General features: G+C 55.0%; 56 protein-coding genes (1 of these 56 cut by a window edge). 35 read left to right on the top strand and 21 right to left on the bottom strand.

Translation table 11 applies throughout. The features are described 5' to 3' along the window. The 4 genes from feoB to greB all read right to left on the bottom strand — a co-directional run. Positions 1 to 2,193: the 5' portion of a Fe(2+) transporter permease subunit FeoB gene (gene feoB / locus C7387_RS18355; protein ID WP_038253885.1), read on the bottom strand. It extends 126 nt beyond the left edge of the window; the window shows 2,193 of its 2,319 coding nt (coding positions 1-2,193); its start codon is at positions 2,191 to 2,193; its stop codon lies beyond the left edge, outside the window. 29 nt (positions 2,194 to 2,222) lie between these two features. Next, positions 2,223 to 2,450 (bottom strand): ferrous iron transporter A, encoded by a 228-nt coding sequence (gene feoA / locus C7387_RS18350; RefSeq protein WP_071777495.1) that lies wholly within the window; start codon positions 2,448 to 2,450, stop codon positions 2,223 to 2,225. Between the two features lie 340 nt (positions 2,451 to 2,790). Next, positions 2,791 to 5,127, bottom strand: a complete 2,337-nt coding sequence (locus C7387_RS18345) for a Tex family protein (protein WP_038253886.1) — start codon at positions 5,125 to 5,127, stop codon at positions 2,791 to 2,793. 89 nt (positions 5,128 to 5,216) lie between these two features. Further along, the gene (greB, locus tag C7387_RS18340; protein ID WP_006817565.1) at positions 5,217 to 5,690 is read right to left on the bottom strand and encodes a transcription elongation factor GreB; all 474 of its coding nucleotides are present in this window, start codon (positions 5,688 to 5,690) and stop codon (positions 5,217 to 5,219) included. 227 nt (positions 5,691 to 5,917) lie between these two features. Between greB and ompR the strand changes: the two genes are divergently transcribed. Together ompR and envZ are read left to right on the top strand one after the other, a co-directional pair. Further along, positions 5,918 to 6,640: an osmolarity response regulator transcription factor OmpR gene (gene ompR / locus C7387_RS18335; RefSeq protein ID WP_006817564.1), complete on the top strand. Its 723-nt coding sequence runs from the start codon at positions 5,918 to 5,920 to the stop codon at positions 6,638 to 6,640. Further along, complete coding sequence (gene envZ, locus C7387_RS18330) at positions 6,637 to 7,986, top strand: two-component system sensor histidine kinase EnvZ (RefSeq protein ID WP_006817563.1); 1,350 nt, start codon at positions 6,637 to 6,639, stop codon at positions 7,984 to 7,986. Before ompR ends, envZ begins: the two co-directional genes overlap by 4 nt. A gap of 73 nt (positions 7,987 to 8,059) precedes the next feature. Here the strand turns inward: envZ and pckA are convergent, their stop codons facing one another. From pckA to C7387_RS18305, 5 genes are all read right to left on the bottom strand, one after another. Continuing rightward, positions 8,060 to 9,676 (bottom strand): phosphoenolpyruvate carboxykinase (ATP), encoded by a 1,617-nt coding sequence (pckA, locus tag C7387_RS18325; RefSeq protein ID WP_006817562.1) that lies wholly within the window; start codon positions 9,674 to 9,676, stop codon positions 8,060 to 8,062. Positions 9,677 to 10,023: 347 nt separating this feature from the next. Continuing rightward, positions 10,024 to 10,902, bottom strand: a complete 879-nt coding sequence (gene hslO, locus C7387_RS18320) for an Hsp33 family molecular chaperone HslO (RefSeq protein ID WP_006817560.1) — start codon at positions 10,900 to 10,902, stop codon at positions 10,024 to 10,026. 24 nt (positions 10,903 to 10,926) lie between these two features. Further along, positions 10,927 to 11,328 carry a ribosome-associated heat shock protein Hsp15 gene (gene hslR, locus C7387_RS18315; RefSeq protein ID WP_006817559.1) on the bottom strand — a complete coding sequence of 134 codons (402 nt, stop codon included), beginning with the start codon at positions 11,326 to 11,328 and terminating at the stop codon, positions 10,927 to 10,929. Positions 11,329 to 11,330: 2 nt separating this feature from the next. Beyond that, positions 11,331 to 12,008, bottom strand: coding sequence for a GMP/IMP nucleotidase (yrfG, locus tag C7387_RS18310; protein ID WP_006817558.1), 678 nt, complete (start codon positions 12,006 to 12,008; stop codon positions 11,331 to 11,333). A gap of 60 nt (positions 12,009 to 12,068) precedes the next feature. After that, the gene (locus C7387_RS18305) at positions 12,069 to 14,198 is read right to left on the bottom strand and encodes an intracellular growth attenuator family protein (RefSeq protein ID WP_120817237.1); all 2,130 of its coding nucleotides are present in this window, start codon (positions 14,196 to 14,198) and stop codon (positions 12,069 to 12,071) included. A gap of 319 nt (positions 14,199 to 14,517) precedes the next feature. On the opposite strand from C7387_RS18305, the gene nudE reads away from it, so the two are divergent. Next, positions 14,518 to 15,078: an ADP compounds hydrolase NudE gene (nudE, locus tag C7387_RS18300; protein ID WP_006817556.1), complete on the top strand. Its 561-nt coding sequence runs from the start codon at positions 14,518 to 14,520 to the stop codon at positions 15,076 to 15,078. A 45-nt stretch (positions 15,079 to 15,123) separates the two neighbouring features. Here nudE and mrcA read toward each other — a convergent pair whose 3' ends face one another. Then, positions 15,124 to 17,676, bottom strand: coding sequence for a peptidoglycan glycosyltransferase/peptidoglycan DD-transpeptidase MrcA (gene mrcA, locus C7387_RS18295; RefSeq protein WP_038253892.1), 2,553 nt, complete (start codon positions 17,674 to 17,676; stop codon positions 15,124 to 15,126). Between the two features lie 119 nt (positions 17,677 to 17,795). Between mrcA and C7387_RS18290 the strand changes: the two genes are divergently transcribed. From C7387_RS18290 to trpS, 12 genes are all read left to right on the top strand, one after another. Further along, a complete protein-coding gene (locus C7387_RS18290; protein ID WP_134436869.1) occupies positions 17,796 to 18,545 on the top strand; it encodes a type IV pilus biogenesis protein PilM in 750 nt (249 codons plus the stop codon). Between the two features lie 2 nt (positions 18,546 to 18,547). Beyond that, complete coding sequence (locus C7387_RS18285; protein ID WP_158592526.1) at positions 18,548 to 19,075, top strand: PilN domain-containing protein; 528 nt, start codon at positions 18,548 to 18,550, stop codon at positions 19,073 to 19,075. Further along, positions 19,059 to 19,499, top strand: a complete 441-nt coding sequence (locus tag C7387_RS18280; protein WP_120817234.1) for a HofO family protein — start codon at positions 19,059 to 19,061, stop codon at positions 19,497 to 19,499. Before C7387_RS18285 ends, C7387_RS18280 begins: the two co-directional genes overlap by 17 nt. Next, the gene (locus tag C7387_RS18275; RefSeq protein WP_120817233.1) at positions 19,486 to 19,884 is read left to right on the top strand and encodes a HofP DNA utilization family protein; all 399 of its coding nucleotides are present in this window, start codon (positions 19,486 to 19,488) and stop codon (positions 19,882 to 19,884) included. Before C7387_RS18280 ends, C7387_RS18275 begins: the two co-directional genes overlap by 14 nt. Further along, the gene (hofQ, locus tag C7387_RS18270) at positions 19,805 to 21,034 is read left to right on the top strand and encodes a DNA uptake porin HofQ (RefSeq protein ID WP_120817232.1); all 1,230 of its coding nucleotides are present in this window, start codon (positions 19,805 to 19,807) and stop codon (positions 21,032 to 21,034) included. The genes C7387_RS18275 and hofQ overlap by 80 nt, the downstream gene beginning before the upstream one ends. A gap of 291 nt (positions 21,035 to 21,325) precedes the next feature. Then, positions 21,326 to 21,847: a shikimate kinase AroK gene (gene aroK / locus C7387_RS18260; protein ID WP_006817548.1), complete on the top strand. Its 522-nt coding sequence runs from the start codon at positions 21,326 to 21,328 to the stop codon at positions 21,845 to 21,847. 61 nt (positions 21,848 to 21,908) lie between these two features. Beyond that, complete coding sequence (gene aroB / locus C7387_RS18255; RefSeq protein WP_120817231.1) at positions 21,909 to 23,003, top strand: 3-dehydroquinate synthase; 1,095 nt, start codon at positions 21,909 to 21,911, stop codon at positions 23,001 to 23,003. Between the two features lie 85 nt (positions 23,004 to 23,088). Continuing rightward, a complete protein-coding gene (gene damX, locus C7387_RS18250; protein WP_038253901.1) occupies positions 23,089 to 24,384 on the top strand; it encodes a cell division protein DamX in 1,296 nt (431 codons plus the stop codon). Between the two features lie 81 nt (positions 24,385 to 24,465). After that, the gene (dam, locus tag C7387_RS18245) at positions 24,466 to 25,302 is read left to right on the top strand and encodes an adenine-specific DNA-methyltransferase (protein ID WP_006817545.1); all 837 of its coding nucleotides are present in this window, start codon (positions 24,466 to 24,468) and stop codon (positions 25,300 to 25,302) included. Between the two features lie 38 nt (positions 25,303 to 25,340). Then, entirely contained in the window at positions 25,341 to 26,018 is a 678-nt protein-coding gene (gene rpe, locus C7387_RS18240; protein ID WP_006817544.1) for a ribulose-phosphate 3-epimerase, read from the top strand. Continuing rightward, on the top strand, positions 26,011 to 26,772 hold the full coding sequence (gene gph, locus C7387_RS18235) for a phosphoglycolate phosphatase (protein ID WP_120817230.1): 762 nt from the start codon (positions 26,011 to 26,013) through the stop codon (positions 26,770 to 26,772). The genes rpe and gph overlap by 8 nt, the downstream gene beginning before the upstream one ends. After that, entirely contained in the window at positions 26,765 to 27,769 is a 1,005-nt protein-coding gene (gene trpS, locus C7387_RS18230) for a tryptophan--tRNA ligase (protein WP_038253907.1), read from the top strand. Before gph ends, trpS begins: the two co-directional genes overlap by 8 nt. A gap of 50 nt (positions 27,770 to 27,819) precedes the next feature. Here trpS and cysG read toward each other — a convergent pair whose 3' ends face one another. The 3 genes from cysG to nirB form a co-directional block, all read right to left on the bottom strand. After that, positions 27,820 to 29,193, bottom strand: coding sequence for a siroheme synthase CysG (gene cysG, locus C7387_RS18225; protein WP_120817229.1), 1,374 nt, complete (start codon positions 29,191 to 29,193; stop codon positions 27,820 to 27,822). A gap of 147 nt (positions 29,194 to 29,340) precedes the next feature. Next, entirely contained in the window at positions 29,341 to 29,667 is a 327-nt protein-coding gene (gene nirD, locus C7387_RS18220) for a nitrite reductase small subunit NirD (RefSeq protein ID WP_120817228.1), read from the bottom strand. Further along, positions 29,664 to 32,207, bottom strand: coding sequence for a nitrite reductase large subunit NirB (gene nirB, locus C7387_RS18215; RefSeq protein WP_006817539.1), 2,544 nt, complete (start codon positions 32,205 to 32,207; stop codon positions 29,664 to 29,666). The genes nirD and nirB overlap by 4 nt, the downstream gene beginning before the upstream one ends. Before the next feature lie 240 nt (positions 32,208 to 32,447). Here nirB and C7387_RS18210 point away from each other — a divergent pair, with 240 nt between their 5' ends. Beyond that, positions 32,448 to 33,764, top strand: a complete 1,317-nt coding sequence (locus tag C7387_RS18210) for a cytosine deaminase (RefSeq protein WP_120817227.1) — start codon at positions 32,448 to 32,450, stop codon at positions 33,762 to 33,764. Positions 33,765 to 33,767: 3 nt separating this feature from the next. Here the strand turns inward: C7387_RS18210 and tsgA are convergent, their stop codons facing one another. Then, on the bottom strand, positions 33,768 to 34,952 hold the full coding sequence (gene tsgA / locus C7387_RS18205) for an MFS transporter TsgA (protein ID WP_120817226.1): 1,185 nt from the start codon (positions 34,950 to 34,952) through the stop codon (positions 33,768 to 33,770). Positions 34,953 to 35,255: 303 nt separating this feature from the next. On the opposite strand from tsgA, the gene ppiA reads away from it, so the two are divergent. The 5 genes from ppiA (at position 35,256) to argD (ending at position 38,591) form a co-directional block, all read left to right on the top strand. Beyond that, positions 35,256 to 35,828, top strand: coding sequence for a peptidylprolyl isomerase A (gene ppiA / locus C7387_RS18200; protein ID WP_006817534.1), 573 nt, complete (start codon positions 35,256 to 35,258; stop codon positions 35,826 to 35,828). Positions 35,829 to 35,932: 104 nt separating this feature from the next. Beyond that, a complete protein-coding gene (locus C7387_RS18195; protein ID WP_006817533.1) occupies positions 35,933 to 36,100 on the top strand; it encodes a YhfG family protein in 168 nt (55 codons plus the stop codon). Further along, the gene (locus C7387_RS18190; RefSeq protein WP_006817532.1) at positions 36,090 to 36,692 is read left to right on the top strand and encodes a putative adenosine monophosphate-protein transferase Fic; all 603 of its coding nucleotides are present in this window, start codon (positions 36,090 to 36,092) and stop codon (positions 36,690 to 36,692) included. The genes C7387_RS18195 and C7387_RS18190 overlap by 11 nt, the downstream gene beginning before the upstream one ends. Before the next feature lie 30 nt (positions 36,693 to 36,722). Next, positions 36,723 to 37,286 (top strand): aminodeoxychorismate synthase component 2, encoded by a 564-nt coding sequence (pabA, locus tag C7387_RS18185; protein ID WP_006817531.1) that lies wholly within the window; start codon positions 36,723 to 36,725, stop codon positions 37,284 to 37,286. A gap of 84 nt (positions 37,287 to 37,370) precedes the next feature. Further along, a complete protein-coding gene (argD, locus tag C7387_RS18180) occupies positions 37,371 to 38,591 on the top strand; it encodes a bifunctional acetylornithine/succinyldiaminopimelate transaminase (protein ID WP_120817225.1) in 1,221 nt (406 codons plus the stop codon). On the opposite strand, the gene C7387_RS18175 is transcribed toward argD, so the two are convergent. Together C7387_RS18175 and crp are read right to left on the bottom strand one after the other, a co-directional pair. Continuing rightward, positions 38,581 to 40,668 (bottom strand): YccS/YhfK family putative transporter, encoded by a 2,088-nt coding sequence (locus tag C7387_RS18175; protein ID WP_038253923.1) that lies wholly within the window; start codon positions 40,666 to 40,668, stop codon positions 38,581 to 38,583. The genes argD and C7387_RS18175 overlap by 11 nt on opposite strands. 54 nt (positions 40,669 to 40,722) lie before the next feature. Further along, the gene (crp, locus tag C7387_RS18170; RefSeq protein ID WP_000242758.1) at positions 40,723 to 41,355 is read right to left on the bottom strand and encodes a cAMP-activated global transcriptional regulator CRP; all 633 of its coding nucleotides are present in this window, start codon (positions 41,353 to 41,355) and stop codon (positions 40,723 to 40,725) included. Positions 41,356 to 41,658: 303 nt separating this feature from the next. Here crp and C7387_RS18165 point away from each other — a divergent pair, with 303 nt between their 5' ends. Beyond that, on the top strand, positions 41,659 to 42,063 hold the full coding sequence (locus tag C7387_RS18165; protein ID WP_038253927.1) for an OsmC family protein: 405 nt from the start codon (positions 41,659 to 41,661) through the stop codon (positions 42,061 to 42,063). A 51-nt stretch (positions 42,064 to 42,114) separates the two neighbouring features. Here the strand turns inward: C7387_RS18165 and C7387_RS18160 are convergent, their stop codons facing one another. Genes C7387_RS18160 through C7387_RS18145 form a run of 4 tightly spaced genes read right to left on the bottom strand, consistent with a single transcriptional unit; the run spans position 42,115 to position 46,214 of the window. Beyond that, the gene (locus C7387_RS18160) at positions 42,115 to 42,984 is read right to left on the bottom strand and encodes a phosphoribulokinase (RefSeq protein ID WP_006817527.1); all 870 of its coding nucleotides are present in this window, start codon (positions 42,982 to 42,984) and stop codon (positions 42,115 to 42,117) included. 35 nt (positions 42,985 to 43,019) lie between these two features. Continuing rightward, the gene (locus C7387_RS18155) at positions 43,020 to 43,238 is read right to left on the bottom strand and encodes a YheU family protein (protein ID WP_006817526.1); all 219 of its coding nucleotides are present in this window, start codon (positions 43,236 to 43,238) and stop codon (positions 43,020 to 43,022) included. Continuing rightward, positions 43,235 to 44,257 (bottom strand): hydrolase, encoded by a 1,023-nt coding sequence (locus C7387_RS18150; protein ID WP_006817525.1) that lies wholly within the window; start codon positions 44,255 to 44,257, stop codon positions 43,235 to 43,237. Before C7387_RS18150 ends, C7387_RS18155 begins: the two co-directional genes overlap by 4 nt. A gap of 52 nt (positions 44,258 to 44,309) precedes the next feature. Beyond that, positions 44,310 to 46,214 (bottom strand): ABC transporter ATP-binding protein, encoded by a 1,905-nt coding sequence (locus C7387_RS18145; protein WP_006817524.1) that lies wholly within the window; start codon positions 46,212 to 46,214, stop codon positions 44,310 to 44,312. A 122-nt stretch (positions 46,215 to 46,336) separates the two neighbouring features. Here C7387_RS18145 and kefG point away from each other — a divergent pair, with 122 nt between their 5' ends. From kefG to slyD, 4 genes are all read left to right on the top strand, one after another. Next, a complete protein-coding gene (gene kefG, locus C7387_RS18140) occupies positions 46,337 to 46,891 on the top strand; it encodes a glutathione-regulated potassium-efflux system ancillary protein KefG (protein ID WP_120817224.1) in 555 nt (184 codons plus the stop codon). Further along, the gene (gene kefB, locus C7387_RS18135; RefSeq protein ID WP_006817522.1) at positions 46,891 to 48,696 is read left to right on the top strand and encodes a glutathione-regulated potassium-efflux system protein KefB; all 1,806 of its coding nucleotides are present in this window, start codon (positions 46,891 to 46,893) and stop codon (positions 48,694 to 48,696) included. The genes kefG and kefB overlap by 1 nt, the downstream gene beginning before the upstream one ends. 10 nt (positions 48,697 to 48,706) lie before the next feature. Further along, positions 48,707 to 48,907: a YheV family putative zinc ribbon protein gene (locus C7387_RS18130; RefSeq protein WP_006817521.1), complete on the top strand. Its 201-nt coding sequence runs from the start codon at positions 48,707 to 48,709 to the stop codon at positions 48,905 to 48,907. Between the two features lie 94 nt (positions 48,908 to 49,001). Beyond that, positions 49,002 to 49,589 carry a peptidylprolyl isomerase gene (gene slyD / locus C7387_RS18125; protein WP_006817520.1) on the top strand — a complete coding sequence of 196 codons (588 nt, stop codon included), beginning with the start codon at positions 49,002 to 49,004 and terminating at the stop codon, positions 49,587 to 49,589. 52 nt (positions 49,590 to 49,641) lie between these two features. Here the strand turns inward: slyD and C7387_RS18120 are convergent, their stop codons facing one another. Beyond that, positions 49,642 to 49,860, bottom strand: a complete 219-nt coding sequence (locus C7387_RS18120) for a protein SlyX (protein WP_006817519.1) — start codon at positions 49,858 to 49,860, stop codon at positions 49,642 to 49,644. 218 nt (positions 49,861 to 50,078) lie between these two features. Here C7387_RS18120 and fkpA point away from each other — a divergent pair, with 218 nt between their 5' ends. The 9 genes from fkpA to C7387_RS18075 form a co-directional block, all read left to right on the top strand. Then, positions 50,079 to 50,897, top strand: a complete 819-nt coding sequence (fkpA, locus tag C7387_RS18115) for an FKBP-type peptidyl-prolyl cis-trans isomerase (protein ID WP_006817518.1) — start codon at positions 50,079 to 50,081, stop codon at positions 50,895 to 50,897. Between the two features lie 178 nt (positions 50,898 to 51,075). Continuing rightward, positions 51,076 to 51,798: a helix-turn-helix transcriptional regulator gene (locus C7387_RS18110; protein ID WP_006817517.1), complete on the top strand. Its 723-nt coding sequence runs from the start codon at positions 51,076 to 51,078 to the stop codon at positions 51,796 to 51,798. After that, positions 51,798 to 52,184, top strand: coding sequence for a sulfurtransferase complex subunit TusD (gene tusD / locus C7387_RS18105; RefSeq protein WP_038253934.1), 387 nt, complete (start codon positions 51,798 to 51,800; stop codon positions 52,182 to 52,184). Before C7387_RS18110 ends, tusD begins: the two co-directional genes overlap by 1 nt. Next, entirely contained in the window at positions 52,184 to 52,543 is a 360-nt protein-coding gene (tusC, locus tag C7387_RS18100) for a sulfurtransferase complex subunit TusC (RefSeq protein ID WP_120817223.1), read from the top strand. The genes tusD and tusC overlap by 1 nt, the downstream gene beginning before the upstream one ends. A 7-nt stretch (positions 52,544 to 52,550) precedes the next feature. Beyond that, positions 52,551 to 52,838 (top strand): sulfurtransferase complex subunit TusB, encoded by a 288-nt coding sequence (tusB, locus tag C7387_RS18095; protein ID WP_038253937.1) that lies wholly within the window; start codon positions 52,551 to 52,553, stop codon positions 52,836 to 52,838. A 125-nt stretch (positions 52,839 to 52,963) separates the two neighbouring features. Continuing rightward, positions 52,964 to 53,338, top strand: coding sequence for a 30S ribosomal protein S12 (gene rpsL, locus C7387_RS18090; protein WP_000246815.1), 375 nt, complete (start codon positions 52,964 to 52,966; stop codon positions 53,336 to 53,338). Between the two features lie 95 nt (positions 53,339 to 53,433). Further along, positions 53,434 to 53,904 (top strand): 30S ribosomal protein S7, encoded by a 471-nt coding sequence (gene rpsG, locus C7387_RS18085; RefSeq protein WP_006817513.1) that lies wholly within the window; start codon positions 53,434 to 53,436, stop codon positions 53,902 to 53,904. Positions 53,905 to 54,001: 97 nt separating this feature from the next. Further along, positions 54,002 to 56,116 carry an elongation factor G gene (gene fusA, locus C7387_RS18080; RefSeq protein WP_006817512.1) on the top strand — a complete coding sequence of 705 codons (2,115 nt, stop codon included), beginning with the start codon at positions 54,002 to 54,004 and terminating at the stop codon, positions 56,114 to 56,116. A 70-nt stretch (positions 56,117 to 56,186) separates the two neighbouring features. After that, positions 56,187 to 56,479: GTP-binding protein (locus tag C7387_RS18075; protein WP_038878821.1), on the top strand; the 293-nt coding region annotated here is incomplete at its 3' end.

Raw genomic sequence — 56,479 nt, 5'->3', positions numbered from 1 at the left:
CACTGCCAGGATACACACCAGGCTGTAACGCGGGTGCTGGCTGAAGCTGCTGACCTGATAGAACAACGTCGACAGAGAGTAGGCAATGTTCAGCCCCCACAGCACTGAGAAGCCCATCCAGCCGCGGCTGGACTCGCGAGCAATCGCACCCATCACCGAAATGCACGGAATGTAGAGCAGCACGAAGATGAGGTAGCTGTACGCTGCCGCAGCACTGCCGAATTTGGTGCTCATGACCCCCATCGCGCCGGTGGCCATTTCACCGTCACCTTTGCTTGCTTCGATTGGGTTCGCCAGTACGCTCAGGCTGAAGGTGTTTTTCAGGCTCTGCCAGGTCTCTTCAACCGCGCCACCCAGCTCGTCGAGCAGGTTGAATTCGGCAGGGTTGAACTCTTCTTCCTGAATGTTCTCAGCGGTGTAGAGCGTGTTCAGCGTACCGACGACCACTTCTTTCGCCATGGCACCGGTAAACAGGCCTACGGTTGCCTGCCAGTTGTCTTCATGCACGCCAATCGGTTTAAAGACAGGGGTGATGACGCGGCTGACGGAGGCGAGAGCAGAGTCATTAATATTGTCCGCTGCTTTGCCGCTGAGGGTGAAGCTGTTCAGCGCACTCAGGAAAATACTGACGATGACAATAACTTTACCGGCACGGAGCACGAAGCCTTTCAGGCGCTGCCAGGTCTGGATAATCAGGCTTTTAAGATGCGGAACGTGGTACACCGGCAGTTCCATCACGAACGGAGAAGCCTCGCCGCGCATGATAGTGTATTTGAGCATCAGGCCAGTCAGGATGGCCATGACGATCCCCAGCACGTACAGCGAGAACACCGCCAGTGCGCCTTGCTGGCCGAAGAAGGCCGCAGCAAACACTGCAAAGATAGCCAGACGTGCACCGCAGGACATGAACGGCGCCATCATGATGGTCATCAGACGTTCACGCGGCGCATCCAGGGTACGCGCACCCATGACCGAGGGCACGTTACAGCCGAAGCCGACAATCAGCGGTACAAAGGATTTACCCGGCAGACCCAGCGACTGCATCAGACGGTCCATGACGAATGCCGCGCGCGCCATGTAGCCGGAATCCTCAAGGAAGGAGAGGAACAGGTACATCATGCCGATTTGCGGTACCAGCGGCAGCACGGTGTTGATACCACCGCCGAGGCCCTGAGCAAGGAAAATGGTCAACCAGTCCGGGAAGTGAAGCGTGGCGCCCAGCCACTGAATGCCGTGCACGAAAATGGCGACGGATCCGGCATCGAAAATCGGCTGCAGTGCGCCCCCGATGTTGATAGCCAGCAGGAACATCAGATACATCACAAACAGGAAAATCGGCAACCCGAGGAAACGGTTGAGGATGATTTTATCAACCGCAGTTGTGAAGCGGCTTGGCTCGGCGGTCAGGGTGTTGCTGACGCTGTCGCAGACGGCGGCAATGGTCTGATAGCGGGCGTCGGCAATGTGCAGTGCCGGATCGTCCATGGTGTCCTGCAGACGGGCGATTGCCGCAGGCAGTTTATCCGCAGCGGGGCCCGCGTAGGCCTGGCTGTAGATATCGCCTTCCAGCATCTGCAGACCCAACCAGCGGCGCTGTTGTTCCGGCATGCCGTGGTCCATGGCATCAGCTAATACCTGCGCTTCCTGTTTCAGCGGTTCGGCGTAATGCACCAGATCAATAGCCTGATTACCCTGATGGCGATCGATAGCCAGTTTCAGGGCTTCAATACCGCGACCACGGGTAGACACCAGCGGAACTACCGGGCAGCCGAGGCGGGCGGAGAGGGCATCAACGTCAATGCGGATCTGCTGCTTTTCAGCGATATCCAGCATATTCAGTGCCACGACGCAGGGGATGCCCAGCTCGAGCAATTGCAGCGTCAGGTAAAGGTTACGCTCCAGGTTTGAAGCATCCACCACGTTAATCAACAGATCGGCATCCCCGCTCAGGATGTAGTGACAGGCAATTTGTTCATCGAGCGAGGTTTGCGAGGAGATGGTGGTCAGCGAGTAAGTGCCTGGCAGGTCAACCAGCGTCACCTGATGGTCGGTGGTGCTGAAGGCGCCTTCTTTACGCTCGACGGTGACCCCTGCCCAGTTACCCACACGCTGACGTGCACCGGTTAACTGGTTAAATAACGTGGTCTTACCCGAATTTGGGTTACCAATTAAGCCAATGGTTAATTTTTTCATTCGTGAACTCGTTGTTCTGACAAACCGAATTAACGGGAAGCTGCTTCCACTTCAAGGAAAGCTAAATCTTTCTTACGTAATACCAGGTTAACGCGACGTGTTTCGATATGAACGGGGTCGCCTAAAGGTGCAACACGCACCACATTAAAGGAGGAACCTGGCAGCATTCCTAATGAAAGTAATTTCTGTCGATAAGCCGGACTAATATCTCGGGAAAACCCGGTAATTTTCCACGCGCTGTCTGGAGTGAATTGCATAGAGCCTACTTATCCTTCGCTAACTGAAAGTTGCGCTTCTGGCCGCAGAAGGACCCGAAGTATCAAAGGGAGGTTAAATAATCAACATTACGATGATAATGAGAATGGTTTTTATCTTCAATCATTAAAATGTGACTGGATGTTCAAAAGCGGGATAATTTGAGCCAGGTTTGATATGGCGCAAACTTTTCACCCTTCACATTTCTGTTCAGCGATTAATGGCAATGTTAATAGAGTGAAAAAATATCGTTTTGATAAGTTAATGCGTGGGAAATTAATGTTTTCTTAATATTAGAAGAGAAGCCCTCTTATTCTGAAGAGGGCTTTTTATTTCACAGACTTATTTCTTTTTACCCATTGCGGCGGCCAGCGCATCCATCATCGCGCTGTTACCGGCAGGCTGAGTTTCACGTCCGCGCGGTTTGGCGGCACGCGCCGCCGGGCGGTTACCCTGCTCACGCTGTGGACTGCCGCCGTTGCCACGACGTGAATTACCTTCGCCCGGCTGCTCGTCAAGACGCATGGTCAGCGCAATGCGCTTACGCTGCAGGTCGACTTCCAGCACTTTAACCTTCACGATATCGCCAGCTTTCACCACCGTGTGTGGATCTTCAACGAATTTGTCGGCAAGCGAAGAGATGTGAACCAGGCCGTCCTGATGTACACCAATATCGACAAAGGCCCCGAAGTTAGTCACGTTGGTGACCGCACCTTCCAGCACCATACCTGGCAGCAGATCGTTCATGGTCTCGATGCCGTCGGCGAACTGCGCCGTTTTGAATTCCGGACGCGGATCGCGGCCCGGCTTCTCCAGCTCTTTGATGATGTCGGTAACGGTCGGCAGACCGAAGCGTTCGTCGGTAAATTCGGAAGCTTTCACGTTACGCAGTTCAGCGCCGTTACCCATCAGGTCTTTCAGCGCCTGATGGGTCGCTGCAAGAATGCGTTCCACCACCGGATAGGCTTCCGGGTGAACGGTTGAGGCATCAAGCGGGTTATCGCCATGGTTAATACGCAGGAACCCGGCGCACTGCTCAAAGGCTTTTGGCCCCAGGCGGCTCACCTTCAGCAGTTGCTGACGGTTCTGGAACTGACCGTTCTCATCGCGCCAGTTGACGATGTTCTGCGCCATCATGCGGGTGAGGCCTGCGACGCGGGTCAGCAGCGGCACTGAAGCCGTGTTGAGATCCACACCGACGGCGTTCACGCAGTCTTCCACTACCGCGTCGAGCTTGCGTGCCAGCTGTGTCTGGCTGACGTCGTGCTGGTACTGGCCGACACCGATAGATTTCGGGTCGATTTTCACAAGCTCCGCCAGCGGATCCTGCAGACGGCGGGCGATAGACACCGCGCCACGCAGTGAAACATCGAGGTTCGGGAATTCCAGTGCCGCCAGTTCTGACGCGGAATACACCGAAGCTCCGGCTTCGCTGACGATCACCTTCTGAGCCGTTACTTTCGGGAACTGTTTCTGGACATCGAGGTAGAAACGCTCGGTCTCGCGGGATGCGGTACCGTTGCCAATTGCCACCAGCTCAACGTTGTGCTTCTCGCAGAGCGCGGCAACCACTACGGCGGCTTTTGCTGCCTGCCCGGTGTGCGGATAGATAGTATCGGTGGCTACCAGTTTGCCGGTACCGTCAACGACCGCCACTTTCACGCCGGTACGCAGGCCAGGGTCAAGACCCATGGTAGCGCGCAGCCCGGCAGGGGCCGCCATCAGCAGGTCGTGCAGGTTACGGGCAAAGACGTTGATCGCTTCATCTTCTGCGCGTTCACGTACGGTACCCATCAGTTCGGTTTCCAGATGCATCAGCACCTTGATACGCCACGTCCAGCTCACCACGCCGCGACGCCAGCTGTCTGCCGGCGCATTGTTCAGGCGCAGACCGAGATGGTCGATAATAATTTGCTCGCAGTGGCTCTCTTTCGGCGGCTCATCGAACTGTGGATCGGCATTCAGCGCCAGCTGCAGCACGCCTTCGTTACGGCCGCGGAACATGGCCAGCGCGCGGTGAGAAGGGGTGGTGGCAATCGGTTCATGGTGGTCAAAGTAGTCGCGGAATTTGGCGCCTTCTTCCTCTTTGCCGCTAACCACGGTGGCGACCAGATGAGCGTTTTTCCACAGGTAGTCACGGACCTTCGCCAGCAGCGTCGCGTCTTCGGCGAAGCGCTCCATCAGAATGTAGCGTGCGCCATCCAGAGCGGCTTTGGTGTCGGCCACGCCTTTGTCGGCATCGATATATTTCGCGGCTTCGCTTTCCGGGTCGTGGGACGGCTCGTTCCACAGCAGATCCGCCAGCGGCTCCAGCCCTGCTTCGATCGCAATCTGTCCGCGGGTGCGGCGCTTGGGTTTGTACGGTAAATAGAGATCTTCGAGCTCGGTTTTGCTCAGGGTACCGTTAATGGCACCCGCCAGCTCAGGGGTGAGTTTGCCCTGCTCGTCGATAGACTTCAGAATGGACTGGCGACGGTCTTCCAGCTCGCGCAGGTAACCGAGACGAGTCTCCAGATTACGCAGCTGCGTGTCATCAAGACCGCCGGTGACTTCCTTACGATAACGTGCAATAAACGGCACGGTGTTCCCTTCATCAAGCAGACGAACGGCAGCTTCTACCTGTTCAGATCTGGCCTGAAGTTCACCCGCAATAATGCGGCACAGCGAATCATTCATCATGGCTATTTTTCATCTTTGTGGATCGAAAATCAGGGGATAGTTATACGGACAGACTGGCAAAAATGCCAGCCGCCGGGGATGCTCTCGGATTATTTAACGTACTCGATAGCGTTAACGTACCAGCTGGCCTCACCGGCCGGCGTGTTAACCACCGCCAGGTCTCCCACCTCTTTCTTTAGCAGGGCGCGAGCCATCGGGGAGTCGATAGAGATGTACTCTTTCTGGCCGAAGATTTCGTCGTAGCCGACGATGCGAAACCGCAGAGTGTCGCCGTCGTCATTTTCAATTTCGACCCACGCGCCGAAGAACACTTTGCCCTCCTGCTGCGGGGAGTAATCGACAATGCGCAGATTCTCCAGGCATTTTGTCAGGTAGCGTACCCGGCGGTCGATTTCACGCAGGCGCTTTTTATTGTACTGGTAGTCGGCATTTTCGCTGCGATCGCCAAGGCTTGCCGCCCAGGTGACCTTTTTCGTCACTTCTGGTCGCTCTTCGCGCCAGAGGTAGTCCAGCTCGGTTTTGAGTTTTTCGTACCCTTCACGGGTAATCAATGGCGTTTTCATCGTGGTATTGCCTTACGGACTTGCTTGCCTTAGTAACGCACATAACGTATCACAAAGCGTAACGGCCAGGATTAATAATGATTTATGTGATGAAATGAACAGATAAGCTGCTGTTAAATATGCTTTGTAACAATTTCGACTAGAATTTATACCAGAATTAGCTGGTCGTAGATGCGCACTTTTTTAGAATACATTGTGCAAAACTATCCGAACCTTTGGGAGTACGAATGATGCAAGAGAACTATAAGATCCTTGTTGTGGATGACGACATGCGTCTGCGTGCGCTACTTGAACGTTATCTGACAGAGCAGGGCTTCCAGGTTCGTAGCGTGGCAAACGCCGAACAGATGGACAGGCTGCTGACCCGTGAATCTTTCCACCTGATGGTGCTGGATCTAATGCTGCCTGGCGAAGATGGCCTTTCTATCTGCCGTCGTCTGCGTAGCCAAAGTAACCCAATGCCGATCATCATGGTCACGGCGAAAGGGGAAGAAGTGGACCGTATCGTAGGCCTGGAAATTGGTGCCGACGACTACATTCCAAAACCGTTTAACCCGCGTGAACTGCTGGCACGTATCCGTGCGGTGCTGCGTCGTCAGGCGAACGAACTGCCGGGCGCGCCTTCTCAGGAAGAAGCGGTTATTGCTTTCGGTAAGTTCAAGCTGAACCTCGGTACACGCGAGATGTTCCGTGAAGACGAGCCGATGCCGCTCACCAGCGGTGAGTTCGCCGTTCTGAAGGCGCTCGTCAGCCACCCGCGTGAGCCGCTGTCCCGTGACAAGCTGATGAACCTTGCCCGTGGTCGTGAATACTCCGCGATGGAGCGTTCCATCGACGTACAGATCTCCCGCCTGCGTCGTATGGTGGAAGAGGACCCGGCGCATCCGCGCTATATCCAGACCGTATGGGGCCTGGGCTACGTATTTGTCCCGGACGGTTCTAAAGCATGAGGCGAATGCGCTTCTCACCGCGAAGTTCGTTTGCCCGCACGTTGTTACTTATCGTCACCTTGCTGTTCGTCAGCCTGGTGACGACTTACCTTGTGGTGCTGAACTTCGCTATTCTGCCGAGCCTCCAGCAGTTTAATAAGGTCCTGGCATACGAAGTCCGTATGCTAATGACCGATAAGCTGCAGCTGGAGGACGGTACTCAGCTCGTGGTGCCCCCGGCCTTCCGCCGGGAGATCTACCGCGAGCTGGGGATTTCACTCTATTCCGATGAAGCGGCTGAAGACGCGGGCCTGCGCTGGGCGCAGCATTATGAGTTTTTAAGCCAGCAGATGGCACAGCAGCTGGGTGGCCCGACCGAAGTGCGCGTCGAGGTTAACAAAAGCTCGCCGGTCGTCTGGCTCAAGACCTGGCTTTCCCCCAATATCTGGGTACGCGTACCGCTAACCGAAATTCATCAGGGTGATTTCTCGCCGCTGTTCCGTTATACGCTGGCCATTATGCTGCTAGCGATAGGTGGCGCCTGGCTGTTTATCCGCATACAGAACCGACCCCTGGTCGATCTTGAGCATGCTGCGTTGCAGGTCGGTAAGGGGATTATTCCGCCGCCGCTGCGCGAATATGGCGCCTCGGAGGTGCGCTCGGTGACCCGTGCGTTTAACCATATGGCAGCGGGTGTGAAGCAGCTTGCGGATGACCGTACCCTGCTAATGGCGGGCGTCAGCCACGATCTGCGTACACCGTTAACCCGCATTCGTCTGGCAACAGAGATGATGAGCGTTGAAGATGGTTATCTCGCCGAATCCATCAATAAGGATATCGAAGAGTGTAATGCCATCATCGAACAGTTCATCGACTACCTGCGCACCGGGCAGGAGATGCCGATGGAGCTCGCCGACCTTAACGCCGTACTGGGCGAAGTCGTCGCGGCAGAAAGCGGTTATGAGCGTGAAATTGATACCGAGTTGCAGGCCGGTGAGATTGCGGTGCGGATGCATCCGTTATCCATCAAGCGTGCGGTTGCCAATATGGTGGTGAACGCGGCGCGCTACGGCAATGGATGGATCAAGGTCAGCAGCGGGAGTGAACCGAATCGCGCCTGGTTCCAGGTGGAAGATGACGGCCCGGGGATCAAGCCCGAGCAGCGTAAGCACCTGTTCCAGCCGTTTGTTCGCGGCGACAGCGCACGCAGCACCAGCGGTACGGGACTCGGTCTGGCGATTGTGCAGCGTATTATCGATAACCATAACGGTCTACTGGAAATTGGAACCAGCGAACGGGGTGGCTTGTTGATTCGCGCCTGGCTACCGATTCCGGTATCGCGCATCGCGGGACAGAAAGAGAGTTAATACAATGGTTGCCCTCTCCCACCGGGAGAGGGCGAGAAAACGAAAAACGGCAACTTGCGTTGCCGTTTTGTTTTTACCTTGGTCCTGCACTCACCAGCGCTTCACCTGCCGGCGTATCGGTATACTTCTCAAAGTTCTCAATAAACAGCTTCGCCAGCGTTTCCGCTTTTTCCTGCCACTGTTCCGGCGAACCGTAAGTATTACGCGGGTCGAGGATGTGGGTGTCTACACCTGGTAGTTCGGTTGGGATCTGCAGGTCAAACATCGGCAGCGTGAACGTCTCGGCGTTGTCGAGAGAGCCGTTGAGGATAGCGTCGATAATCGCGCGGGTATCTTTGATAGAGATACGTTTGCCGGTTCCGTTCCAGCCGGTATTCACCAGGTATGCCTGCGCACCTGCAGCCTGCATCCGTTTCACCAGCACTTCAGCGTACTGAGTCGGGTGCAGTGCGAGGAACGCGGCGCCAAAGCAGGCGGAGAAGGTTGGCGTCGGTTCGGTTACGCCACGCTCGGTGCCTGCCAGTTTAGCGGTAAAGCCGGAAAGGAAGTGGTACTGGGTCTGGTCAGCGGTCAGACGTGATACCGGCGGCAGAACGCCAAAGGCGTCGGCGGTCAGGAAGATAACTTTTGTCGCGTGACCTGCTTTCGACACCGGCTTAACGATGTTGTCGATGTGGTAAAGCGGGTAAGAGACACGGGTGTTCTCGGTTTTCGACGCGTCGTCGAAATCGATAGAGCCGTCGGCGCGAACGGTGACGTTTTCCAGCAGCGCATCGCGGCGGATGGCACCGTAAATGTCTGGCTCAGCTTCTTTCGACAGACGAATGGTTTTCGCGTAGCAGCCGCCTTCAAAGTTAAAGACGCCGTCGTCGTCCCAGCCGTGCTCGTCGTCGCCAATCAGGCGGCGCTTCGGATCGGTGGAAAGCGTGGTTTTACCGGTGCCGGAGAGGCCAAAGAACACCGCAACATCACCTTTTTCGCCCACGTTTGCCGAGCAGTGCATGGAGGCAATGCCCTTCAGCGGCAGCAGGTAGTTCATGATCGAGAACATCCCTTTCTTCATCTCGCCGCCGTACCAGGTGCCACCGATGAGCTGAATACGCTCGGTCAGGTTAAAGGCAACAAAGTTTTCGGAGTTGAGACCCTGCTCTTTCCACTGCGGGTTAACGCACTTCGCGCCGTTCATGACGATAAAGTCAGGCTTGAAGGTCGCGAGGTCTTCGTCAGACGGGCGGATGAACATGTTCTTCACGAAATGCGCCTGCCAGGCCACTTCGGTAATAAAACGAACGGACAGACGGGTGTCAGCGTTGGCGCCACAGTAAGCGTCAACCACGAACAGGCGTTTGCCAGAAAGCTGGTGGGTCACAAGCCCTTTGAGGTGGTTCCAGGTCTCCGTAGAGAGAGGTTTGTTGTCGTTCTTACCTTTGCCCTTATCAGCCCACCACACGGTGTCACGGGTGGTGTCGTCACGGACAATGTACTTATCCTTCGGCGAACGTCCGGTGAAGATACCGGTGTCAACGGCGATAGCGCCAAGATTCGTCAACGTCCCACGCTCGTAACCTTCCAGGTTGGGGTTGAGCTCTTCCTGATACAGCGTATCGTAATCGGGGTTGTAGACGACTTCCTGAACGTCGTTGATTCCATAAGCCTTGAGATCTTGCGGGGTTAAACCTTTAACGCGCATTTCACTGCTCCTTAGCCAAGATGTACTGCCAATAATATTAGGGTTGTTAGGGGGCTGCTGACCGCGACCAGGCTCATAGATTTACGTATCGGGACAAGCGTCTGACTTACGAAAAACTCTGTGACTCCTGTCACGAAGGAGACAGATTATGGCAGGAATGGCGCTTTATTTGGGGGAAATGTTCTTATTTGGTTAACAAATGGTTTAATTAACTGCATTAATGTGAATGTAATCGCATTCATGAAAGAAAATGACGAAATACTTTCATGGAAAATCGATTCACTTCGCGGGGGGAATAGCACGATTTGTACTCTCCCCGGGCGGGAAGAGTACAGAAACAACACCGATTAGTGAACCTGCGGATCGGCAGGGGAGGCGTTGTTGCGGATCTCCGCGATGTCCATCGCGTTGAACACGTAGTGGCTGCCGCAGTAGTCGCAGTGCATATCAATTTCGCCTTCATCGGCCAGGATGCTGTTGATCTCTTCATCCGGCAGCGTTTTCAGCGCACCAGCACAACGCTCGCGCGAGCAGGTGCATTTGAATTCTACATCCTGCGGCTCGTACAGGGTGACTTCTTCTTCATGGTACAGACGCCACAGTACGTCGTTCGCCGGCAGTGAGAACAGCTCTTCCGCTTTGATGGTTTCCGTTAAGGTCGCCAGATGGTCGAAATCATTGGTCTGTGCGTCCTGAGCAGGCATCACCTGCAGCAGCATACCGCCAGCCGCCAGCTTCCCGTTGTGCTCGCCGGTGCGAATGAACAGACGCGTTGGCAGCTGCTCTGAACGCTGGAAGTAATCTTCCAGACATTCTGCCAGGGTTTCACCTTCCAGACCCACCACACCTTGATAGCGCTCACCTTCTTCCGGAGAAATGGTGATAACCAGGTAGCCGTTACCCACCAGCGTTTTCAGGGTGGCGTCTTCCGCTACTTCGCCCTGCACGCGCGCGACGCCGCGCAGCTGCTGCTTGTTATTCCCGTTGATGACGGCGAGGGTCATCGGGCCATCGCCCTGCAGCTGTACGGTGATATCACCGGCAAACTTCAGAGTGGCGGTCAGCAGGCTGGTGGCTACCAGCAGCTCAGACAGTACCTGCTTTACCGGCTGCGGATACTGATGGTTGGTAAGGATCTGATCCAGGGTTTCAGACACCGTCACCAGTTCACCGCGTACGGCATAGTTTTCAAACAGATAGCGGTGTAATTGATCGTGTTGAGTCATTATCTTCTCTCTTACGGGTGACGATTATTCGTTCTCACCGTGTTTAAATCGCATCAGGTCACGGCGCTCTTTTTTGTCCGGCCTTCTGTCCGGGTGCGGCATCGTCAGCGCGTTCATTTTTCGCGCCAGCGCGACTTTCTCGCGTTTCTCGATGCTCTCAGGTGTCTCTTCATACAGCGTGACGGCCTCGCTTGCGGGACGTCGCTGTTCGGTGACGGCTTTCACCACCACCGTGCGCTCATCGTTTCCCTGACGAAGCGTGAGGATGGCATTTACTTCCACCATCTTGCTGGGTTTACTGCGCTGACCGTTGTAGTGGACCTTGCCACCATCAACCATCTCTCGCGCCAGCGCCCGCGTTTTGTAAAAGCGGGCCGCCCAGAGCCACTTGTCCAGCCTGACGCCGTCAGTGGGTTTCTCTTTCATGGTCACTCCTTCACGGTGAGTGAAGGGATTAGCGTGCGGTAATCATTCAGCCCCGGATGGCGCTCGTAGCGTTTCTCTGCCGCTCCGGAGTCGGGATTGGTGATGCCGAGGCAGTAGCGAATGCCAAATTTGGCTGCCGCATCGAGAATTGGCTCACTGTCGTCAACGAACAGCGTTTTGTCCGCCGACAAGCCGGTCTCTTCTGCCACTGCGCGCCACAGTCGCTGATCCTCTTTCGGATAACCAAATGTGTGGGTGGAAAGTAATAAATCAAGGTGTGAGTCGAGACCCGTGTGCTCAAGCTTCACCGCCAGGTTATGCGGATGCGCGTTAGTCAGCAGAATACGGCGTTTTCCACAGCGCTTCAGGGCATCGAGAAACGGCACGGTATCTTCGCGCAGTACCGCCCTTGGCCCCTGTGCGGTGGTCATGGCGCAGATATCCAGACCCAGGCGTTCGCTCCAGTAATCAAGACAGTACCAGTTTAGCGTATGCTGCACGGCATGGTACTCCTGACGAATCACCGCTTGTGCCTCTTCCGCGGTAATACCGTGCAGGGCGCCGTAGGTTTCCGGAACCAGTTTTAACCAGAAGTGACTGTCAAACGCGAGATCGAGCAGCGTGCCGTCCATATCGAGCAATACGGTATCGACATCCTGCCAGGCGATATCTAAATGCATGGTAAGACTCCAGCGGGAAGAAATGCGCGACAGATTATCACAACCTGTCGCACAGCTGTGTTACTCGTGGGTGTCCGGGGAAGGAATGAGTACCGGGTTATGGCAGCTTTCGTAATACTGTTGAATTTCTTCCAGACGGGTCCGATGTCGCTGGTAGCGACGCACGGCCTGGAATCCGCTGTAGACAGTACAAGCGAGCATCGCCAGCATCAGCAGCGTCGTGCCAAGATATCGCCAGAGTCCGGCACTATCCGGAATACGATGCAGGTTGACGTGGCGAGTGCCGTTGGCGTCGGTGTACAGATTGGTAATGATGCCTTCTGCCTTGAACGGGGTATGCATCAGCATTTCCGCCAGGCGCTGAAATTCCGTCCACTGTTCGTGGGCCGGATAGTCATACAGCGCAACGGAAGGATAAGGCTGGGAGACCAGATCGCTGCCTTCATCGCTGCTGATGAGGAAGCCACCCGGTGCCGGGCTATTGAGCGCCTGCGCAGCCCGTGCGGTTTCACGCATCACGAACGGTGCGGTAGAAGTATTCACCAGGTTATCGAGTGATTCGGCGCTAACCGGGCGCAATAGCACGTTAATCCCGTCGAGCTTACCCTGACTTGCACGGCGGGTGAGGGTATCCCAGTCCTTGGTATTGCCCAGGTTCACGAGCGCATTCTTCAGACGTACACACTCATCCTCACTGGCGCAGAGATCTTTGGTTTTTAGCACGATGTCCGCGAAATCATCCAGCAGCACCATCCCGGATTTCTGAATAGCTGAGCGCAGCGCCGGGCTGACGCGCGAGTTGTCGTCGGGGGTAGGGTGTAGCTGGCGGTTAAGGGCCTGCACAAGCGCAGTGGCTTTGGTCACCACCTCAGACTCTGGCAGCGGCAGCGGCGGCGCGTCGTTCCAGATAATCTGCGAGCAATCAAAGGGCATAAACGGCGAGCTATCCTGCGCGGTCCAGCTTCCCGGGGAGTGGATGTTACACATCCCGGTCCCCTGGATCCGCAGGGTATCGCCCACCCGCAGGCCCGATTTCTCCAGCTGATTAACCGTCGTCGCTTCAATGGTTTGTGCTCCCTTAAGCCACGACAGGGTAAATTTGAACGGCATATTCAGCGGCACGCTAATCCACAGCATGATGACGATAAGCAGAGCGCCGCCGGCGATGATGGCGCTGCGCAGCCAGTGCTGCAACGGGAAGTTTTTGACTTCATCATGCAGCGACAGGAAGCGTCCCTGACGCGCTACATGACGGTCGAGATAGATATCGACGTCCGTCTGCTGGCCCAGGTCATTGGCAATCCATGGCTGCCAGTGGCGCGGATAGATGAGATCGATAATACCGAGCGAAATGTTATTCAGCTGTTCCTGGTTGTTTTCACCAAACAGCCCCCAGCGTTTTGGCGTACCGCGCAGACAGTGGATCTCACGCAGCGTGGTTTTAGCCGGCGGCGCGAAGAGGCCCCACAGCCCCGCGACCAGCAGCAGGAGTCCAGCACCGAGTAACCACAGGGCAAAGACGTCTGGCGTAATCAGGCAAAAGTAAAACAGCAGGAAGGCGCTGACAATCAGCACCGCTTCACGCAGGCCATCAGGGCGGTTCAGCGCATGCTCTTCCCGGGTTTCCTGACGAATGTTGAGCAGCTCAATTTGCTCACTCTCCTCGCCACGAATCGATGCCTGAGTGGAGGAGATATTTTCCAGCGCATTGTGATGCGCTTCATGCCGATATTCGCTCAGGGTATGGCCGTTCAGGGCGATAACCAGCGGCAGCGAATCGGTGTAGATTAGCTCAACGCTGTTTTCGTCATTAATATACTGCTCCCAGAAAGGCGGCAGATGTACTTCAACAGAGTCAAGGAAGTAGCGCCATTTATTGGGATCGTCGGTGGTAATACCGTAGCGGGTGATTGCCCGGGTGATGGCAAAAACGGTGCCGCTCTGGGCATTCAGCGTCATTACTGCAGGTGCGATGCTGGCACCAGAGGCCAGTACCTGTTGGGTACGGTTCAGCTCTTCAAGATAGTTCTCTGCGACCTGGCGTTCATCTTCAGTCAGTTTACGTGTTGCTGCACCGGCGAAAGCATGGAGCCAGGGAAGGCGACGACGCTGCGGGCGGCGCAGGAATATCCATCCCACACACACTGCGCAGGCCACTAACGCGGCAATAAAGGTTAAGAAGGTGCCCATGCTTTTCCCATTTTACTTTTTCTTACAGGTTTCGTCGGTTGCATATTTACAGTTAACGTGAGCCCGTAGTTAGCTATCGGCACGTATCGCATAGATCTTAAAGGTAAATTCCACTTAGTCGCAATGTACGAGCTTATCAGAGCATGTCAATGGCGGAAATCAGCAAATTCTCAATTGGCTTTCAAGCTATTGACTTTTTGATGTAAATGAGGGATTGATTATTAAGTTACAAAAATGTAAAGAAAGGGCAATTCACATTGCCGAAACCGTGCGGCATGTCGCACAATGATGCCTGTCATCACAGCAAAGACCCATCACAATGAGCAAATCATTACAAAAGCCAGTCATTCTGAATGTTGAAACCGTCGCGCGCTCTCGGTTATTCAATGTCGAAAGTGTGGATCTGGAGTTCAGCAACGGCGTGCGCCGCGTATACGAGCGTATGCGCCCCTCCACCCGGGAAGCGGTAATGATTGTTCCCATTGTTGACGATCACCTGATCCTTATCCGTGAATATGCCGTCGGCACCGAATCTTACGAGCTGGGTTTCTCGAAAGGATTGATTGATCCGGGCGAAAACGTCTATGAGGCCGCGAACCGCGAGCTGAAAGAGGAAGTGGGGTTTGGTGCGAACAGCCTGACTTTTCTGAAGAAGCTCAGCATGGCACCCTCTTATTTCTCCAGCAAAATGAACATCGTGGTGGCGGAAGATTTATATCCGGAATCGCTGCCAGGCGATGAACCCGAGCCGCTGCCGCAGGAGCGTTGGCCGCTGGCGCATCTGATGGACCTGCTGGAAGAGCCTGATTTCCACGAAGCACGCAACGTGAGTGCGCTGTTCCTGGTGCGTGAATGGTTGAAAGGACAGGGACGGCTGTAACGTTCCCCGACAGAAAGAAAAAAGGCGCCAGAGGCGCCTTTTTGTTTAGAACAGTTCGTGTGACTCGCCATTATCAATAATGGTGGTCCCCACCTCGTGCACCGCCTGCTGCGTTGGCTGCGTGCCCTCGATGAAGTATTCGGCACGGCTGTTGCCGCCGTTGGCGAGCTGGCCGGTACTGCGGTCGATATTGATGGTGACCACGCCCGGCGGTGGCGTCAGTGGTTGCTGAGGAACGCCTGCCAGTACGGCTTTCATGAAATCATCCCATGCAGGCTGCGCGCTCTTGGCCCCGCCTTCGTAACCGGAAATCTGGTCCTTAATCGCACCAGATGCGGTTGTACGGCCCAGGTCGCGGCGGTGATCGTCGAAACCAATCCACACCGACGTTACTACATCCGGGCCATACCCTGAGAACCACGCATCTTTCGAGCTGTTGGTGGTCCCGGTTTTACCCCCGATGTCATTACGCTGCAGGTCACGGCCCGCACGCCAGCCGGTACCCTGCCAGCCTGGTTCACCGAAGATGTTGGTGTTCAGCGCGCTCTTAATCAGGAATGCCAGCGGTGTGCCAATGACGTGCGGCGCATACTCCTGGCTGCCGGTCTGGGCGACGAGCGACTGGTTTGCCTGTTCCAGCTGCGGCATCGGGACGTTTGAATTCTGCGGCTCCTGAGAAATGGCAACGTCTTCGACGTCTTTGTTCTCGAGTACGTCAGATTTTGGCGTATCACCGTAGATCACCGGCAGGTTGCAGCTCGGGCATGCGATTTTGGGCTTCGCTTCAAACAGAACGCCGCCCTGGTCATTTTCTATTTTGGCAATGTAGTACGGGTCAACAAGGAACCCACCGTTTGCCATAACCGAATACCCACGAGCCACCTGCAGCGGGGTAAACGAAGCCGAGCCCAGCGCCAGCGATTCGGTGTGCACGATGTTCTGTGCCGGGAAACCGAAGCGCTGCAGATATTCTGCGGCATAGTCAACGCCCATCGCGCGCATCGCGCGGACCATCACCACGTTTTTCGATTGACCCAGACCCTGACGTAACCGAATAGGGCCTGCGTATTGCGCCGGGGAGTTCTTCGGTCGCCAGTCAGAACCCGCACCGGCATCCCAGCGAGAGATAGGCACGTCGTTCAGGATGCTGGCGAGCGTCAGACCTTTGTCCATAGCGGCGGTATAGAGGAATGGTTTGATATTGGAACCGACCTGGCGCAGCGCCTGGGTAGCACGGTTAAACTTGCTCTGGTTGAAGTCAAAACCGCCCACCAGTGCGATGATGGCACCGTTCTGCGGATTGATGGAGACCAGCGCTGAGTTCACATCAGGAACCTGGGAGAGCCACCAGGCGTCGCCCACGCGGCGAACCCACACCTGCTGACCGGCCTGCACGACATCGGTCACTTTACGCGGCGTTGCCCCCTGCAGGGTATCGGAACGGTACGGACGCGCCCAGCGCATGCCGTCCATTTTGAGCGAGACGGAAGTACCGTCTGACAGCATCGCGGTGGCTTCCTGCGGGTTTGCGGCGGTGATCACGGCCGCAGCCAGCGGGCCATAGCTCGGTAAACTCTTCAGCGAATCGGTGATTTGTTTGCTGCCCCACGGCGTTTCACCCACTTTCCACAGCACGTTGGAAGGGCCCCGATAGCCGTGACGCATATCGTAATCCATCACGTTTTTACGCACCGCATCCTGCGCCGCAAGCTGCGATTTACGGGTGATGGTGGTGTAAACACGATAGCCGTCTTCATAGGCCTGTTCGCCGTAGCGACCAACCAGATCCTGGCGCACCATTTCTGTCAGGTACGGCGCGGAGAAGGCGATTTCTGGTGCATGGTAGCGTGCATCAATCGGCTGACGAATGGCTTCGTCGTACTGCGTCTGCGTGATGTAGCCTTCGCTCTGCATACGCGACAGCACCACGTTGCGGCGGGCGGTTGCGCGATCCATGGAGTACAGCGGGTTAAAGGTTGACGGTGCCTTTGGCAGACCGGCAATCACCGCCATTTCGCTGAGCGTTAGCTGATCGACCGTTTTACCGAAGTAAACCTGTGCGGCTGCCCCCACGCCGTAAGCGCGGTAGCCGAGGTAGATCTTGTTCAGGTACAGCTCAAGGATTTCATCTTTATTCAACAGCTGCTCGATGCGGATCGCGAGGAAGGCCTCTTTGATCTTACGCATCAGGGTCTTTTCCGGGCTCAGGAAGAAGTTACGCGCCAGCTGCTGGGTAATGGTGCTGGCACCCTGAGAGGCGTGACCGGAGAACAGCGCGACGCTTGCCGCACGGAAGATCCCCACCGGATCGACGCCGTGATGCTCGTAGAAGCGGCTGTCTTCGGTAGCAATAAAGGCCTTCACCAGCTGCGGGGGCATCTGGTTCAGGGTGACAGGAATGCGTCGCTTCTCGCCGTACTGAGCAATTAGCTCACCGTCGGCGCTGTATACCTGCATCGGGATCTGCAGACGCACGTCCTTGAGCGTGGCAACGTCAGGGAGTTGCGGCTCAATATACTTGTAGAGGCCATAAATCGAGCCTGCTCCCAGCAGAATGCAACAGACTGCAAGGATCAATAAATACTTTACGAACTTCACCGGAGATTTCCCATTTAGTGTCATTTGGGCAGTTTATAAACAAACGCGCGGTAGTATAAAGGCAAGCCTGATGCATTGATATAGCCGCAAATGTTACGGCTGATAAGGAGATCGGAAATATGGCATTCAGGTGCTGGCAGGTTGGTGTGCATATTCAGGAGCACCACGTCGCGATTGTGGCACTCTCGCAGGAGAAGATGGGGTGGGCATTGCGGCGCTGGTGGTGGATTTCGCTGCGAGAGGGTAAGACCCTGGTGGAGACGCTGCGCGGCTGGCGTCGTGAACTCCCGTATTGGCATAACGTGGCCATGGCGTTTCCCGCCAATCGAACGCTGCAAAAGCGAGTCCCTCAACCTTCGGCAGCACTGCGTGAGACTGAGCGCGAACAGTGGATGGCGCATGCTGTTGCACAGCGTCTGGAAATGGCGTCTGAAGACCTCTGCTTTGACTACAAACTTGCCGAGCCTGCCGGTGAATACTGCGTGACGGCCGTGCGGCGCCGCGAGGTCGAAGCACTTCGCCAGACCGCGCGCTCCCTGAACCTACAGCTTTCTGTTGTTTCACCAGATGCCAGTGCGCTGCAGAATTTCTTTCCTTTTTTATCGGCGCAGGAGCCGTGCATCATCTGGCAGGGGGAGGAACACTGGCTGTGGGCAACCCGCGAGGCCTGGGGAACCACGCCGCGTGCCCAATCCACGTCCGTCTCGAGCTTACTGGAGCATATCCCGGGGCAACCCGCGAGTGCCGCGTTGTGCTCCTCGGAAAGCGGGCAGTTCGATCCATGGACCCTCCTGAGTCAACAACAGCCGCCGCTGCCCGCCTGCGGCACGCCGTTTGCCGTCGCCATTGCGCTGGCGCTGGGAGCGTGAGCATGGCAGTCGTGAATTTTCTCCCCTGGCGTGAAAACCAGCGACAACAGTGCATGCGTCTGTGGGGACTTCTCTTTGGCGGTACCGTACTGGTCACGATATTGCTGTGGTTTGCGCTGGGTGTTGAACAGAGAACCCTGCTGGCCGTTACCCATGTTCACAAAGCCTCGCAGGCTCTGCTTACAAAGGCGCTAACGCAGCGTGAGGCAGAACTCCGGCTTGGGTTGAAAAAACAAGAAGTACACCAGCACCTGCAATGGCGCAGGGAACAGACCCGGGCTTGGCAACAGCGGTTTTCGGTCATTGCGGAACGCTGCCCGCAGCCGGTATGGCTCACGGAAATAGACTGGCACAAGGGCCGCCTGATCCTCGACGGCTTTAGCGTGAGCTTCCCCGCATTGGCTTCACTCACGTCTGCATTACGGGATATTCCTGGCCTCTCAGCGGCGACCATGGGGAAAACCCACAGGGATAATACCCGCTGGCAGTTTCGACTGTATATGGAGGGGAAGGATGAGAGCTCTCACTGAGCGCTGGTGCGCGCTGTCGATGAAAGCACGTTTCTCGCTTTGGCTGATTTTTACTTTCGTTCTGTTATCGCTCATTGGGATTATCCGGCGGGATGTCCCCTCTTTTAGTTCGGCGAGTCCACAGATAGCCGAACGGTGGCGGGAGCTTCGTCAGCTGCAGGCGCAACCGGCAATACCGTTAGTGCAAACACCTGTACTCGTCTTCACGCCGCTTGAATATCAATTTGCCGGTACTCAACTGGTGGACTGGCAGCCGGAGGGCTCCGGTGGGGAGATGGTGCTTGATACGCACTGGCAGCAGATTGCAGAGATCTTCGCTCTTTTGGGTACACAGAATATGTCGGTGAGGGCGTTTAACCTGAAACCCTTCGCTAAAGCATTGCGCCTGACGCTGCAGCTGGAACACATCAATGACACCCGCTAACCGGCTGCTCATGGTGTTGCTGTTGCCAGCACTTCTTGGGATGCGCGATCCGTTCATGCCGCCGGAGGATAAATGTCAGTCAGAACAGCTCACACAGTGGCGATATCAGGGGGTTGTCATGAACAAGCAGCGTGCTTTAGCACTACTTCGCGACGGAGATAACAAATGGCACCGCGTTGCGGTGGACGACCTTCTTGCGCCTGGCTGGCGGGTGCTGCGCTTTGATGCCGGAGAGCTTGAGGTGAAAACGGGTCCCGGGTGCGAACCTGAGCGCTGGGCCTGGAACAGAAAAAAGGAGAATAACAATGAGATGGATAACGCTGCTGCTGGCAGTCATGATGTTCCGGGCGCAGGCAGAACAAAAGGTGACGCTGGTGGTGGATGAGGTACCGGTTGTTCAGGTACTGCAGAGCCTGGCGGCGCTGGAGTCACGAAACCTGGTGGTAGGGCCTGACGTCAGCGGTACTATCTCGCTACAGCTTAATGAGGTCCCCTGGAAGCAGGCGCTGCAGACGGTGGTGAACAGTGCTTCACTGGTGACATCACAGGAGGGACGTGTACTGTTTGTTCATTCCCGGGCCTGGCAAAAAGAGAGGCAGACGCTGCGTGAGGCGGAACGAGAAAAACAGCAGCAAGCTTTGCCGCTACTCGGCAAAAGTGTGCCGTTGCACTATGCGGATGCCGAAGCGTTGTTGAAAGCCGGGGAAAAACTGTTGTCACCCCGTGGGAACCTGACCATCGACAAACGAACCAACCGTATTTTGATTCGTGATGATAACCCGCATATTTCTGATTTTGAGCGCTGGGCAGCTGAAATGGATATCCCGGTCGGGCAGGTGGAGTTGATGGCCTACATCGTTACCATCAACGAGAAGAGCCTGCGCGAGCTTGGTGTGAAATGGACGCTGGCGGATGCCGAAGGTGCCGTCGGCAGCGGCCAATTGACCACGCTCAGCAGCGATTTGTCCGTTGCCAGTGCCAGCACCCGCGCGGGATTTAACATTGGGCGCATTAATGGTCGCCTGCTTGAGCTGGAGCTCTCGGCGCTGGAGCAAAAGCAAAAAGTCGATATCATTGCCAGCCCCCGACTGCTCGCATCTCACCTGCAGCCCGCCAGTATCAAGCAGGGCAGCGAGATCCCTTATCAGGTGTCCAGCGGCGAAAGCGGTGCGACCTCTGTCGAATTTAAAGAAGCGGTGTTGGGAATGGAAGTGACCCCCACGGTGCTACAGAACCAGCGAGTCCGTCTGAAATTGCGCATTAGTGAGAATATGCCTGGGCAGGTTTTGCAGCAGTCTGACGGTGAGGTACTTACCATCGACAAGCAGGAGATTGAAACTCAGGTTGAAGTTAAGAGCGGAGAAACGCTGGCGCTGGGGGGAATTTTTTCACAAAAAAATAAATCAGCGCGCGACGCCATTCCTTTTCTGGGGGCCATTCCCGGTATAGGTCAGTTATTCCGCCACGACGGGAAGGATAACGAACGACGTGAACTGGTGGTATTCATCACGCCGCGTATTATTTCTGTACAGTAATCGCTTCTTACCGCTGGGTTTTTTACGCTGAACACGTTTCAGGTGTTTGACGCGAGGGAGGATTTAGCATACAAGGAGTACCGATTTGAGAGTCAGTAGCGTGCTTACTACCAAAATGGGTCCGCCAGAGGCCCGGCGATCTTTACTGTTGCCAAACACGCTGGAGTATTGAGATAATTTTTAGTCTGACTCTCGCTCTATCGCATATGAGGTTTCAGTTCATGTCCTGCGGCGCCGCTGAAAGGCGACGTGGGTTTACCATTAACGAATAGTCTTAGTAGTACCGAAAAAATGGCAGAGAAACGCAATATCTTTCTGGTTGGGCCTATGGGTGCCGGCAAAAGCACTATTGGGCGCCAGTTAGCCCAACAACTCAGCATGGAATTTTACGATTCTGATCAAGAGATTGAGAAACGTACTGGTGCAGATGTAGGTTGGGTCTTTGACGTCGAAGGCGAAGAAGGTTTCCGCGATCGTGAAGAAAAGATCATCAACGAACTCACGGAAAAGCAGGGTATTGTGCTGGCTACTGGCGGCGGCTCTGTAAAATCCCGGGAAACTCGCAATCGCCTTTCTGCGCGCGGTGTCGTGGTGTATCTGGAAACCACAATCGAAAAACAGCTGGCTCGTACCCAACGTGACAAAAAACGTCCTCTGCTGCAGGTAGAGACACCGCCGCGTGAAGTGCTGGAAGCATTGGCTGGCGAACGCAATCCGCTGTATGAGGAAATTGCAGACGTCACCATTCGCACCGACGATCAAAGCGCGAAAGTCGTCGCAAACCAGATTATTCATATGCTGGAAAGCAACTGATTCTGGATAACCAGAACACCGGCGTTTAAGCGACATTAAGCTAATAAGGTGGATGCGCGTTATGGAGAGACTCACAGTCACTCTCGGGGAACGTAGTTACCCGATCACCATCGCGGTGGGTTTGTTCAATGAGCCCGCGTCTTTCTGGCCGCTGAAATCAGGTGACCAGGTCATGTTGGTGACCAACGAGACGCTGGCGCCGCTGTATCTGGAAAAAGTGCGCTCCGTTCTGGAGCAGGCCGGAGTGAAGGTTGACAGCGTCATCCTTCCTGACGGCGAACAGCACAAAAGCCTGGCGGTGATGGATACCGTTTTCACTGCCTTGCTACAAAAACCGCATGGTCGCGATACGACGCTGGTTGCCCTTGGCGGCGGCGTGGTGGGCGATTTGACCGGTTTTGCCGCCGCCAGCTATCAGCGTGGTGTGCGTTTTATTCAGGTGCCCACGACGTTGCTCTCGCAGGTCGACTCCTCCGTTGGCGGTAAAACTGCCGTCAATCATCCTCTTGGCAAAAACATGATCGGTGCATTCTGGCAGCCCGCCTCCGTGGTGGTGGACCTGGATTGCCTGAAAACTTTGCCTACCCGTGAGCTCTCATCGGGTCTTGCTGAAGTCATTAAGTACGGCATCATTCTGGATGGCGAGTTCTTTAGCTGGCTTGAGCAGAACATCGATGCGCTGATGGCGCTGGATGAAAAAGCGATGGCGTATTGCATCCGCCGTTGTTGTGAGCTGAAAGCCGAAGTTGTGGCCGCCGACGAGCGCGAATCCGGCTTACGTGCTTTACTGAATCTTGGACATACGTTTGGTCATGCCATTGAAGCCGAAATGGGTTACGGCAACTGGCTTCACGGCGAAGCCGTGGCGGCTGGGATGGTGATGGCGGCGCATGCATCTGAACGTTTAGGGCAGTTTGCTGCCAAAGATACACAGCGCATTATTGCGCTGCTCAAGCGGGCAGGGCTTCCGGTAACGGGGCCACGGGAAATGTCTGCTGATTCTTATCTGCCTCATATGATGCGTGATAAGAAAGTTTTAGCTGGTGAGCTACGCTTAGTGCTGCCGCTGGCGATAGGGAAGAGCGAAGTTCGCGGCGGAGTGTCGCATGAAGTGGTTCTTGAAGCGATTGCTGATACTCAGCAGGAGCAACAATAAGAAAGGTCAGTCCGCGTTGATGCGGCAGTATAACTTCAGGTGACGTGCAATTGTCGTTGGCATAAGCCTTTTAGTGGGGTGTTAAATGGATGAATATAAACCAGAAGACGAGCTGAAACCCGATCCCAGCGATCGTCGTGCTGGTCGCTCACGTCAATCTTCCGATCGTGAAAACGAGCCACAGATCAATTTTGATGAGCTGGATCTCGATGCTGAAGAACGTCGCCCGACGCGCACCCGCAACGCGCGTGACGATGAAGAAGAAGAGTACGAGTCGGACGATGAGTCCGAAGCGCCGGTTGAACGCCGCCCGCGTAAACGTAAAAGTGCTGCTTCCGGTAAACCGGCTTCTCGTCAGTATATGATGATGGGGCTTGGCATCCTGGTACTGCTGCTGCTGATCGTCGGTATCGGTTCTGCGCTGAAAGCGCCGTCTTCGCCGTCGACTGAACAACAAACCGCATCTTCTGAACGTAGCATTGACCTTTCTGGTAATGCCAGCGAGCAAACCAACGGTGCGCAGCCAGCACCGGGTGCAGCTGCAGGCCAGACAGCGGCGAATAACGAACCTCAGGGTGTGACGGTACCGCCTATCTCTTCTACCCCAACGCAGGGCCAGGCAACGACAGCTCCGGAAGGTCAGCAGCGCGTTGAAGTTCAGGGCGACCTGAATAATGCGCTGACGCAGCAGCAGGGTCAGGTTGATAATGCCGTGGTGAACTCCACTCTGCCGACCGAACCGGCTACCGTTGCTCCGGTACGTAACGGTGCCGCTGGCGCTGCTACGACGGCTCCGCGTCAGGTGGCGACTACGGAAACCGCACCGCGTCAGGCCACACCGGCTCCGCGTCCGGAACGTAAGCACACCGTGATTGAATCTAAACCGCAGACTGTTGCTAAAGCGCCGGTCAGCGAGCCGAAAGCGGTGACTCAGCCAAAACGCACGGAAACCGTTGCGACACCAGCGCCAGAAAAAGCGCCAGTGACCGCCACCCCAGCTAAGCCTGCGGCGACCACTACCGCACCGGCTGCGACGGCTACCGCTTCTGCTGCCGCCCCGAGCGCAGCGGCTGCATCTTCTGCCGGAAAATCGGCGGGTGACGTGGGCGCACTGAAGACCGCTCCAGCCAGTCACTATACGCTCCAGTTAAGCAGCTCCTCTAACTACGACAACCTGAACGGTTGGGCGAAGAAAGAGAACCTGAAAAACTACGTGGTGTATCAGACAACGCGTAACGGTCAACCGTGGTACGTGCTGGTCAGTGGTGTTTACGCATCGAAAGATGACGCGAAGCGTGCAGTTGCCACGCTGCCTGCAGATGTACAGGCGAAAAACCCTTGGGCAAAACCACTTCATCAGGTCCAGACGGATCTGAAGTAATGCCTGGGCAAATTGCCTCGAGCGCAGGATGCTGTCGGAGCCATTCTCCACAGCCGGAGAACGTGTAAGTAGTCAGACAGCATGAAAAAAAATCGCGCTTTTTTGAAATGGGCAGGGGGGAAATACCCCCTGCTCGATGATATACGTAAGCATTTGCCGAAAGGGGAATGCCTGATTGAGCCCTTCGTGGGCGCCGGGTCGGTGTTCCTGAACACCGACTTTTCTCGTTATATCCTCGCGGATATCAACAGCGATTTGATAAGCCTCTATAACATCGTCAAAACACAGACGGATGAATACGTGGTAGCTGCGCGTGAGATGTTTACGCCCGCGACCAACACATCAGAGGCGTACTATCAGTTCCGTGAAGAGTTCAACAAGTGCCAGGACCCGCTGCGTCGTGCGGTTCTGTTTTTGTATATGAACCGACATGGTTACAATGGTCTTTGTCGCTACAACCTGAAAGGCGAATTTAACGTGCCGTTTGGCCGTTACAAAAAGCCTTACTTCCCGGAAGCGGAGTTGTACCATTTTGCGCAAAAAGCGCAGAATGCCTTTTTCTACTGCGAGTCTTACGCCGATAGCCTGGCGCGTGCTGATAACTCGACCGTTGTGTATTGCGATCCGCCGTATGCGCCGCTTTCAGCGACCGCGAATTTTACGGCTTATCACACCAACAGTTTTAGCCTGGAACAGCAGGCGCATCTGGCGCAGCTGGCGGAAGGACTGGTAGATAAACATATCCCGGTGCTGATTTCTAACCATGATACGGCGCTTACGCGTGAGTGGTATCAGTTAGCCAAACTGCACGTCGTCAAAGTTCGGCGCAGTATCAGCAGCAACGGCGGCACACGTAAAAAGGTGGACGAACTGCTGGCTCTGTACCGCCCAGGAGTCGTTTCCCCCGCGAAAAAATAAATGTGAGCCTGGCTTGCCAGGCATCTTAGGAGAAGCGGATGAAACAGTATTTGATTGCCCCCTCAATTCTGTCGGCTGATTTTGCCCGCCTGGGTGAAGATACGGCGAAGGTGCTGGCTGCCGGCACGGACGTCGTACATTTCGACGTAATGGATAACCACTACGTACCGAACCTGACTATCGGCCCGATGGTCCTGAAATCTCTGCGTAAGTACGGCATTACCGCCCCGATTGATGTGCACCTGATGGTGAAACCGGTTGATCGCATTATTCCCGATTTCGCGGCGGCGGGTGCCAGCATCATCACTTTCCATCCGGAAGCGTCAGAACACGTCGATCGCTCCCTGCAACTCATCAAAGAGCATGGTTGTAAAGCGGGTCTGGTGTTTAACCCGGCGACCCCGCTGACGTATCTCGATCACGTGATGGATAAGCTGGATGTGATTTTGCTGATGTCGGTAAACCCGGGCTTTGGCGGTCAGTCCTTTATTCCGCACACGCTGGAGAAACTGCGTGAAGTGCGCCGTCGTATTGATGAATCCGGTTATGACATTCGTCTGGAAGTTGACGGTGGGGTGAAGGTGAGCAACATCGCCGAAATCGCGGCTGCCGGGGCGGATATGTTTGTCGCGGGCTCCGCTATTTTCGAGCAGCCGGATTACAAAAAAGTGGTCGATGAGATGCGCCGTGAACTGGCAAAGGTAACTCATGGCTAAGTTAGAGAATATAAAAGCGGTAGCTTTCGATCTGGACGGCACGCTGGTTGACAGCGCGCCGGGGCTGACAGCGGCCGTTGATAACGCATTATACGCGCTGGAACTGCCGGTTGCAGGTGAAGAACGCGTTGTCACCTGGATTGGCAACGGTGCCGATGTGCTGATGCAGCGTGCGCTGACCTGGGCTCGTCAGGAGCGCACTGCGCTGCGCGCGCAGCAGGGCAAACCCTCTGTTGACCACGACGACATCCCGCAGAACGAACAGGTTGCCATTTTACGTAAACTGTTTGATCGCTATTACGCCGACTTTGCCGAAGAGGGGAGCTATCTGTTCCCGTCTGTTGCCGAAACGCTGGGCGTACTGCATACCAAAGGGCTGCCGTTGGCGCTGGTCACCAACAAGCCGACGCCGTTTGTGGCGCCGATCCTCGAAGCGCTGGGCATTGCACATTTGTTCGACGTTATCATCGGTGGCGATGATGTGCAGAACAAAAAGCCGCACCCGGAGCCACTGCTGCTGGTGGCTGAACGCTTAAGCGTTGTACCTTCATCGTTGCTGTTTGTCGGTGATTCCCGCAACGATATCCAGGCCGCGAAAGCCGCGGGCTGCTGCTCTGTAGGTTTGACCTACGGCTATAACTATGGCGAATCGATCGAACTCAGCGAGCCTGATTATATTTTCGATCGCTTCGATGAACTACTGCCCGCACTTGGGCTTCCGTACAGTGAACATCAGGAATTGAATAATGACTAAGCCCGTTGTTTTTAGTGGCGCACAGCCGTCAGGTGAATTGACCATTGGCAACTATATGGGTGCGCTGCGTCAGTGGGTGAACATGCAGGATGACTATCACTGTATTTACTGCATCGTTGACCAGCATGCGATCACCGTTCGCCAGGACGCTCAGCAGCTGCGCAAAGCCACGCTGGATACGCTGGCGCTGTATCTGGCCTGTGGCATCGATCCGGAAAAGAGCACCATTTTCGTGCAGTCTCACGTGCCAGAGCACGCGCAGCTGGGTTGGGCACTGAACTGTTACACCTATTTCGGCGAACTGAGCCGTATGACCCAGTTCAAGGACAAATCTGCCCGCTATGCGGAAAACATCAACGCTGGCCTGTTTGACTACCCGGTGCTGATGGCAGCGGATATCCTGCTGTATCAGACCAATCAGGTACCGGTGGGTGAAGACCAGAAACAGCATCTGGAGCTGAGCCGCGACATCGCTCAGCGCTTCAACTCGCTGTATGGCGATATCTTCAAAGTGCCGGAGCCGTTTATTCCGAAATCCGGCGCTCGCGTGATGTCGCTGCTGGAGCCGACCAAAAAGATGTCCAAGTCGGACGATAACCGCAACAACGTGATTGGCCTGCTGGAAGATCCAAAATCGGTCGTGAAGAAGATCAAACGTGCAATGACCGACGGCGACGAGCCGCCGGTGGTACGTTATGACGTGCAGAACAAAGCCGGGGTTGCCAACCTGCTGGATATTCTTTCCGGTGTTACCGGCAAAACTATTCCGGAGCTTGAGCAGCACTTCGAAGGCAAAATGTACGGTCATCTGAAGACCGAAGTTGCCGAAGCGGTTTCTGGCATGCTGACCGAGCTACAGGAACGTTATCACCGCTATCGCAATGACGAAGCCTTCCTGCAGAAAGTGATGAAGGAAGGAGCGGAGAAAGCGCGTGCGCGTGCATCGGTGACGCTGAAGGCGGTATATGAAGCCATTGGCTTTGTCGCCCATCCGTAAGTGATAAAAAAACCGGGGAAACCCGGTTTTTTTACAGCTAGATTCGTTGGTTAGTGGTTCGAGAACCAGTTGAGCTTGTCGCGTAGCGCCACTACCCGGCCGACGATGATAAGCGCCGGGCTTTCCATTTGTGTTGCAAGCGCAGCAAGCTCCGTTAATGCACCATCGACCACGCGTTGCTTAATGGCGGTACCATTTTCGACTATCGCTACCGGCATATCCGACGGCATGCCGTGCTCCAGCAGCTTTTGTTGAATAGCGGCGGCCTGGTTCAGTCCCATGTAAAACACCAGTGTTTGCTTTTCTGCGGCAAGGTTTTGCCAGTCGAGCTCACCGCCGGTTTTCAGGTGACCGGTAACCAGACGAACGCTCTGGGCGTAGTCCCGGTGAGTCAATGGGATCCCGGCATACGCCGAGCAGCCAGAGGCAGCGGTAATTCCTGGCACGACGGAAAACGGAATTCCCGCCTGACACAGGGTTTCCAGCTCTTCACCGCCACGTCCAAAGATAAAGGGATCGCCCCCTTTTAAGCGCACCACGCGCTTGCCCTTCTGCGCTTCACGCAGCAGGATCTGGTTGATCTCTTCCTGGGGAACGCAGTGGTAGCCTGCGCGTTTACCGACGAACACCCGGTCAGCATCGCGTCGCACCAGGTTCATGATATCGTCAGAAACCAGACGGTCATACACCACGATGTCTGCTTGCTGGATTTGCTGGAGCCCTTTTAAGGTCAACAATCCGGCGTCACCCGGGCCGGCACCGACCAGCACCACTTCTCCACGGTTGTCGAGGTCTTCCTCCAGCAACTGCTCGGTGGTTTCGTGGATCGCTTTCTCGTCCTGATTCGCGAGCGACTGCGCCAGGCGGTCGTTGACAAAGAGCTTCTCCCAGAAGCGGCGGCGTTCACTTATTGTGGCAAACCGTTGTTTCACCCGTGAGCGCAGCTGCCCGGCAAAGTGGGCGAGCTGACCTAGATGCTGAGGCAAACTGGCTTCCAGTTTCTCACGTAGCAAACGGGCCAGCACCGGAGAGGTGCCTCCGGAGGAGACGGCAACCATCAGCGGAGAGCGGTCGATGATCGACGGCATGATGAAGCTCGCCTGTTTTGGCGCATCCACCACGTTACAAAAAATACGTCGTGCTTCCGCAGCCTGGCTGACCTGTCCGTTCACTTCTTCATTGTCGGTGGCGGCAATCACCAGCCAGCAAGGGTCAAGTAGCGATTCATCAAAGTGACCTTTAACCAGAGTGAGCAGGCCAGCGTCTGCCCAGACAGAGAACTGAGGTACAACGTCGAGCGCGTTAACGGTGAGGCGCGCGCCGGCATCCAGCAGCAAGCGCGCTTTACGCTCGGCAACATCTCCGCCGCCGACCAGCAAACAGTCACGATCGCGCAGTTGGCAAAAGATAGGTAAGTGATCCACGGGGTAACCTCACGGCGTTAACAGGCGCAACTGGGGGATAAATAGTGCGGGTAAGGATAACAGCAGTCATCGTATGGAATATACGATTTTTCCCGCTGTTATCCCTTTCAGGTCATAAGTTTTTGGTATTACTTATTCCCAAAACGATCAGGCTTTCAACTGCACCTGGCCGTCTTTTACGCGCGCATCGAAATGTGCAATGGAGTGGCTTTCGTCTTCCATGCACAGGCCATCGCGCAGGCGGAAGCGCTGCTTTTTCAGCGGGCTTGCCACCCACAGATCGCCGTTGTGTTCGGCAATCAGACCGCGCGACAGAACGCTCGCTTCAAAGAACGGGTCGATGTTACTAATGGCGAAGACCTGCTCATCGTGGTGCGGACGGAAAATAGCCACCTGCTGTTGACCCAGCAGGGCGCAAACGCCCGTTTGCGGCAGAATATCGTCGATGCTGCAGATGTTTACCCACTGGCTCATACGTTTTCCTCCACCAGAGTTACAGGAATGCGTTCGTACGGTGTTGCCGGGCGATGCTGCTCACGTTCAGGCACAACCTGTACGTTCGGATCGCGTTGAGCGCTGTTGATGAAGTGTTTGAAGCGAACCTGGGCGGCCGGGTTGTTTACCGTCTCGGTCCATTCGCAGGCAAACGCGGCACGCAGACGTTCCAGCTCTGCTTCCAGTTGTTCATTCAGACCCAGTTTGTCGTCGATAATGACGGCGCGCAGGTAGTCAATACCGCCTTCCATCGCGTCCAGCCATGGCGCGGTACGCGTCAGTTTGTCGGCGGTGCGGATATAGAACATCATGAAGCGGTCGAGGTACTTAATCAGCGTTTCGCTGTCGAGATCGGCGGCGAGCAGATCGGCGTGACGTGGTTTCATCCCGCCGTTACCACAGACATACAGGTTCCAGCCCTTCTCGGTGGCGATGATACCGACGTCTTTCCCCTGGGCTTCCGCACATTCGCGGGTACAGCCCGACACGCCGAACTTCATTTTGTGCGGAGTACGAATACCTTTGTAGCGGTTTTCCAGCTCAACGCCAAAGCCGACGCTATCGCCCACGCCGTAGCGGCACCAGGTGCTGCCGACGCAGGTTTTCGCCATACGCAGCGCTTTGGCATAGGCGTGGCCGGTTTCGAACCCGGCTTCAATCAGCTGACGCCAGATCTCCGGCAAGTCATCTTTCTGTGCGCCAAAGAGGCCGATACGCTGGGAGCCGGTGATTTTGGTATACAGATTGAATTCAGCCGCAATACGACCTACAGCCATCAGGCCTTCCGGCGTAATTTCGCCGCCCGCAGAGCGAGGGATGACCGAGTAGGTACCGTCTTTCTGAATGTTAGCCAGGAAGTTGTCGTTGGTATCCTGCAGCGGCGTCAGCTGCGGCTTCAGGATGTAGTCATTCCAGCAGGAAGCCAGCAGAGAGCCGACGGTCGGCTTACAGACTTCACAACCGTAGCCCTTGCCGTGTTTTTCCAGCAGCTCGTCGAAGGTTTTGATGCCTTCCACGCGAATGAGGTGATACAGCTCCTGACGAGAGTAGGCAAAGTGTTCACACAGATTGTGGTTCACTTCGATACCCTGTTTCGCAAGCTCCGCGTTCAGCACCTGGGTGACCAGCGGGATACAGCCGCCGCAGCCGGTACCGGCTTTGGTTTCGGCCTTCAGCGCTGCCACAGTGTGGCAACCCTTGTTGATAGCTGAGATCAGGTCGCCTTTGGTGACGTCGAAGCAGGAGCAAATTTGCGCGCTGTCGGGCAGTTTGTCTACGCCGATCGCCGGTTTGCCGCCTGCGGCATGCGCCGGGAGAATAAGCGCATCCGGGTTTTCCGGTAGCTCAATGGCGTTCAGCACCAGCTGCAGCAGGTTGCCGTAGTCGCTGGTGTCGCCGACCAGTACCGCACCGAGCAGCGTTTTGTTGTCCGGGCTAACGATAAGGCGTTTGTAGACCTCTTTGTTTTCATCGAGGTAGACGTAACTGCGGGCGTTAGGGGTGCGACCATGCGCATCGCCGATGCCGCCAACGTCAACGCCCAGCAGCTTCAGCTTGGCGCTGAGGTCAGCGCCTTCAAAGGCGTTTTCGCTGCCAAGAATGTGGTCAACTGCCACCTGTGCCATTTTGTAGCCAGGGGCGACCAGGCCGTAAACGCGGTTATTCCAGCTCGCACATTCACCGATAGCATAGATATCAGGGTCAGACGTCTGGCAACTGTCGTTAATCATAATACCGCCGCGCTGGGCAACGGCCAGGCCACACTGGGTGGCGAGTTTGTCACGCGGGCGGATACCGGTGGAGAAGACGATGAAATCGACTTCCAGCGCGCTGCCATCGGCGAAATGCATGGTTTTACGCGCTTCGGTGCCTTCCTGGACAATCTCTTTGGTGTTTTTGCTGGTGTGCACACGCACGCCCATGCTTTCAATTTTGCGCTTTAGCTGCTCGCCGCCCATCTGGTCGAGCTGCTCGGCCATCAGCATAGGGGCAAACTCAATCACATGAGTTTCAACGCCTAGGTTTTTCAGTGCACCGGCGGCTTCGAGGCCCAGCAGGCCACCGCCAACCACGGCTCCACGCTTGCTGCGACGGGCGCAGGCTTCAATGGCGTTGAGATCTTCGATGGTACGGTAAACGAACGTATCCTGGGTTTCAGAACCTTTGATTGGCGGGATCCACGGATAGGAGCCGGTCGCCATAATCAGTTTGTCGTAAAATACAGTACGGCCCGCGCTGGAGTGGATAACCTTCTCCTGGCGGTTGATGGTGATAGCGCGCTCGCCGACCAGCACCTTAATGCCATGCTTCTCATAAAATCCTTCGCGGACCAGCGAAAGTTCTTCCGCTGTGTGGTGGGAGAAGTAAGATGACAGGTGGACGCGGTCGTAGGCGATGCGGGGTTCTTCACAGAACACGGTAATGTCGAACTGGTCAGCAGAGGCTTTATCGAGGAGATCCTCAATAAAACGGTGGCCGACCATGCCATTACCGATGATAGCGAGTCTGACTTTGCTCATTATTGCCTCGATTTCTTTTCTATTACCGCCTACCTTAACGATTCAGCACCCGCTGTTATTGATACAAATCAAATACGCCTTTAACTACCCCCTAATGGGTATGCATATGATTTGGCAGTAATTTTATAAGTAATGGAAAACGCTGGCTTTTTTGTTGTGCTGATTTTATGTACAAAATAAGATGAAATAACGCACAGAGTGCGAGCTGCAGCGTGAGCCCGCCATCGCAGGAGATAAGCAATGACGACCACACCACTTTGGTTAATTCAAAATGTCCGCCTGGCGGATCGCGAAGGGTTATGGCAAATCGCGATTGATAAGGGGCGTTTTGGCGCAATTACTCCTATGGGAGAGGGCGGTAGTGAAAGCTACGAGGTGCTCAACGCGCGCGGCGGGCTTGCTATTCCCCCGTTTATTGAGCCGCACATTCATCTGGATACCACGCAAACAGCCGGGGAACCGCACTGGAATCAGTCTGGTACGCTGTTTGAAGGCATTGAGCGCTGGGCCGAACGTAAAGCGCTGCTGAGCCATGAGGACGTAAAGCAACGAGCCTGGAAAACCCTGAAGTGGCAGATTGCTAACGGCATTCAGTTCGTCCGTACCCATGTCGATGTTTCTGACCCAACGCTTACCGCGCTGAAGGCGATGCTGGAAGTGAAGCAGGAGGTCGCGCCGTGGATTGAACTGCAGATTGTGGCATTCCCGCAGGAGGGCATTTTGTCCTACCCCAACGGCGAGGCGTTGCTGGAAGAGGCGCTGCGGCTGGGCGCAGACGTGGTAGGCGCCATTCCACACTTTGAATTCACTCGTGAATATGGTGTGGAGTCTTTGCACGTAGCGTTCGCGTTGGCGAAGAAATACGACAAGCCGCTCGATATCCATTGCGATGAAATCGATGATGAGCAGTCGCGTTTTGTTGAAACCGTTGCCGCGCTGGCGCTCAAAGAGGGGTTGGGTGCGCGTGTGACCGCCAGCCACACCACGGCAATGCACTCGTACAACGGGGCGTACACCTCGCGTCTGTTTCGCCTGTTGAAGCTCTCTGGTATCAACTTTGTCGCTAACCCGCTGGTGAATATTCACCTGCAGGGACGCTTTGACGATTATCCAAAACGCCGTGGGATCACGCGGGTGAAAGAGCTTCTGGCGGCGGATATTAACGTCTGCTTTGGTCATGACGATGTGTTTGACCCGTGGTATCCGCTGGGCACTGGCAATATGCTGCAGGTGCTGCATATGGGGCTACATGTGTGCCAGATGATGGGCTATGGGCAAATCAATGACAGCCTGAAGCTCATCACCGATAACAGCGCCCGGACGTTTGGGGTGGCTGAATATGGCATCGCGACGGGGCTTCCGGCCAACTTTATCATTCTGCCAGCAGAGAACGGTTTTGAAGCGGTGCGGGCGCAGGTGCCGGTACGCTGGTCGATTCGTCAGGGAAGAGTGATTGCGACCACGCAACTGGCGCAAACCTGGGTGCAGACGGATAGCGGTGGAGAAGAGGTTTTCTTTACGCAAAACAGCCCCTTTGCCAGCGACAAAGGGGCGTAAGGCTTAGTGAGCTGCCGTCGTCTCGTTATGCTGACGGTGGCGGGTCACGAACCCCAGAATGAAGCACATGACAAACACCACGGCATAGAGTCCGTTAGCAGTATGCAGCGCTGCCAGCGGGCCGCTGTGGGCAACGATCGGGCCGGTCACTACGAAGGTGAGCATGGTACCGATGGTGCCGCAGGTCAGGACGAAATTCACCAGCTTCGGTGAAGCGACTTTGGTCTGCAGTGAGCCGAGCGTGATAATCGAGGTGTAGATAGCGCTTGAGAAGAAGCCTAAGGTCAGAATGAACCATGGCATATGGTCTGGTGAACCGTTGATGAAGAAGTACATCAGCACGGTTGCCAGGCCCGCCAGCACGGTCAGAATACGCTGCAGATCGAAGAAGCGCAGAATGAAGCTGAACGCCCACATGCCAAACATATAAGACATCCAGAAGTCGCTCACCAGCTTACCGGCATCGTTCAGGCTCATGCCAAGCCCCTTGGCATATTCCGGTACCCAGGAGATGAAACCCAGCTGACCGAGGATGTAGCACAGCGCGGCAACGGACAGGAACAGCACGCCGATCCCCCACTTCTCTTTCACGACCGGCTCATCGCTGGTCTGTGCTTTTTTACCCAGAACCGGGAATTCACAGCCGAAAGTCAGCAGGAAAATAGCGACGTAAACCAGGCCGATGCAGGCGTATACCCAGTACCATTCGATATGGCGCGCCAGCAGTACGGCGGCGACAATCGGGAAAATCATCCCGGCCATGCTGAAGAAGGAGTCGGTAAACAGCAAACGTGCACCGCGCTGACGTCCTTCGTACATGTGGGTGATGAGGAAGGTACCGATGGACATCGTGATACCGCTAACCAGGCCCAGCACGAACATGGCCACGGAGAACAACGCCAGGCTGTGGCTGAACATCAAACCGGCGACTGCCAGCACCATCAACACGAAGCCAAAACGCAGCTGGGTTCTCAGAGGCACAATTTCCATCAGCCAGGCGTTCAGGAAAATGGAAATCAGGATCCCGGCGTTCAGGAAGGTGAAGGTGTTGCTCATGCTGGAAACCGGCAGATGGAAGTAGTCTGCAATGTTTCCCATCACCATCCCGGTGACGATCACCAGCGCACCGGTGAGTGCGTAGGAGAAAAAGCTGATCCATGTCAGTTTGATACGGTTGCTGTTAGTCATTGACTGGCCTGTGAATAGAAATGAAAGCGCAAATACGCTCTAATATTGAGCGTATTGACAGCGCGTCTTGGCGGGCAGATTTTATTCTCTCACGTGATGTATTCATACGATTTATGTGAAACAGATCTCATTTTGCAAACGCTTTCGTGATCACAATCACGTTTTTTAGCCTGATAAAACCGGGCTGCGACTGGTTACATCTGTTTCAAATTCGTAAAATTAAGTAAACCTCTGGCCTGTGTCTGGAAGCCTCTTTAGAATCAAGGCACTCGTTCTTTTTACTGCACCCGTTAAGGAATTCTCATGCTCAAATCAACACTGGCGGCGGTCGCTGTCGTCTTCGCATTCTCAGCTGTTTCTCCTGCGGCTCTGGCAGCAAAGGGCGACCCGCATGTACTGCTGACGACCTCCGCGGGGAACATTGAGCTGGAACTGAACAGCCAGAAGGCGCCGATTTCGGTGAAAAACTTCCTGGATTACGTGAATAATGGTTTTTATAACAACACCACTTTCCATCGTGTGATCCCGGGTTTCATGATTCAGGGCGGCGGCTTTAACGAGCAGATGCAGCAGAAGCAGCCAAACCCACCGATTAAAAACGAAGCGGATAATGGACTGCGTAACACCCGTGGCACCATCGCGATGGCGCGTACTGCAGATCAGGACAGCGCAACCAGCCAGTTCTTCATCAACGTTGCTGACAATGCCTTCCTCGACCACGGCCAGCGTGACTTTGGCTACGCGGTATTTGGTAAAGTGGTGAAAGGCATGGACGTGGCGGATAAAATCTCTCAGGTGCAGAGCCATAACGTCGGTCCTTACCAGAATGTCCCGACAAAACCTGTCGTTATCCTGTCTGCGAAGGTCCTGCCGTAATCACTCCTTGCGCGGGTTACCTCCCGCGCTTCTGTGGCCTTTCTGCGTAACCGTCAATTGCTGCTTATACTTGTGGCAAATGCGGGACTCTCAGGGAGGCCATCATGCAAAAACTCACCGATAAGCAAAAATCGCACCTCTGGGTGCAGAGCCGTAACGCGAATTTTCAGGCCAGCCGTCGTCTGGAGGGCGTTGATGTGCCGCTGGTCGTTCTTGAAAATGCGCAGGTGGTAGCGCGTCTTGAGGAACTCAGGAGGCACTATGAGCGATAAATACGGTGATGATCGCGATCCCTACCTGTACCCTGGCCTGAATGTCATGCGCAACCGACTGGGTATTCACCAGACGCAGCGCCTGGAGCAGGCGGCGTATGAGCTGACCTCACTGCGCGCGGCGACTTTAGCGCTGGGCCCGCCCGCTCGTGGTTTGCCGCACCTCTGCGCCATTCACCATCATCTTTACCAGGATGTTTTTGACTGGGCTGGCGCATTTCGCCAGGTGGATATTTACCAGGGGGACACCCGCTTCTGCCACTTTGCTTATATCGAGAAAGAGGGCAATGCGCTGATGAAGCATCTTGAGGAGGAAGCGTATCTCGCCGGGCTGGGGCGTAGTGATTTTATTTCTCGCCTGAGTCACTACTATTGTGAAATCAATGTGCTGCATCCTTTCCGGATCGGTAATGGCATTGCGCAGCGGATCTTCTTCGAGCAGCTGGCGCTGCATGCCGGGTATCTGCTCGACTGGCGAGGGATCGAGCCTGACGTCTGGGCGCAGGCGAACCAGAGCGGCGCGATGGGAGATTTGCGCGCACTTAGCGCCATCTTCAGCAAAGTAGTAAGCGAAGCGCGGGAATCTGAGTAGAATAGAGCGGATTTTTGTTCTGGAGCCGCCATGATTCTGCTGATTGATAACTACGATTCGTTCACCTGGAACCTGTACCAGTACTTTTGCGAGCTGGGGGCCGAGGTGGTGGTGAAGCGAAACGATGAAATAACTCTGGCAGAGATTGACCGCCTGGCGCCGGAAAAAATCGTTATCTCTCCGGGGCCCTGTACCCCGGATGAGTCCGGAATTTCTCTCGACGTCATTCGTCATTATGCCGGAAAACTCCCCATTCTTGGCGTGTGCCTTGGACACCAGGCGCTGGCTCAGGTCTTTGGTGCAACCATCGTGCGGGCGGCAAAGGTCATGCACGGCAAAACGTCACCCGTTACTCACACCGGGCAGGGGGTGTTCCGGGGTCTGAACAACCCGTTGACCGTGACCCGCTATCACTCACTGGTGATCGATCCCGCCACGCTGCCTGCCTGTTTTGACGTCACGGCGCAAAGTGACACCGGTGAAATCATGGGTATTCGACACCGCGAATGGGCACTGGAAGGGGTTCAGTTCCATCCGGAAAGTATCCTCAGCGAGCAGGGGCATCAGCTTCTGGCGAATTTCCTGCATGGCTGAATAGTGGTTGCCATTAACTGATTTTTTATGCATATTTCGTGATTATATTCTCATAATCACTGCTGCATAGAAGGTGGTCAAGACATGGCAACGGAACAACCTGCAATTACCCGCGCGACGTTTGATGATGTGATAGTGCCAATTTATTCACCCGCGGAATTTATCCCGGTGAAAGGGAAAGGCAGTCGCGTGTGGGATCAGCAGGGCAACGAGTATGTTGATTTTGCGGGCGGCATCGCTGTGACCGCGCTGGGTCATTGTCATCCGGCGCTGGTGGCGGCGCTGCATGCTCAGGGGGAAATGCTCTGGCATACCAGCAACGTCTTCACTAATGAACCAGCGTTACGCCTGGGACGTAAGCTTATTGACGCCACTTTCGCTGAACGCGTGGTGTTCATGAACTCGGGAACGGAAGCCAACGAAACCGCCTTCAAGCTGGCGCGCTATTACGCTGCCACACGCCACAGCCCTTACAAAAGCAAAATCATTGCCTTCCATAACGCGTTCCATGGTCGTTCGCTGTTTACGGTGTCCGTTGGCGGACAACCAAAATACTCCGACGGCTTTGGCCCGAAGCCGGCCGATATTATCCATGTGCCGTTTAACGATCTTCATGCTGTCGCGGCGGTGATGGATGATCACACCTGCGCGGTGGTGGTAGAGCCAATTCAGGGCGAAGGCGGTCTGACGGCGGCTACGCCGGAGTTTTTACAGGGGCTGCGTGAGCTTTGCGATAAACATCAGGCGCTGTTGGTGTTTGATGAAGTGCAGTGCGGCATGGGGCGCACCGGCTCGCTGTTTGCCTATCAGCATTACGGCGTGACGCCGGATATTTTAACCAGCGCCAAAGCGTTAGGCGGCGGATTCCCGGTGAGCGCGATGCTGACTACCGAAGACATTGCCAGCGCCTTCCACGTGGGGAGCCACGGTTCAACCTATGGCGGGAATCCGCTAGCCTGCGCGGTTGCGGAAGCCGCATTCGATGTTATCAACACCCCGGAGGTGCTCAACGGGGTGAAGGCGAAGCGAGAACTATTTGTGCAGCAATTGCAGCAAATCGATGCCCGCTTTGATGTATTCAGCGACATTCGCGGCATGGGGCTGCTGATTGGCGCGCAGCTGAAACCGCAGTACAAAGGCCGCGCCCGTGATTTCCTGCACGCTGCGGCGCGTGCGGGGGTGATGGTGCTCAACGCCGGGCCGGACGTGATGCGCTTTGCCCCATCGTTGGTGGTGGAAGAGGCGGATATCACCGAAGGGATGGCGCGCTTCGCTGAAGCGGTGAAGGCTATCGTTAACGGCTAGCTTTACTCAGTCGTCGGGTCAGCCAGATACCGTGATGCGGTCGCTGGCGCCAGGCCACTGACGAAATGGTGTACATGGCGCTAAGATGCCCCAGTACGCGCTGAAATTGCTGTTCCATGGTGCTCGACGGCTCGTGGGACAGCATATCCTGTGATTCCATGATATTCGTCTCCCCGCTGCTTCCTGGCTCATCATATTCCAGTCGCTGTTGACAACGCTGCAGTGCAATTTCACAGGATTGCAGATAACGTTCGGTCAGCTCTGGCGTCAGGCAGTTATGCTCGCGGGCAAGCGTCGTCATGGCATTGATGTGCTCGACGATAAACTGGCTATGGGTTACCCACAGTTTCATATCTTCCAGATATTGAGTGTTAAAACCGGGCTCGTGCATGGCCTGATTGAGCGAGTTGAACAGCGCATTGTGCGCCTGATTGACCCGCATTCGCTGGTAGGCGAGCGCCGGTGCCTGCGGATCGTCGCTCAGGATCAAGCGAATGGCTTCCTGATCGGCCTCCAGCGCATCCTGGGCGTTTTTACGTAGCAGGCCGGTCTGCCACTGTGGCCACAGCCACACCATGCCGCCGAAGGCTATCAGACAGCCAATGATGGTATCGATGAAGCGAGCGACAATAAACTGCTCACCGTTCAGGGTCAGAAGCTGGATGGTGTATACCGCGGTCACCGTAAAGCCCACCGTCGCCCAACCGTAGTTCTTACGAATAATCAGATAGCTGACCAGCGTGATGATGAGCATCGCACTTAGCGTATAGCCTTCCGGGACGTGGAAGTGCAGGGTACTTCCCACAATCACCAGTCCGGCGAGGGTACCGATTGCACGGTGGACGATCCTCACCCGCGTCGCGCCATAACCGTTCTGGGTGACCAGCAGGATGGTCATCAGGATCCAGTACGGTTTTGGCAGGTGCAGGGCGGCACCCATCAGGCTCGCGATGCTCAGCATCACGCTGATACGTGCGGCGCTGCGCAGCGCCGACGACTTCAGCGACAGATAGCTTCTCAGTGCCGGAATAACCGGCAGGCGACGCTCTTTGTCAGCCATCAGATTACGAGGGTAGAGCGGGCGCTGGGTGCGAAGAACGCGCGCGATACGGCTGAAATGCCAGGCGCAGAACTGGCCTACCGGATTGTCCGGATGCTGGCGTGCGATTTTCTCCAGCGCGCCAAGCTGCTTATCCATCGTGAAGCGGTGCGGGTAGCGGTGATAAAGAATATCGTCAGCAAGCTCGCGCAGCCGCGCTGCAATGGTCTGGGCATTCCAGCGGATAACCGCTTCGGCGTGGCTGCGCTCCACCAGTTTCTGCACCTCTTCCGGCTGATGCAGGCTGACGGAGATATGCTCTTGTAAATCGAGCCCCATCTGGAATACCCGCAGCAGCCGTTTGTAATCGCGATTTTTGTTGGCTGCCAGCATGTGCAATTGCTGGTAACACTGGCTTATCAGATCGACCGCTTTTTGCTGGCGGTTGAGCAGCGGCGGCAGCGCGGTGGTCGGGTCGGTGTGCTGGGTAAGCAGGCTGTACTTCGCTTCACAGTAGTCGGCAAGCTGGCGATACAGCAGGCTCAGGGATTCACGCAGCGGCTGCTCTTTCCACATCCAGAACCAGAACCAGTTAAAGAGCCCGTACCACAGAGTACCCAGCGCATACAGCAGCAGCGGCTGCCAGACCGGCATATTTCCAGCCAGGCTTAGGGTGAAGATGGAGGCAATCAGCGACGCGGGCAGCAGGCGGGCGTGCAGGGCGCTAATCTCAGCCGTCACGCCAAGTATCATCGTCAAGCCGGTCAGGATGAGCGGCAGGGGGATGTCTTTTGCCAGCAGGAGCTGGACTATCAGGCTGCAAACGGCAAACAGCGTGCCGCCGACGACCAGGCGTTTAAAAAAGCGTTTATGCGGCGTGTCGAGGCCGGCAATGTTGCAGCAGGCAGGAACGAGGGAGAACAGCAGACCCTGCTGGAGATGGCCGAGAATCAGACCCACAGCCACAGGAAGACACAACACCAGCGTTTGCCGCAGTGCGTAGTTAACTTCCGGGTGATAGATAAGCCTGCGCCACATGGGTGATAAAACAAAAACGGCGCGCGAGGTAGGTTGCGCGCCGTCTGGCATGATTTAGCGGGTACCGTAAACCACGATGGTTTTACCGTGTGCGGAGATCAGATTCTGATCTTCCAGCATTTTCAGAATACGACCCACGGTTTCACGGGAGCAGCCCACGATCTGACCGATTTCCTGACGAGTGATTTTGATCTGCATCCCGTCCGGGTGAGTCATGGCGTCCGGCTGTTTCGCCAGGTTCAGCAGCGTCTGCGCGATGCGGCCCGTTACGTCCAGGAAGGCGAGGTTGCCCACTTTCTCAGACGTTACCTGCAGACGGCGAGCCATCTGAGAAGAGAGACGCATCAGGATGTCCGGGTTTACCTGGATCAGCTGACGGAATTTTTTGTATGAAATTTCAGCGACTTCACAAGCCGTTTTAGCACGCACCCAGGCGCTACGTTCCTGGCCTTCTTCAAACAGGCCTAATTCACCGATGAAATCGCCCTGGTTGAGGTAAGAGAGGATCATCTCTTTACCTTCTTCATCCTTGATGAGTACAGCCACGGAGCCTTTCACGATGTAATACAACGTTTCTGCTTTTTCACCCTGGTGAATAAGCGTGCTCTTCGACGGGTACTTATGAATGTGGCAATGAGACAAGAACCATTCGAGAGTCGGGTCTGTTTGCGGTTTGCCAAGCACCATGCGCGATTATCCTCTGTTATAAGCTGTCTCCAGCGGCATTAGTCTTTCTGCCCCTGGGTTGCAATCGAATTCTTCCCGCTACCTGGGAAGTGGGCTGACGGTATATTCAGCAGCCTTATGTGATGTCCTCTGCAGACATGTCATTTATCAATGTAACACTGTTGCATCCCGAATGTTTTAGCATAGCTTTCGCCGCATGTCTCCTGGTGTCTCGCTTCAGCATGATGCACGTCGCCTTCCATTGCGAGAAATGTTATGTGCGCGTAATCTGTGAAGAAAATTGCAACTCAGGAGTTAAAAAATATGCAAGCGCGTGTGAAATGGGTTGAAGGGTTAACCTTCCTTGGTGAGTCGGCTTCGGGTCATCAGATTTTGATGGATGGCAACTCTGGAGATAAAGCACCAAGCCCGATGGAAATGGTGCTGATGGCGGCGGGCGGATGCAGCGCCATCGACGTGGTCTCTATTCTGCAAAAAGGCCGCCAGGCCGTGACGGATTGTGAAGTGAAGCTGACTTCTGAGCGCCGTGATGAGGCTCCGCGCCTGTTCACCCACATCAATCTGCACTTCATCGTGACCGGTAAAGATCTGAAAGATGCAACCGTCTCTCGCGCGGTGGATCTGTCTGCTGAGAAGTATTGCTCGGTGGCATTGATGCTGGAAAAAGCCGTCAACATCACGCATTCCTATGAGGTTGTTGAAGGCTGATGTTAATACGGGTGGTCACTCACCCCCTTCCCGGCGGAAGAGGGGTGAGGTTTATCCGATTTTTTTCCCTTCCATGATTCGCTGTACCAACGGCGCCATGATCAGCTCCATCGCCAGCCCCATTTTCCCGCCCGGTACCACCAGAGTATTCATATGTGAAATGAACGAGCCCTGCAGCATAGCCAACAGCCATGGGTAGTCGATTCCCGCCAGATTACGGAAATGAATGACCACGAAGCTCTCATCAAGCGAAGGAATCCCTTTTGCGGCAAACGGGTTCGAGGTATCGACGGTCGGGACGCGCTGGAAGTTAATGTGGGTGCGGGAAAACTGCGGAGTAATGAAGTTGATGTAGTCCTCCATTGAGCGCACCACGGAATCCATCACTGCCTCACGCGAATGACCGCGCTCGCCGGTGTCGCGCACCAGCTTTTGGATCCACTCAAGGTTGACGATGGGCACCACGCCGACCAGCAGATCGACATGACGGGCGACATCCTGATCCTTTGTCACTACGCCGCCGTGCAGGCCTTCATAGAACAAGACGTCGGTAGGTTCGGGCAACGGCTGCCACGGCGTGAAGGTGCCTGGCACCTGGTCCCAGGGGACCGCTTCATCATAGGTATGCAGGTATTTACGCGACTGGCCTTTACCGCTCAGGCCGTACTCGTGGAAGGTTTGTTCGAGCAGGCTAAAGTCATTGGCTTCCGGGCCAAAATAGCTGATGTGCTTTCCCAGGTCGCGCGCCTTACGGATAGCCATATCCATTTCCGGCCGCGTGTAGCGATGAAAGCTGTCGCCCTCAACCTCCGCGGCGCGGAGCTTGAGCTGGGAGAAAATCTTACGAAATGCGAGGCTGGTGGTTGTGGTTCCGGCACCGCTGGAGCCCGTGACTGCAATAACCGGGTGTTTGGCCGACATAGCGAACAGCTCCCTGAGTCAATGGTGATGGAGGGTCAGCCGTTAAACTGCTTGCGCGACATAATATTGACGGTCTCGTGCAGTTCGGACCACACCAGCACGGCCTCACCGCTTTGCAGCTGTTGTTTAACGTCGGCGACCTTATCTTTTAATGAACGTTCATGTTCACCATAGTCGGTGCCTTCGCGCAAGACAAAACTTTCGATCAGGTTTTCGAGCGCTTCCGGGCTCAGGTCCTGCCAGGGGATCATCATGCTTGTGCCCTCAGCCAGCGGGTTAACCAGTCGGGAATGCGCTTTTCGAGCCACATTTCCGGTTTACGCAGGGTGCCACCCACAAAGCCGACGTGGCCGCCGTGCTCCGTCAGTTGATACTCAACGTTTGGCGGCAGCTGTTCCTGAGGAGGAATGGAGTGGTGATCCATAAACGGATCGTCCTTCGCATGGATGATAAGCGTAGGAATTTTGATTTCACTCAGGACCGGCATAGCGCTGCACTGACGGTAGTAGTCGATAGCATCCGCGAAACCGTGGATTTTCGAGGTGATAAGATCATCGAATTCACGGATACGACGCACGCTTTTCAACTGCCGCAGGTTAATCGGCAGGGTTCCAGGGTAGGCCTTGAGCTTGCGGGCGGCGTTACCCTTGAGCAGGTTTAGCAGATAACGCTGATAAACCCGGGAAAAACCCTTATCCATATGATAGCTACAGGCTTCCAGCATGAAGGGGGCGGACACAATAACTGCGGCGTTCAGCGGCACGTCGGCGCCTTCTTTCGCCAGCAGACAGCCGAGCATATTCCCGCCGAGCGAATACCCTACCGCTGCCGTAGGTGCGTTGCCAAACTGGCGTTGCAGCCAGTTGAGGAACCAGGTGCCGTCTTCGGTTTCCCCGGAGTGGTAAATACGTTCGTTACGATTAGGCTCACCGCTACAGCCGCGAAAATGCATCACTACGCCGAGCCAGCCGCGCTGCTGCGCCGCGTGGATCAGGCCGTGGGCATAGGGGCTGTAAAGGCTGCCTTCTAACCCGTGAAAGACCACCAGGCGCGGTTTATGGCGCGCCTGTTCGGGATCTTCACTCCAGGCAAGATCGACAAAATCACCGTCGGGTAGCTCAAGACGCTGCCAGTGCGGAGTGAACTGCAGCTTGCGGCGAATTAGCCGCGGCAGCATGGTCTGCAGGTGGCAGTTCTTAACGCCTCGCATCGGTACGAAGGAGGCATCATCTTCCGGTGGTAATTCGAAATCTACGGGGGTTATCTGAGTCATTGCGCTCTACTATACCGCCCGGCCGGTTTCATGTTTATGAATTCGAGCCACATTACCCCTCCTGCAGCATCTGTTCGAGTTGCTCCTGCGCCTCAAGCCACGCCATTTCGCACTCTTCAAGCCCGGATTTCGCGCTGGCCTGCTGTTGCAGGCAGGCGGTCAGCTCTGCTTTGCGCGCCTGATCGTACAGGCCGCTATCGCCAAGCGTTTCTTCCGCCTGTGCCAGCTCGGCATTAAGTTTCTCCATCTCTTTTTCGAGACGAGTAATCTCTTTGCGCAGCGGCTGCGTCTGAGTACGCAGTTCTGCTTCGCGGCGTTTCTGATCTTTACGCGCCTGGGCGCTGTTGGCGTTGTCCTTCGACGCTTCCGTTGGCTGGTTTTCCTGCTTCTGCACGTCGGTCAGCCACTGCTGATAGTCGTCCAGATCGCCGTCGAACGGTTCGACTTTACCATCATGAACCAGATACAGATCGTCAGTGGTGGAACGCAGAAGGTGACGGTCGTGCGAAACCACCACTAATGCACCTTCAAATTCGATCAGCGCTTCGGTCAACGCCTGGCGCATGTCGAGATCGAGGTGGTTAGTTGGTTCATCGAGCAGCAGCAGGTTCGGGCGCTGCCAGACGATCAGCGCCAGCACCAGGCGCGCTTTTTCGCCGCCGGAGAAACGTGCCGTGTGTTCGGTGACTTTATCACCCTGGAAGCCAAAGCCGCCCAGATAGTCGCGCAGCTTCTGCTCAAGCTCCTGCGGTGCAAGGCGTGCCAGGTGCTGAATCGGTGATTCATCTGCCCGTAAGAATTCCAGCTGATGCTGAGCAAAATAGCCAAGCTTGATGCCTTTCGCCAGACCGATATCACCGCTGATGGGCGCCAGTTCGCCTGCCAGCATTTTGATAAGCGTTGATTTACCAGCACCGTTGCGGCCGAGCAGGCCGATACGCGAGCCCGGCACCAGGTTGAGCTTGATGGAGTCGAGAATGACGCGTTCGCCATAGCCTGCGCTGACCTTTTCCATCTTCAGCAGCGGGTTTGGCAGGCTTTCCGGCGCGCGGAAGCTAAAGTGGAACGGGTTATCGACGTGCGCCGGGGCAATCATCTCCATGCGCTCAAGCATTTTTACCCGGCTTTGGGCCTGCTTGGCTTTTGAGGCTTTTGCTTTAAAGCGGTCGATGAAGCTTTGCAGGTGCGCGACTTTTTGCTGTTGGCTTTCAAACATCGACTGCTGCTGAGCAAGCCGGGTCGAACGCTGAATTTCGAACGACGAGTAGTTGCCGGTGTATTCGAACATGGTTTCCTGTTCGATATGAATAATTTTGCCCACTACCGGGTCGAGGAAGTCGCGGTCGTGGGAAATCAGAATCAGAGTGCCCTGATAGCTTTTCAGCCACTTCTCAAGCCAGATAACGGCATCAAGATCGAGGTGGTTGGTCGGTTCATCGAGCAGCAGCAGATCAGAACGGCAAATCAGCGCCTGCGCCAGGTTAAGGCGCATTCGCCATCCACCGGAGAAGTCGCTTACCGGGCGTTCGAGCTGTTCATTGCTGAAGCCTAAACCGTGTAGCAGGCTTGAAGCGCGGGAGCGAATAGTCCATGCATCAATCGCGTCCAGTTTGCCGTGAACGGTCGCGATAGCGTGGCCGTCGTCGCGCTCGTTGGCGCGCTGCAGCTCGGCTTCCAGTTGACGGTATTCGCGGTCACCGTCGATGACATAGTCTAAAGCGGGCACCTTCAGGGCGGGGGTTTCCTGATTTACCCAGGCGAGCTGCCAGTTACCCGGGTAGGTGAAACTTCCACCGTCGGCGCTGATTTCATTTTTCAGCAGGGCCAGCAGCGTGGATTTACCGCAGCCGTTTTTACCCACCAGGCCGACTTTCTGCCCGGGGTTGATGGTAGCGGTAGCGTTATCCAACAGGACGCGAACGCCGCGACGAATTTGTAATGAGGAGAAAACAATCATAAGGCGCCGTATGTTCAGACTATGTTAATTTGTCATTATGATAATGTAATGTGCGGGCAATTTTCCGCACCGGGCCGCCATGGTAGCCCAAAACGATAACGATAGACAAAACCGGGAGGGGGATGATGTCTCAGACAGCGAAAGTTTTGCTGCTGTATGCCCATCCGGAATCTCAGGACTCGGCGGCTAACCGGGTTTTGCTTAAGCCGGCGTTGCAACTGCAGAATGTGACCGTGCATGACCTTTATGCACACTATCCAGACTTCTTTATTGATATTCAGCGCGAGCAGGCTCTGCTTCGTGAGCATGATGTTATCGTTTTCCAGCATCCGCTATATACCTATAGCTGTCCGGCGTTGCTCAAAGAGTGGATGGACAGGGTATTGAGCCGGGGGTTTGCCAGCGGGGTGGGGGGCAACCAGCTGGCGGGAAAGTACTGGCGGAGCGTCATCACGACCGGCGAGCCGGAAGCAGCCTACCGTCATGATGGGTTAAACCGCTACCCGATGAGCGATATTTTACGTCCCTTCGAACTCACCGCCGCCATGTGCCACATGCACTGGATGACGCCTATCATCGTTTACTGGGCGCGCCGTCAGCCTCCTGAGGAGCTGGCGAGTCACGCCCGCGCCTATGGTGACTGGCTGGCCTCTCCCGTGATTGTCGGAGGCCGCTGATGGAAGCTTCCAATTTGCTGCTGGCTGGCGTGCTGTTCCTGTTTGCCGCCGTCGTTGCGGTTCCGTTGGCCGCGCGGATAGGTATTGGCGCGGTGCTGGGCTATCTGTTGGCCGGGATCGCTATTGGCCCGTGGGGGTTAGGTTTCATCAGCGATGTTGATGAGATTTTGCATTTCTCCGAGCTGGGCGTTGTGTTTCTGATGTTCATCATCGGCCTTGAGCTGAACCCGGCGAAACTCTGGCAACTGCGGCGCTCCATCTTTGGCGTTGGGGCGGCTCAGGTTGGCCTCAGTGCGGCTATTCTGGCGGGGCTTTTGATGCTGACGGATTTCTCGTGGCAGGCCGCCGTCGTAGGTGGGATTGGGCTTGCTATGTCTTCGACCGCGATGGCGCTGCAGTTGATGCGGGAAAAAGGTATGAACCGCAGTGAGGCAGGGCAGCTTGGTTTTTCGGTGCTGCTGTTCCAGGACCTGGCGGTGATCCCGGCGCTGGCGCTGGTACCGTTGCTGGCCGGTGCCGGGGATGAACACCCGGACTGGTTCAAAATCGGTCTGAAGGTTCTGGCTTTCGCGGGCGTACTGGTGGGGGGCCGTTACCTGTTGCGACCCGTTTTCCGCTTCATTGCTGGCTCTGGCGTGCGGGAAGTGTTCACCGCCGCCACGCTGTTGCTGGTGCTGGGTTCGGCGTTGTTTATGGATGCGCTGGGGCTGTCGATGGCGCTCGGTACGTTCATCGCCGGGGTGTTGCTGGCAGAAAGTGAGTATCGACACGAGCTGGAAATTGCTATCGAGCCGTTCAAAGGTCTGCTGCTGGGGCTGTTCTTTATCTCCGTTGGCATGGCGCTCAATCTTGGCGTGCTTTACACCCACTTACTGTGGGTGGTGATTAGCGTCGCGGTGCTGGTGGCGGTGAAAACGCTGGTGCTGTACGTGCTGGCGCGGCTGTACCAGTTACGCAGTTCTGAGCGGATGCAGTTTGCCGGAGTGCTGAGCCAGGGCGGCGAGTTTGCTTTCGTGTTGTTTTCAACGGCCTCATCGCAGCGTCTGTTCCAGCACGATCAGATGGCACTTTTGCTGGTGGCGGTCACACTGTCGATGATGACCACGCCGCTGTTGATGAAAGTGATTGATAGGGTGTTGTCGCACCGCTTTAATGGCCCTGAAGCCGAGGACGAAGCGCCATGGGTAGAAGATGATAAGCCGCAGGTGATTGTGGTGGGCTTCGGGCGTTTTGGTCAGGTGATTGGTCGCTTGCTGATGGCGAATAAAATGCGCATTACCGTGCTGGAGCGCGATATCAGCGCTGTGAACCTGATGCGTAAATACGGCTACAAGGTGTATTACGGTGATGCTACACAGGTGGAGTTGCTGCGTTCTGCCGGTGCTGAGGATGCGCAGTCGATTGTTATCACCTGCAACGAGCCAGAAGACACCATGAAGCTGGTGGAGATCTGCCAGCAGCACTTCCCGCATCTGCATATTCTGGCGCGGGCGCGAGGTCGAGTAGAAGCACATGAGCTTTTACAGGCCGGGGTGAAACAGTTCTCGCGTGAGACCTTCTCCAGTGCGCTGGAGCTGGGGCGCAAAGCGCTGGTCACGCTCGGGATGCACCCGCATCAGGCCCAGCGTGCGCAGCTACACTTCCGCCGTCTTGATATGCGTATGTTACGTGAGCTCATGCCGGTGCATACCGACACCCAACAGATTTCTCGCGTCAGAGAGGCGCGACGCGAGCTGGAGGATATCTTCCAGCGTGAGATGCAGCAGGAACGACGCCAGCTGGATGGCTGGGATGAATTCGAATAGAAGGTGAAAAATGGCAGTACGTAAACGTTTTATTGCTGGGGCGAAATGCCCGGCGTGCCAGGCTCAGGATTCAATGGCCATGTGGCGCGAGAATAATGTCGATATTGTTGAGTGTGTTAAGTGCGGTCACCAGATGCGCGAGGCCGATAAAGAGGTTCGCGATCATGTGCGAAAAGAAGAGCAAGTGATCGGGATTTTTCATCCGGAGTAGCGATCCGTGCTGTCTTTTTTTAAGCTAGTGGGTACACGGGTGCAGAATTCCGCTACAATCTGCGCCACTAATCTTTCCATGCTCAGGAGATATCATGAAAGTAGCAAAAGACCTGGTGGTCAGCCTGGCCTATCAGGTACGTACAGAAGACGGTGTGTTGGTTGATGAGTCTCCGGTGAGTGCGCCGCTGGACTACCTGCATGGTCACGGTTCCCTGATTTCTGGCCTGGAAAACGCGCTGGAAGGTCACGACGTTGGTGATAAATTCGACGTTGCGGTCACTGCGAACGACGCTTACGGTCAGTACGACGAGAACCTGGTTCAGCGTGTTCCGAAAGAAGTTTTCATGGGCGTTGACGAGCTGCAGGTTGGCATGCGTTTCCTGGCTGAAACCGACCAGGGTCCGGTTCCGGTTGAGATCACCGAAGTTGAAGACGACCACGTTGTGGTTGATGGCAACCACATGCTGGCTGGCCAGAACCTGAAGTTCAACGTTGAAGTTGTGGCTATCCGTGAAGCAACCGAAGAAGAACTGGCTCATGGCCACGTTCACGGTGCACACGACCATCACCACGATCACGACCATGGCCACGACGGTTGCTGTGGTGGTCACGGCCACGGTCATGACCACGAACACGGTAAAGGCGGTTGCGGCGGTAATGGCGGCTGCGGTTGCCACTAACCGATTCGTATCGGGTATAAAAAAAGCGGGAATATCCCGCTTTTTTTTCGCCTCAATAGTGGGGAGGCGGCGTCTCTTCAGACGGTGACGCCATCTGTGAAGGCTGGCTGGCTTTGAGCTTTTCAGCCATCAGGCGAAGATGATCGCGCATTTTCGCCATTTCCATTTCGTGGGCGGTGACGGTCTGGTTGAGATCCTCAATGGTTATCTCCTGAAAGGCCAGCCGGCTTTCCAGTTCCGCCAGTCGCGCTTCCATCGTTTTCTCGTGCATTGTTCACCTCATCACGGTTATCTGCGGGCGGATTCTACTCAACTTTCCCTGTCGCCGCAGCTTCTTAACCGCGCTGAGGAAACTTATTTACACAAAAAGAGTCTGAAAAGATCTGTTATTAGGGAGAGTCTATATGTTGATTTCTTCCACAAGGCTTTATAGTACGCTACTCATTTACGTTAACCCTGGGGTGAGATGCCCCGGCCCTGGAGAAATGGATGAAATCACTGTTTAAAGTAACGCTTCTGGCAACCACCATGGCCGTTGCGCTGAACGCGCCGCTGTCTTTCGCCGCTGATGCCGCTAAACCAGCTGCTGCAGCCGACAGCAAAGCCGCTTTCAAAAACGACGACCAGAAATCCGCATATGCGCTGGGTGCTTCGCTGGGCCGTTACATGGAAAACTCCCTGAAGGAACAGGAAAAACTGGGCATCAAACTGGATAAAGATCAGCTGATCGCTGGCGTCCAGGATGCATTTGCCGATAAGAGCAAACTGTCAGATCAGGAAATCGAGCAAACGCTGCAGGCGTTTGAAACCCGCGTGAAGACTTCTGCACAGCAGAAGATGGAAAAAGACGCTGCTGATAACGAAGCGAAAGGCAAAGCCTTCCGTGACGCTTTTGCCAAAGAGAAGGGTGTGAAAACCTCTTCTACCGGTCTGCTGTACAAAGTAGAGAAAGCCGGTACTGGTGAAGCACCGAAAGATACCGACACCGTGGTGGTGAACTACAAAGGCACCCTGATTGACGGTAAAGAGTTTGATAACTCCTACACCCGCGGTGAGCCGCTGACCTTCCGTCTGGATGGTGTTATCCCGGGCTGGACCGAAGGCCTGAAGAACATCAAGAAAGGTGGCAAGATCAAGATGGTCATTCCACCGGATCTGGCATACGGTAAAACCGGCGTTCCGGGCATCCCGGCTAACTCCACGCTGGTATTCGACGTCGAGCTGCTGGATGTGAAACCAGCGCCGAAAGCTGATGCTAAGCCGGACGCTGCCGCAGACAATAAAGCGGCAGACGCCAGTAAAAAATAAGGCTGATGAAGCCGCCGCCTGCAAGGGCGGCGGTTTTTTTATTTTGGGGCAGATATAATTAACACTGGAAAGCGCCTTATGCGCTGTATTACCTTAGATGCCCCTATCTTTATAATGATGATGCTGAGCCTGCCCTGACCATCTAACGACAGGCTCCTGAAAAGGAGTGCTTTTTTTCATGTCCAGGTCGCTATTAACCAATGAAACCAGTGAGCTAGATTTACTGGATCAACGTCCTTTCGATCAAACCGATTTCGCTATTCTAAAATCATACGAAGCGGTTGTGGACGGGTTAGCGATGCTCATCGGCTCTCACTGTGAAATTGTATTGCACTCGTTGCAGGACCTTAAGTGTTCCGCGATTCGAATTGCAAACGGTGAACACACCGGGCGAAAAATCGGCTCTCCAATAACCGATCTTGCTCTGCGCATGCTGCACGATATGACTGGTGCAGACAGCAGCGTTTCCAAATGTTATTTCACTCGCGCCAAAAGTGGCGTATTGATGAAGTCGCTGACCATTGCCATCCGCAATCGCGAACACCGCGTGATTGGCCTGCTGTGCATCAACATGAACCTTGATGTACCGTTCTCGCAGATTATGGGCACCTTTATTCCACCGGAAACCCCGGAAGTGAACTCGCAGGTGAACTTTGCTTCGTCCGTCGAAGATCTCGTGACCCAGACGCTGGAATTCACCATTGAAGAGGTGAATGCCGATCGCAACGTTTCAAATAATGCTAAAAACCGTCAGATCGTTCTCAATCTCTATGAAAAAGGCATCTTCGATATCAAAGATGCGATTAACCAGGTTGCTGACCGTCTGAACATCTCTAAGCACACCGTGTATCTCTACATTCGTCAGTTCAAAAGCGGCGATTTCCAGGGGCAAGATAAGTAATGCGTTTTGCCCTGATGGTCACTGGCCCGGCTTATGGTACGCAGCAGGCAAGCAGCGCGCTGCAGTTCGCTCAGGCGCTGCTCAAAGAGAATCATCAGCTGGAGAGCGTCTTCTTTTATCGTGAAGGCGTGTACAACGCCAATCAGCTGACTTCTCCGGCAAGCGATGAGTTTGACCTTGTGCGTGCCTGGCAGGCGTTGCATGAAGAACATGGTGTCGCGTTGCATATTTGTGTTGCCGCGGCGCTGCGCCGTGGCGTGACCGATGAAACCGAAGCGGGACAGCTTGGCCTTGCCAGCTTTAATCTGCAGCCTGGGTTTACGCTCAGTGGCCTGGGTGCGCTCGCCGAAGCAGCGTTAACCTGCGATCGAATGGTGCAGTTCTGATGAAACGTGTCGCTTTTGTGTTTTCCAGCGCCCCGCACGGTAGCACCTCAGGCCGGGAAGGGCTGGATGCTTTACTTGCTACCTCCGCACTGACCGACGAAATTGGCGTCTTTTTTGTTGGCGACGGTGTTTTCCAGTTGCTCTGTGGGCAACATCCGCAAGCCATACTCGCCCGTGACTACATCTCTACTTTCAAGTTGCTGCCGCTTTACGATATTGAGCAGTGCTGGGTCTGTTCTGCCGCGCTGCGTGAGCGTGGGCTTGCGACCAAAACCGAATTTGTCATCGATGCCGAGGTGCTGGAGCCAGATGCCCTGCGCCAGAAGCTCGATAGTTTCGACGTTATTCTGAGGTTCTGAGACTGCTATGTTGCATACACTGAGTACTTCCCCCTGGCATGCTGACCTGCATACGTTGTGCCGTATGTTGAAAGCAGGGGATGAAGTGGTGATGCTCTCCGATGGTGTGCTGGCGGCGCTTAACGGCAACCCGTTTCTTGAATTGCTGGCAGATGCCCCCATATCGCTTTATGTCTTAAAGGAAGACCTTGACGCCCGGGGTCTTTCTGGTCAAATTTCGAGCGCTGTCGTCAGGGTTGACTATACTGATTTCGTCAGACTGGCGGTAAAACACCCTGGCCAGTTGGCCTGGTAGCCACGCGATCGTTGTATATTTCTTGACACCTTTTCGGCGTAGCCCTAAAATTTCGCGTCCTCATATTGTATGAGGTCGTTTTATTACGTGTTTACGAAGCAAAAGCTAAAACCAGGAGCTATTTAATGGCAACAGTTAACCAGCTGGTACGCAAACCACGTGCACGCAAAGTTGCGAAAAGCAACGTGCCTGCGCTGGAAGCATGCCCGCAGAAACGTGGCGTATGTACTCGTGTATATACCACCACTCCTAAGAAACCAAACTCCGCACTGCGTAAAGTTTGCCGTGTGCGTCTGACTAACGGTTTCGAAGTCACCTCCTACATCGGTGGTGAAGGTCACAACCTGCAGGAGCACTCCGTGATCCTGATCCGTGGCGGTCGTGTTAAAGACCTCCCGGGTGTTCGTTACCACACCGTTCGTGGTGCGCTTGACTGCTCCGGCGTTAAAGACCGTAAGCAGGCTCGCTCCAAGTACGGCGTGAAGCGTCCTAAGGCTTAATGGTTCTCCGTTAAGTAAGGCCAAACGTTTTATATTAATGTCAAACTTAACTCTTTGAGTTTTGGACAATCCTGAATTAACAACGGAGTATTTCCATGCCACGTCGTCGCGTCATTGGTCAGCGTAAAATTCTGCCGGATCCTAAGTTCGGATCAGAACTGCTGGCTAAATTTGTGAACATCCTGATGGTAGATGGTAAAAAATCTACTGCAGAAACAATCGTATACAGTGCTCTTGAGACCCTGGCTCAGCGCTCTGGTAAAAATGAACTGGAAGCATTCGAAGTTGCGCTCGAAAACGTGCGCCCGACTGTCGAAGTTAAGTCCCGCCGCGTAGGTGGTTCTACTTATCAGGTTCCAGTTGAAGTCCGTCCGGTTCGTCGTAATGCTCTGGCAATGCGTTGGATCGTTGAAGCTGCTCGTAAACGCGGTGATAAATCTATGGCCCTGCGTCTGGCGAACGAACTCACTGATGCTGCAGACAACAAAGGTACTGCAGTTAAGAAACGTGAAGACGTTCACCGTATGGCAGAAGCCAACAAGGCGTTCGCACACTACCGTTGGTAATCCCTTCGGAGTTTTAGTCACCAGGCGGGCGCTTCAGAGAAGCCGCCCGCTCTGGGTTACTTAATCTGAGCGCCTAAAGAGACAAACGAGGAATCAAATGGCTCGTACAACACCCATCGCACGCTACCGTAACATCGGTATCAGTGCGCACATCGACGCCGGTAAAACCACTACTACCGAACGTATTCTGTTCTACACCGGTGTAAACCACAAAATCGGTGAAGTTCATGACGGCGCGGCTACCATGGACTGGATGGAGCAGGAGCAGGAACGTGGTATCACCATCACTTCCGCTGCGACTACTGCATTCTGGTCTGGTATGGCTAAGCAGTATGAACCGCATCGCGTAAACATCATCGACACCCCGGGCCACGTTGACTTCACTATCGAAGTAGAACGTTCCATGCGTGTTCTTGATGGTGCGGTAATGGTTTACTGCGCAGTTGGTGGTGTTCAGCCGCAGTCTGAAACCGTATGGCGTCAGGCAAACAAATATAAAGTTCCACGCATTGCGTTCGTTAACAAAATGGACCGCATGGGCGCGAACTTCCTGAAAGTTGTTGGTCAGATCAAATCCCGTCTGGGCGCGAACCCGGTTCCGCTGCAGCTGGCGATTGGTGCTGAAGAAGGTTTCACCGGTGTTGTTGACCTGGTGAAAATGAAAGCCATCAACTGGAACGATGCAGACCAGGGCGTTACCTTCGAATACGAAGATATCCCGGCTGACATGCAGGAACTGGCTGAAGAATGGCACCAGAACCTGATCGAATCCGCAGCTGAAGCTTCTGAAGAGCTGATGGAGAAATACCTGGGTGGTGAAGAACTGACTGAAGAAGAGATCAAAAAAGCTCTGCGTCAGCGCGTTCTGAACAACGAAATCATCCTGGTAACCTGTGGTTCTGCATTCAAGAACAAAGGTGTTCAGGCGATGCTGGATGCGGTAATTGATTACCTGCCATCCCCGACTGACGTTCCTGCGATCAACGGTATGCTGGACGACGGTAAAGATACTCCGGCTGAGCGTCACGCTAGCGATGAAGAGCCGTTTGCTGCTCTGGCATTCAAAATCGCTACCGACCCGTTTGTGGGTAACCTGACCTTCTTCCGCGTGTATTCTGGTGTGGTTAACTCCGGTGACACCATCCTGAACTCCGTGAAAGCTGCTCGTGAGCGTTTCGGCCGTATCGTACAGATGCACGCTAACAAACGTGAAGAGATCAAAGAAGTTCGCGCAGGCGACATCGCTGCAGCGATCGGTCTGAAAGACGTGACCACAGGTGATACCCTGTGTGATCCGAACGCACCGATCATTCTGGAGCGTATGGAATTCCCGGAACCGGTAATCTCCATCGCCGTTGAACCGAAAACCAAAGCTGACCAGGAAAAAATGGGTCTGGCTCTGGGCCGTCTGGCTAAAGAAGACCCGTCATTCCGCGTATGGACTGACGAAGAATCTAACCAGACCATCATCGCTGGTATGGGCGAACTGCACCTCGACATCATCGTTGACCGCATGAAGCGTGAATTCAACGTTGAAGCTAACGTGGGTAAACCTCAGGTTGCTTACCGCGAAGCGATTCGCGCGAAAGTTACCGACATTGAAGGTAAACACGCTAAGCAGTCTGGTGGTCGTGGTCAGTACGGTCATGTTGTTATCGACATGTACCCGCTGGAGCCGGGCTCTAACCCGAAAGGTTACGAGTTCATCAACGACATTAAAGGTGGTGTAATTCCTGGCGAATACATCCCAGCCGTTGATAAAGGTATCCAGGAACAGCTGAAATCAGGTCCGTTGGCTGGTTACCCTGTGGTAGATCTCGGCGTGCGTCTGCACTTCGGTTCTTACCACGACGTTGACTCCTCTGAGCTGGCGTTTAAACTGGCAGCTTCTATTGCCTTTAAAGATGGCTTCAAGAAAGCAAAACCTGTTCTGCTTGAGCCAATCATGAAGGTTGAAGTAGAAACTCCGGAAGAGAACACCGGTGACGTTATCGGTGACTTGAGCCGTCGCCGCGGCATGCTGCGCGGTCAGGAATCTGAAGTAACTGGCGTTAAGATCCACGCTGAAGTTCCGCTGTCCGAAATGTTCGGTTATGCAACTCAGCTGCGTTCTCTGACCAAAGGTCGTGCATCATACACCATGGAATTCCTGAAGTATGATGATGCGCCGAACAACGTTGCTCAGGCCGTTATTGAAGCCCGTGGCAAATAAGCCGCAGGGTTAAAACCAAAGTCCCGTGCTCTCTCCACGAGGGGAGAGCACTATAGTAAGGAATATAGCCGTGTCTAAAGAAAAATTTGAACGTACAAAACCGCACGTTAACGTCGGCACCATCGGCCACGTTGACCACGGTAAAACTACCCTGACCGCTGCAATCACTACCGTACTGGCTAAAACCTACGGTGGTTCTGCTCGTGCATTCGACCAGATCGATAACGCGCCGGAAGAAAAAGCTCGTGGTATCACCATCAACACTTCTCACGTTGAATATGACACCCCGACTCGCCACTACGCACACGTAGACTGCCCGGGCCACGCCGACTATGTTAAAAACATGATCACCGGTGCTGCGCA

It is taken from the genome of Yokenella regensburgei, from assembly GCF_003634235.1.
In the GTDB taxonomy this organism is placed as follows: Bacteria; Pseudomonadota; Gammaproteobacteria; order Enterobacterales; family Enterobacteriaceae; genus Yokenella; species Yokenella regensburgei.
Note: the sequence above shows the minus strand (reverse complement) of the source record. Positions and strands in the feature narration are given on the sequence as shown.

Excerpts from the sequence above, each read along its gene's own strand:
- rpsG (WP_006817513.1), top strand. The coding sequence starts at position 53,434 with ATGCCACGTCGTCGCGTCATTGGTCAGCGTAAAATTCTGCCGGATCCT.
- aroB (WP_120817231.1), top strand. The coding sequence starts at position 21,909 with ATGGAGAGACTCACAGTCACTCTCGGGGAACGTAGTTACCCGATCACC.
- C7387_RS18285 (WP_158592526.1), top strand. The coding sequence starts at position 18,548 with ATGGCAGTCGTGAATTTTCTCCCCTGGCGTGAAAACCAGCGACAACAG.
- C7387_RS18155 (WP_006817526.1), bottom strand. The coding sequence starts at position 43,238 with ATGATGATCCCCTGGCAGGACCTGAGCCCGGAAGCGCTCGAAAACCTG.
- C7387_RS18120 (WP_006817519.1), bottom strand. The coding sequence starts at position 49,860 with ATGCACGAGAAAACGATGGAAGCGCGACTGGCGGAACTGGAAAGCCGG.
- C7387_RS18165 (WP_038253927.1), top strand. The coding sequence starts at position 41,659 with ATGCAAGCGCGTGTGAAATGGGTTGAAGGGTTAACCTTCCTTGGTGAG.
- C7387_RS18130 (WP_006817521.1), top strand. The coding sequence starts at position 48,707 with ATGGCAGTACGTAAACGTTTTATTGCTGGGGCGAAATGCCCGGCGTGC.
- nirB (WP_006817539.1), bottom strand. The coding sequence starts at position 32,207 with ATGAGCAAAGTCAGACTCGCTATCATCGGTAATGGCATGGTCGGCCAC.
- C7387_RS18345 (WP_038253886.1), bottom strand. The coding sequence starts at position 5,127 with ATGATGAATGATTCGCTGTGCCGCATTATTGCGGGTGAACTTCAGGCC.
- C7387_RS18150 (WP_006817525.1), bottom strand. The coding sequence starts at position 44,257 with ATGACTCAGATAACCCCCGTAGATTTCGAATTACCACCGGAAGATGAT.
- crp (WP_000242758.1), bottom strand. The coding sequence starts at position 41,355 with ATGGTGCTTGGCAAACCGCAAACAGACCCGACTCTCGAATGGTTCTTG.
- kefG (WP_120817224.1), top strand. The coding sequence starts at position 46,337 with ATGATGTCTCAGACAGCGAAAGTTTTGCTGCTGTATGCCCATCCGGAA.
- nudE (WP_006817556.1), top strand. The coding sequence starts at position 14,518 with ATGAGCAAATCATTACAAAAGCCAGTCATTCTGAATGTTGAAACCGTC.
- ppiA (WP_006817534.1), top strand. The coding sequence starts at position 35,256 with ATGCTCAAATCAACACTGGCGGCGGTCGCTGTCGTCTTCGCATTCTCA.
- tsgA (WP_120817226.1), bottom strand. The coding sequence starts at position 34,952 with ATGACTAACAGCAACCGTATCAAACTGACATGGATCAGCTTTTTCTCC.
- C7387_RS18175 (WP_038253923.1), bottom strand. The coding sequence starts at position 40,668 with ATGTGGCGCAGGCTTATCTATCACCCGGAAGTTAACTACGCACTGCGG.
- damX (WP_038253901.1), top strand. The coding sequence starts at position 23,089 with ATGGATGAATATAAACCAGAAGACGAGCTGAAACCCGATCCCAGCGAT.
- C7387_RS18190 (WP_006817532.1), top strand. The coding sequence starts at position 36,090 with ATGAGCGATAAATACGGTGATGATCGCGATCCCTACCTGTACCCTGGC.
- hslR (WP_006817559.1), bottom strand. The coding sequence starts at position 11,328 with ATGAAAGAGAAACCCACTGACGGCGTCAGGCTGGACAAGTGGCTCTGG.
- gph (WP_120817230.1), top strand. The coding sequence starts at position 26,011 with ATGGCTAAGTTAGAGAATATAAAAGCGGTAGCTTTCGATCTGGACGGC.
- C7387_RS18280 (WP_120817234.1), top strand. The coding sequence starts at position 19,059 with ATGAGAGCTCTCACTGAGCGCTGGTGCGCGCTGTCGATGAAAGCACGT.
- C7387_RS18145 (WP_006817524.1), bottom strand. The coding sequence starts at position 46,214 with ATGATTGTTTTCTCCTCATTACAAATTCGTCGCGGCGTTCGCGTCCTG.
- tusC (WP_120817223.1), top strand. The coding sequence starts at position 52,184 with ATGAAACGTGTCGCTTTTGTGTTTTCCAGCGCCCCGCACGGTAGCACC.
- fusA (WP_006817512.1), top strand. The coding sequence starts at position 54,002 with ATGGCTCGTACAACACCCATCGCACGCTACCGTAACATCGGTATCAGT.
- C7387_RS18110 (WP_006817517.1), top strand. The coding sequence starts at position 51,076 with ATGTCCAGGTCGCTATTAACCAATGAAACCAGTGAGCTAGATTTACTG.
- envZ (WP_006817563.1), top strand. The coding sequence starts at position 6,637 with ATGAGGCGAATGCGCTTCTCACCGCGAAGTTCGTTTGCCCGCACGTTG.
- yrfG (WP_006817558.1), bottom strand. The coding sequence starts at position 12,008 with ATGCATTTAGATATCGCCTGGCAGGATGTCGATACCGTATTGCTCGAT.
- rpe (WP_006817544.1), top strand. The coding sequence starts at position 25,341 with ATGAAACAGTATTTGATTGCCCCCTCAATTCTGTCGGCTGATTTTGCC.
- nirD (WP_120817228.1), bottom strand. The coding sequence starts at position 29,667 with ATGAGCCAGTGGGTAAACATCTGCAGCATCGACGATATTCTGCCGCAA.
- fkpA (WP_006817518.1), top strand. The coding sequence starts at position 50,079 with ATGAAATCACTGTTTAAAGTAACGCTTCTGGCAACCACCATGGCCGTT.
- tusD (WP_038253934.1), top strand. The coding sequence starts at position 51,798 with ATGCGTTTTGCCCTGATGGTCACTGGCCCGGCTTATGGTACGCAGCAG.
- C7387_RS18195 (WP_006817533.1), top strand. The coding sequence starts at position 35,933 with ATGCAAAAACTCACCGATAAGCAAAAATCGCACCTCTGGGTGCAGAGC.
- greB (WP_006817565.1), bottom strand. The coding sequence starts at position 5,690 with ATGAAAACGCCATTGATTACCCGTGAAGGGTACGAAAAACTCAAAACC.
- hslO (WP_006817560.1), bottom strand. The coding sequence starts at position 10,902 with ATGACTCAACACGATCAATTACACCGCTATCTGTTTGAAAACTATGCC.
- tusB (WP_038253937.1), top strand. The coding sequence starts at position 52,551 with ATGTTGCATACACTGAGTACTTCCCCCTGGCATGCTGACCTGCATACG.
- C7387_RS18210 (WP_120817227.1), top strand. The coding sequence starts at position 32,448 with ATGACGACCACACCACTTTGGTTAATTCAAAATGTCCGCCTGGCGGAT.
- pckA (WP_006817562.1), bottom strand. The coding sequence starts at position 9,676 with ATGCGCGTTAAAGGTTTAACCCCGCAAGATCTCAAGGCTTATGGAATC.
- dam (WP_006817545.1), top strand. The coding sequence starts at position 24,466 with ATGAAAAAAAATCGCGCTTTTTTGAAATGGGCAGGGGGGAAATACCCC.
- rpsL (WP_000246815.1), top strand. The coding sequence starts at position 52,964 with ATGGCAACAGTTAACCAGCTGGTACGCAAACCACGTGCACGCAAAGTT.
- ompR (WP_006817564.1), top strand. The coding sequence starts at position 5,918 with ATGATGCAAGAGAACTATAAGATCCTTGTTGTGGATGACGACATGCGT.
- C7387_RS18305 (WP_120817237.1), bottom strand. The coding sequence starts at position 14,198 with ATGGGCACCTTCTTAACCTTTATTGCCGCGTTAGTGGCCTGCGCAGTG.
- kefB (WP_006817522.1), top strand. The coding sequence starts at position 46,891 with ATGGAAGCTTCCAATTTGCTGCTGGCTGGCGTGCTGTTCCTGTTTGCC.
- argD (WP_120817225.1), top strand. The coding sequence starts at position 37,371 with ATGGCAACGGAACAACCTGCAATTACCCGCGCGACGTTTGATGATGTG.
- trpS (WP_038253907.1), top strand. The coding sequence starts at position 26,765 with ATGACTAAGCCCGTTGTTTTTAGTGGCGCACAGCCGTCAGGTGAATTG.
- slyD (WP_006817520.1), top strand. The coding sequence starts at position 49,002 with ATGAAAGTAGCAAAAGACCTGGTGGTCAGCCTGGCCTATCAGGTACGT.
- feoA (WP_071777495.1), bottom strand. The coding sequence starts at position 2,450 with ATGCAATTCACTCCAGACAGCGCGTGGAAAATTACCGGGTTTTCCCGA.
- aroK (WP_006817548.1), top strand. The coding sequence starts at position 21,326 with ATGGCAGAGAAACGCAATATCTTTCTGGTTGGGCCTATGGGTGCCGGC.
- pabA (WP_006817531.1), top strand. The coding sequence starts at position 36,723 with ATGATTCTGCTGATTGATAACTACGATTCGTTCACCTGGAACCTGTAC.
- hofQ (WP_120817232.1), top strand. The coding sequence starts at position 19,805 with ATGAGATGGATAACGCTGCTGCTGGCAGTCATGATGTTCCGGGCGCAG.
- C7387_RS18290 (WP_134436869.1), top strand. The coding sequence starts at position 17,796 with ATGGCATTCAGGTGCTGGCAGGTTGGTGTGCATATTCAGGAGCACCAC.
- C7387_RS18275 (WP_120817233.1), top strand. The coding sequence starts at position 19,486 with ATGACACCCGCTAACCGGCTGCTCATGGTGTTGCTGTTGCCAGCACTT.
- C7387_RS18160 (WP_006817527.1), bottom strand. The coding sequence starts at position 42,984 with ATGTCGGCCAAACACCCGGTTATTGCAGTCACGGGCTCCAGCGGTGCC.